Consider the following 53759-nt stretch of genomic DNA (forward strand, 5'->3'; position numbering starts at 1 on the left):
AACCCGTCGCGGTAAAGATCGTCGGGGGCGACGTTCGAGGTGGCGACGAGCGTGACGCCGTTGGAGAACAGCGCCGTGAACAGGCGCGACAGGATCATCGCGTCGGCGATGTCGGTGACGGTGAACTCGTCGAAGCAGAGCAGGCGGGATTCGGCGGCGATCGCGGCCGCCACCGGCGGGATCGGATCGTCGCCCTTGACGGTGCCCGCCTTCAGCGCCGCGCGATGCAGGCCGATGCGGTCGTGCACGTCGGCCATGAACTCGTTGAAATGCGCGCGCCGCTTCTGCTTGAGCGGAGCCAGGCGGAAGAACATGTCCATCAGCATGGTCTTGCCGCGCCCCACCCCGCCATAGACGTAGAGGCCGCGAACGGCGGACGGCGCCTTCTTGCGCGCGAACAGCCAGCCGAGCGCATTGGTCTTGGCCGCGGCGTTCGACGCGCCGAGTTCGGCGATCACCCGGTCGAACCGGAGCGTCAGCGCCTCCTGGACGGGATCACGCGAGATCTCGCCCTTCTCGACCAGGCGGCCATAGTCGTGGCGCAGCGAGGGGTAGGCCGCCAGCCCTGCATGAGAAGCCATGGAGACCGGCCGGGTAAACGGCTAACGGGAGAAGCTGATCGGCGTGCCGCCAGCCGTCTGGCCGTCATACTTCTCCGCGCCGGAGGAATAGAGCCGTGCGACCACGTTGCCGGTGTTGTCCTTGAGCACGACCTGCTTGCCGGCGACGTTCCAGGCGGCGACGTTGGCGGCATCGCCCGGGCAGCGCAGCGAGGCGGCGCGGAAGTCCGAGGCCTGCTTGGTGAGGCTGAGCATCATCTGGCAACCGCCGCCACCGGCATTCACCTTCCAGGCGCCGACCATGGCTTCCTTGGTGACGTCGGGCGCATTGGCCGGAGCTGCCGGCGGAACCGCCGGCCCTGCAGCGACCTGCGGATCGGTGGTGCTCGTGCCCGGCGCCGGCGGGAAGGCCGACGGGTCGGTCGGGCCGGCAGGCGAGGGCGGCGGAAGCTGGTTGGACGTGACCGTGCCGGAAGGCGCCGGGGTGAGCGGCGCCGGCCGCGTGTCGACCGTGTCGAAGCGCGACGTGCTGCAGCCCGCAATGGCGAGAGCCGCGCAGGCGATCAGCAGACCGCGCGTCGGGATCGTGGGGAAAAGGGCCATCTCACTCGCCATGTCGTCCTCTCCGCGGGGTGCGGACATATTGCAGGCGCCCCGTCCAGCAGTCCAATCACTACAAACGTGGCGATGTTACGAACAATTCGAGGCCAATAGGGTTAATATTCGGTTTTGGCGAGCCGAAAGCGGCATGCGAAAGTGGAATTTCCTGCCGTGCCGAAGGATAACGTTGCGTCAGATCGCCCTTCCCGGCACGAAGACATAGCCTGAGGGACCGACGATGTGGCACTCGCGCAGACCATGCGGCTTGTCGATCGAGCCCGACAGAACGATGTGGCCGCCCGCACGGGCCCGCGCCTCGATCGCGTCCGGATCCACCCCATAGACGCGGATCTCCGCACCGGCGCCGCGCACCTCCACTCCGTCGAACGCGCCGAACATCTCATGGTCGCGATAGGTGTGGTCGGCGTGGAGAAGCAGAATCGAACCGGCGAGTTCGACGACGCAGAAATCCACATCGGCGTAGACGATCCGGCCGCCGAGCACCTGTTCGCAGAACTCGCGCATCGGCGCGATCGCCGGCACCAGGAGATTGAGCCCCAGGCCGCGCGGCAGCGCCCGCCCGAACTCGTCGGCCGGCATCCAGGGATCGCCGATGCGCTTCTTGACCATGGTTCACGACCTTTTCATCCGATCCACATCTCAATCCACCGGCGGACGGTTGCGCGCAAGGTTGTCTTGCCTATCTCTGACGCGATGAACCGACGCGCCGCGCTTGCGTTGCTTGGATTGAGTGGCCTGGGCGCCGCGGCTGGAGGATTGTCTGTGTCACGTGCCAAGGCGGACAACGCGTATTACACGGGTGCAAAGTCGGATCATTTCGACGGCCGGCTGTTCTTCAACCCCGACGGCAAGGAGCTTAGCTCCTTCATCGATCTGATGCGCTGGCAGTTTGGTGGCGGGAAGGCGAAGTGGCCCGCCGCATGGCCGAGCCCGTTTCCACAGGCGAAACCCGAATCGCGCCTGGCCCCGGACGCGCTGCGCGTCACGATGGTCGGGCACGCCTCTCTGCTCATCCAGTCCGGCGGGCTGAATTTCCTCACCGATCCGGTCTGGTCGCCGCGCGCCTCTCCCTTTTCCTTTGCCGGCCCGAAGCGGGTCAATGCTCCCGGCATCGCCTTTGACGACCTGCCGCCGATCGACTACCTGCTCGTCACCCACAACCACTATGACCACATGGACGCGGCGACGCTGGCGCGGCTCAAGGCTGCCCGCGACCCGCACGTAATCACACCGCTCGGCAACGATGCGATCATGAGCAAGGCCGCACCCGGCATCCGCATCTCGACGCACGATTGGGACGAGCGGATCGATGTCGGCGAGGGCGTCGCCGTGCATGTCGAGCCTGCCCATCACTGGTCGGCGCGCGGCACGGGCGACCGCCGCATGGCGCTGTGGTCTGCCTTCACCATCGAAACTCCGGCCGGGAACGTCTACTTCGGCGGCGACACCGGCTTCCATCAGGGCCGCAACTACGAGCTGGCCCGCCGCAAACATGGCGGCTTCCGCCTCGCTTTGCTGCCGATCGGCGCCTACGAGCCGCGCTGGTTCATGGAACCGCACCACCAGAACCCCGAAGAGGCGGTCGCCGGCTTCCGGCTCCTCGGCGCGGAGCATGCGGCGGGCATCCACTGGGGCACGTTTCAACTCACCAACGAAGCGGTGGATGAGCCACGCCAGCGCCTCCACGCCGCGCTCGATGCTGAGGGCATTGTGCGCGATCGCTTCCGGGCAATGCAGCCGGGCGAAGTATGGGATGTGCCGGCCGCCGCAGCCTGACGGAACCACTGTCAGCCTCGACGCGTTCTCCCGGCGCAAGCGAGGGAGCATCCCATGGTCAAGTGGATCGTCATTCTTCTCATCGTCGCGGCAGTGGCGAGCCTGCTCGGCTTCAATGCCATCTCCGGCGCCGCCATGACCGGCGCGAAGCTGCTCATCGGCATCCTGCTGATCCTGTTCCTGCTGGTGATCCTCGGCATCGTCGTCATCGCCTGACGCGGCCTGGCTCGCGACACTGGTAATTTCGGGCCGGTTCCGCCATATAGCGGCGAGATCGCAGGGAAATTCGGCCGTGACGGCTCCGGACGTGCAATTCGCCAAGATGAACGGGCTCGGCAACGAGATCATCGTTGCCGACATGCGCGGCACGTCGGCGCGCGTCTCGCCCGCCGCCGCGGTCGCGCTCAATGCCGATCCGGCGACGAAGTTCGACCAGATCATGGCGATCCACGATCCGAAGACGCCCGGCACCGACTATTACGTCGAGATCCTGAATTCAGACGGTTCCCGCGCTCAGGCGTGCGGCAACGGCATGCGCTGCGTCGTGCAGGCGCTTGCGTCCGAGACCGGGCAGAAGCTGTTCACCTTCGAGACCGTCGCCGGCATCCTCTCCGCGCAGGAGCACGCCGACGGGCTGATCTCGGTCGACATGGGCGTGCCGCGGTTCAACTGGGACGAAATCCCGCTCGCGGAGGAATTCGCCGACACGCGTGCGATCGAACTGCAGGTCGGGCCGATCGACAATCCGGTGCTGCATTCGCCCTCGGTCATGTCGATGGGCAACCCGCACGCCGTGTTCTGGGTCGACCGGGACGTCTGGTCCTACGAACTCGACCGCTTCGGGCCGCTGCTGGAAAACCATCCGATCTTTCCGGAAAAGGCCAACATCTCGATCGCGCAGGTGGTCTCGCGCGATGCGCTGATCATGCGCACCTGGGAGCGCGGCGCGGGGCTGACGCGCGCCTGCGGCTCCGCCGCCTGCGCCGCCGCCGTCTCGGCCGCGCGCACAGGCCGCACGGATCGCATCGTCAGGATCACCCAGCCCGGCGGCACGCTCACCGTCGAGTGGCGCGGCAACGACCACGTCGTCATGACCGGGCCGGCGGAATGGGAATTCTCGGGCACCTTCGATCCCGCCACCGGCACCTGGGCGCGCGAAACCGAAAGCGCGGCGTGATGGCCGGCAAGGGCATCGATATCGTCACCTTCGGCTGCCGGCTGAACACCTACGAATCCGAGGTGATGCGGCGTGAGGCGACGGCAGCCGGTCTCGGCGAGCTGGACGGCGGCGCCGTCGTCTTCAACACCTGCGCGGTGACGGCCGAGGCCGTGCGCCAGGCGCGCCAGGCGATCCGCAAGGCGCGACGCGAGAACCCGGACGCGCGCATCATCGTCACCGGCTGCGCGGCGCAGACCGAGCCCGGCACCTTCGAGGCGATGGACGAGGTCGACCTCGTGCTCGGCAACGAGGAAAAGCTGAAGGCCAACTCCTACCGCGCCCTGCCGGATTTCGGTGTCAACCTGTTCGAGAAAGCTACGCGTCAACGACATCATGTCGGTGAAGGAGACCGCCTCCCACATGGTCGACGCGATCGAGGGCCGCGCACGCGCCTTCGTGCAGGTGCAGAATGGCTGCGACCACCGCTGCACCTTCTGCATCATCCCTTACGGGCGCGGAAACTCTCGCTCCGTGCCGATGGGTGCGGTGGTCGACCAGGTGAAGCGGCTCGTCGGCAACGGCTATGCCGAGGTGGTTCTGTCCGGCGTCGACATGACCAGCTACGGCGCGGACCTGCCGGGCAGCCCGCGCCTCGGCAAGCTGGTGAAGGCGATCCTGCGCCAGGTGCCTGACCTGAAGCGGCTGCGGCTCTCCTCGATCGATTCCATCGAGGCGGACGTGGACCTGATGGAAGCGATCGCGACCGAGCGGCGGCTCATGCCCCATCTGCACCTGTCGCTGCAGGCCGGCGACGACATGATCCTGAAGCGGATGAAGCGGCGGCACCTGCGCGACGATTCGATCCGCTTCTGCGCGGACGTGCGGGCGCTGCGGCCCGACATCGTCTTCGGCGCGGACATCATCGCCGGCTTCCCGACGGAGACGGAGGCGATGTTCGAGAATTCGATCCGCATCGTCGAGGAATGCGGGCTGACGCATCTGCATGTGTTTCCGTTCTCGCCGCGCGAGGGCACGCCGGCCGCGCGCATGCCGCAGCTGCGTCGCGAAGTGGTGAAGGAGCGTGCGGCAAGGCTGCGGGCCGCGGGCGACGCGGCCTACAGGCGCCATCTCGCCTCGCTCGCCGGAACGACCCAGTCGATCCTCGTCGAGCGCGACGGGCTAGGCCGCACAGAAGGTTTTACGCTGGTGGCGATCGGGGAAGGCCAGCCAGGGGAGATCCTGCCCGGCATCGTCACAGGACATGACGGCGACAGGCTCATCGCCGCGCCGCTGAGACAGGCGGCCTGATCGGATGGCGTTCGACTTCATCAAGAAGGTGTTCTCCTTCGGCCGGAAGCCGGAGGAGCAGAAGCCCGAACCGGCACCGGCCACGGAGCCGCCGGCGCTGGCGCCGTATATCGGGATCGAGGAGCAGCCGGCGCCAGCCGTGCCCGACACCCAACCTGCATCCGAACCTGCTCCGGTAGAGCCGGTTCCAACCGTGGAGGAGGTTGCCGCGAGTCTGCCGGAGGCCGAAGTCCTCCCGCCGGTGCGCGAACCTGCGCCGGTTGCCGATTCGCCGCTGAAGGCCGAAGTCGCGCCGGAACCTACGTCCGTTCTCACTCCGCCCGTGGCGGAGGTCGCGGCCTCCCAGCCGGAGCCACCGGCAGCACTAGCGCCCGCGGCAGCACCCGAGGCCCCGTCCGAGCCAATCGAAGAGGCCGCGCCTGCCGCGAAGATCCTGCCGCCTATCCGCGTGCCGGACCCGGTCCCGCCCGTCCCGCTCGACGCCGAGATCGCGCCGGAACCGTCCGTGCCGGTCCCCCCGTCGAGCCGAAACCGCAGGAAGCACCGCCGACCGTCGAGGTCGAGCAGCAGCCTATCGAGGCTCCGGCGATCGCCGAGTCTGAGCCTGAGCCTGAGACGGTCGCCGCGCCCAAGCCTGAGACGGTCGCCGCGCCCGAGCCGCCTGTCGAGCCCATCGTAGCGCCTGAACTACAGCCGGTTGCGGCCGAGCCTCCGGCCGTCGAAGTGCTTCCGGCGGCCGCTGCCGCGCAGCCTGACATCGCGCCGCCTGCTCCGGCCTCTCCCACCGGCAAGGTCACCGTCGCGAAGAAGGTCGAGGCCAAGGCCGAGCCCGTGGCGCCCGCCGCGCCGACGCCGCGCCCGAGCTGGTTCCAGCGCATGCGCGAGGGCCTGTCGCGCTCCTCGCGCGAGCTGTCCTCCTCGATCGCCAGCGTCTTCACCAAGAAGAAGCTCGACGAGGAGACGCTGCAGGACCTGGAGGACGTGCTGATCCGCGCCGATCTCGGTGTCGAGACGGCGTTGCGCGTCACCGACACGCTCGCCTCCACCCGTCTCGGCCGCGACGTGTCGGACGCCGAGGTGCGCGGCGTGATGGCGCAGGAGATCGAGAAGGTCCTGAAGCCGGTCGCGCTGCCGCTGGAACTCGACCTCAGCCACAAGCCGCACGTCATCCTCGTCGTCGGCGTCAACGGCACCGGCAAGACCACGACGATCGGCAAGCTTGCCGCCAAGCTCCATGACGGCGGGCTGAAGGTCATGCTCGCCGCCGGCGACACGTTCCGCGCCGCGGCGATCGAACAGCTGAAGATCTGGGGCGAACGCACCAACTCGCCCGTCATCTCCTCCAAGCTGGGAGCGGATGCCGCCGGCCTCGCCTACGACGCCTTCGCCCAGGCCAGGGAGGCCGGGTCCGACGTGCTGATCATCGATACCGCCGGCCGGCTGCAGAACAAGGCCGAGCTGATGGCCGAGCTGGAGAAGATCGTCCGCGTGCTGGGCAAGCTCGATCCGGATGCGCCGCACACGGTGCTGCAGACGGTGGACGCGACCACGGGCCAGAACGCCCTCAACCAGGTCGAGATCTTCCGCAACATTGCCGGCGTCAACGGCCTCGTCATGACCAAGCTGGACGGCACGGCGCGCGGCGGCATCCTCGTGGCGATCGCGGCCAAGCATAAGTTGCCGGTCTATTTCATCGGCGTCGGCGAGCAGGTCGACGACCTCGAACCTTTCTCCGCCAACGATTTCGCGCGTGCGATCGCGGGAGTGCAGTGATGAACGAACCGATCCTCGAACGCGATCCCGCCGATCCGGAGAAGAAAGAGATCAACCCCATCCTCAAGTTCGCGCTCGAACTCGGGCCGCTGCTGATCTTCTTCTTTGCCAATGCGCGCGGCGAATGGCTGGCTGAGCGTTTCCCGGCGCTTGCCGCGCTGGGCGGGCCGATCTTCATCGCCACCGGCCTGTTCATGGCCGCGACGGCCATCGCGCTCGCCGTGTCCTGGACGCTCACCCGCACCCTGCCGATCATGCCGCTGGTCTCGGGCGTGGTCGTCTTCGTCTTCGGCGGGCTGACGCTCTGGCTGCAGGACGCGACCTTCATCAAGATGAAGCCGACCATCGTCAACACGCTGTTCGGCGGCGTCCTGCTCGGCGGCCTGTTCTTCGGCCGCTCGCTGCTCGGCTACGTCTTCGATTCCGCCTTCAAGCTCGACGCCGAGGGCTGGCGCAAGCTGACGCTGCGCTGGGGCCTGTTCTTCATCTTCCTCGCCGTCGTCAACGAGGTCGTCTGGCGCAATTTCTCGGAAGCGACCTGGGTGGCGTTCAAGGTCTGGGGCATCATGCCCATCACCATCGCCTTCACGCTGCTGCAGATGCCGCTGATCATACGCCATTCCACCGAGGAACTCGGCAAGAAGTAGGCCTCAGCCGGCCAGCGCCTTCTCGATCTGCGGCATCAGGTCGCTCTTCACCGACTCCGGCGTGAACGGCCCGACATGCTTGTAGAGGATGCGGCCGTCCTTGCCGACGAGGAAGGTTTCCGGCACGCCGTAGACGCCCCAGTCGATCGTCGTCGAGCCCGTCGCATCCACCCCGATCGCCGAATAGGGATTGCCGAGGCTGCCGAGGAAGCGCCGCGCGTTCTCTGGCGTGTCCTTGTAGTTCAGGCCGGTCAAGACAATGCGCTTATCGCCGGCAAGCTCCATCAGCAGCGGGTGCTCCTGCCGGCACGGCGCGCACCACGAGGCCCAGACATTGACCAGCGTCACCTTGCCGGCAAAGGCCGACGAGGAGAGCCCGGGCAGGCCGATGCCGTCGAGCGGCGGCAGCTCGGTCGAGGGCGCCTGCGCGCCGATCAGCGCCGAGGGCACGACCGAATTGTCCTTGCCGGACATCAGCTGCGTCATGAACAGCGCCGCGAGCGCCAGGAATGCCATGAGCGGCAGCAGCGCGAGCCAGGCCCTGCGCCTGGGCGCGGGCTCAGCCTGCGGTGTCACGGCGGGCCTTCCGTTCCGAGCGGCGCGTCGCACCGGCGGCTTCGAGATCGGCCAGCTCCCGCTGCCGGGCCCGCTGGTCGAGCAGGATCCATGCGCCGAGGCCGGCAAGGCCGAGTGCCGAAACGAGATAGGCGGCCGTGACGAAGAGGACGTGGTTCATGCCGCCACCTCGCGGTCGGCCCGCCGCGCCATCATGCGGCGCATCACGGCCACGCGCCGGCGCCAGATTTCGGCGCGCATCGCCATCAGGTGCAACGTGAAGAAGATCAGCGTGAAGCCCAAGGCCGACACCAGCAGCGGCCAGAGCAGGCTCGGATGGATGGTCGGCCCGTCGAGCCGGATCACCGAGGCCGGCTGGTGCAGCGTGTTCCACCACTCGACCGAGAACTTGATGATCGGGATGTTGACGACGCCGACCAGCGTCACGATCGCCGCCGCGCGGGCGGACCGCGCCGGATCGTCGAGCGCACGGGTGAGCGCGATCAGGCCGAGATACATCAGGAACAGCACGAAGACCGACGTCAGCCGCCCGTCCCAGACCCACCAGGTGCCCCACATCGGCCGTCCCCAGATCGACCCGGTCGCGAGCGCAAGCGCGGTGAAGACGGCGCCGATGGGAGCTGCGGCCTTGAGCGACACGTCGGCAAGCGGATGCTTCCAGACCAGCGTGCCGAGTGCGGCAAGCGCCATCACCATGTAGCACATCATGGAAATCCACGCGAAAGGCACGTGGATATACATGATCCTGACCGTGATGCCCTGCTGATAGTCCTGGGGCGCCGCGAAGCCCATGGCGAGGCCGATGGCGGTGACGACGAGCGCGAGCGCGCCAAGCCACGGCAACGCTTTGCCCGACAGGTCGAGGAACCGCGTCGGATTGGCGAGGTCGGCAAATCGCAGCGGCTGTGTGGCGGCTTCGCTCATGCTCTCCAAATAGACCGGGCGAATGCGGCGCGCAATTGACGCGGATCAACCTCGCGTGAAGGCTCGGCTAATTTGATCCTCCAGCCAGAAGCCCTACGAGCTTGTTGATCCGAACGAACACACATTGCAGGCACAAATCCATTGCACCCTTGGATTCGACATTTATGAAACTCCCCAAGTCCCACATACGAAGGGTGCTGAACCCAAGATAATCGAATCTGGAGAGATCGATCGACTCAATTGGAAAGAATTGAAGCTGGAAGAGAACTTTATTGAACTCCTCCCAGTTAGACGGCGGTTTATACGGTAGATTTCTGGAAAGAAATGAAAGGGTAAGAGTTCGCGCGCCTGCATCAATATGAATAGCGGTTACTTCTATGTTATCAAGATTGGGGTAGTGACCATATATACCGAGTAGAAATGTCGAATTCTCTACTCTGGCGGGCCACATAAATAACCTCCTAATGGTTGCGGAAGAGCTAATCCGAAGCATTCTTGAGTGCATAGCCCGCAGCCAGCGGCCCGATCACCGCGAAGAACAGCGTCAGCGCACAGAGCATCAGGAAAGGCGGCAGGAACGGGTCGGGCTCGGCGGTGACCGCATAGGCGGCCGAAACGCCGAAGATCAGCACCGGGATCACCAACGGCAGGACGAGAACCGTCACCAGCAGCCCGCCGCGCGGCAGCGAGACGGCGACGGCAGCGCCTGCCGCGCCGATGAAAGTGATCGCCGGCGTGCCGGCCAGAAGCGTGAGAGCAGTGCCGAGCGCGGAGTCGAACGTCATGTTCATGAACAGCGCCAGCAGCGGTGCGGCCACCACCAGCGGCAGCACGCTCGTCGTCCAGTGCGCCAGGCATTTGACGAAGACGATCACCGCCATCATGTGGCGGCTGGAGCCGATGACCAGAAGATCGAGCGAGCCGTCTTCGCGGTCGGCCTGGAACAGCCGGTCGAGCCCCAGCAGGCTGGCAAGCAGCGCGCCGATCCACAGCATCGCGGGGCCGATGCGTGACAGGAGGGCCAGGTCCGGCCCGATCGCGAACGGCGCGACCGTGATGACGACGAGGAAGAACAGCACCCCGATCAGCGCGCCTCCGCCCGCTCGGACACCGAGGCGAAGATCGCGGAGGTAAAGGGCTAGCATGGGGGAGCAGGTGCAAGAAGCACCCCCTCACCGCCACGCTTCGCGTGCCACCTCTCCCCCTGCCCGGGGGAGAGGAGCAGCCAATCACAGAGCGCGCAACACCGAAGCTGCCACTCCTCTCCCCCACTTGGTGGGGGAGAGGTGGATCGGGCGTAGCCCGAGACGGTGAGGGGGTGCTTCCCGCGCCTCATCCCGCCTCCCCCATCACCAGCGACCTGGCCCCCTCTATCCCCAGCGGCACATGCGTCGCCGCGACGATGATGCCGCCATCTTCCAGATGTGCCTGCATCAGCGCCGAGAAGCGCCGTTCCGAACCGAGGTCGAGGCCGGCCGTCGGCTCATCGAGCAGCCAGACCGGCCGGAAGGCGACCAGCAGGCCAGCGATCGCGACCCGCCGCTTTTGCCCCGTCGAGAGATAGCCGAACGGAAGGGTGGCGACGCTTGGGAGTGCGACCTCCTCCAGCGCCTCCTCGACAGACAGAAGCGGCCGGCCGAGGAAATCCTGGCGGAACTTCAGGTTCTCCGCCACGGTCAGCGCCGGCTTCATCGCATTGCGGTCGCCGAGATGGTGGCAGGCCGGCATTACGTCCGGCCATTCCTCTCCCCCACCTTCGAGCTTCACCGATCCGCCCGAGGCGGGCAACAGCCCGGCGACGATCCTGAGCAGCGTCGACTTGCCGCTGCCGTTCTCGCCGGTGACGATCAGGCATTGGCCGTCCGAAAGCGCAAAGGACACGCCGTCGAAGACCGGTTCGCCTCCGCGATCGCCCGCCAGATTGTCCGTAACAAGCCGCATCCGTCCCCATTTCCCGGCCCTGACAGAGCGCGACGCAACTATTTCTTGCGACGCAGCAAAATTGCCTATTCGTCGCACTGGCGCCCTGTTTAGAAAGCTTCTATGAAGCAGGCAACTGTGCCAGCGGTCGGCACGGGGAGCCACAGATTGCCGAGCCCGCGCAACCCGCTCTCCCAGCGGGAAAACGCAGGGGACGGGCAGCGGAAATGACCGTACCCGCAGCCTTTGCGCGTCATGCCTCAGGAGTCCGTTCCCGCTTCGGCGAAACAGACCAGGATGGGATTGATCGTGCCTAAATCGCTCGACAGCTTCAACGCCCGACGCACGCTTAAGGTCGGGGACGCAGAATATGTCTACTTCAACCTGATCGAGGCGGAGAAGAACGGGCTGACCGGCATCTCGCAGCTTCCTTTCTCGATGAAGGTGCTGCTGGAGAATCTGCTTCGCAACGAGGACGGCCGCTCGGTCACCAAGAAGTCGATCGAAGCCGTCGCCGAATGGCTGGTCGACAAGGGCAAGGCGGGCGTCGAGATCGCCTACCGCCCCGCCCGCGTGCTGATGCAGGACTTCACCGGCGTGCCGGCGGTCGTCGACCTCGCCGCGATGCGCGACGGCATCAAGGCGCTCGGCGGCGATCCCGAGAAGATCAACCCGCTGGTGCCGGTCGACCTCGTCATCGACCACTCGGTCATCGTCGACGAGTTCGGCACGCCGATGGCCTTCGCCCGCAACGTCGAGCTCGAATACCAGCGCAACGAAGAGCGCTACAAGTTCCTGAAATGGGGCCAGCAGGCGTTCCGCAACTTCCGCGTCGTTCCGCCCGGCACCGGCATCTGCCACCAGGTCAACCTCGAATATCTCGGCCAGGTGGTCTGGACGAACGACGAGGACGGCGAACTGACCGCCTATCCGGACACCTGCGTCGGCACCGACTCGCACACCACCATGATCAACGGCCTCGGCGTGCTCGGCTGGGGCGTGGGCGGCATCGAGGCCGAGGCCGCGATGCTCGGCCAGCCGGTCTCCATGCTCCTGCCGGAAGTGATCGGCTTCCGCCTCACCGGCAAGCTGAAGGAAGGCATCACCGCCACCGACCTCGTGCTCACCGTCACCCAGATGCTGCGCAAGAAGGGCGTCGTCGGCAAGTTCGTCGAGTTCTTCGGCCCCGGCCTCTCCTCGATGACGCTGGCCGACCGCGCCACCATCGGCAACATGGCGCCGGAATATGGCGCGACCTGCGGCTTCTTCCCGGTCGATGGCGAGACGCTCAACTACCTCACCACCTCCGGCCGTTCGGATGCCCGCATCGCCCTGGTCGAGGCCTATTCGAAGGCGCAGGGCATGTGGCGCGACGACGGGATCGCCGATCCGGTCTTCACCGACATGCTGGAACTGGATCTCGGCGACGTCGTGCCGTCGATGGCCGGCCCGAAGCGTCCGGAAGGCCGCCAGGCGCTGTCCGATATCGCCGCCGGCTTCGCCAAGGCGATGGAGACCGAATACAAGAAGACCGTCGACGTGGCGAAGCGCTACGCCGTCGAGGGCACCGATTACGACCTCGGTCATGGCGATGTGGTGATCGCCGCCATCACCTCCTGCACCAACACCTCCAATCCGTCGGTGCTGATCGGCGCGGGCCTGCTTGCCCGCAACGCCAACCGGCTCGGCCTCAAGCAGAAGCCTTGGGTCAAGACCTCGCTCGCCCCCGGCTCGCAGGTCGTGGCCGAATATCTCGAGAAGGCCGGCCTGCAGAAGGAGCTCGACCAGATCGGCTTCAACCTCGTCGGCTTCGGCTGCACCACCTGCATCGGCAATTCCGGCCCGCTGCCGGCGCCGATCTCGAAGACCATCAACGACAAGGGCCTGATCGCGGCCGCCGTGCTGTCCGGCAACCGCAACTTCGAGGGCCGCGTCTCGCCCGACGTGCAGGCGAACTATCTCGCCTCACCGCCGCTGGTCGTCGCCTACGCGCTTGCCGGCACGGTCACCAAGGACCTGACCACCGAGCCGATCGGCGAGGACAGGAACGGCAAGCCGGTCTATCTCAAGGACATCTGGCCCTCGACCGCCGAGATCCAGGAATTCATCGCCAAGAATGTCACCCGCGAGCTGTTCGCCCGCAAATATGCCGACGTGTTCAAGGGCGACGAATACTGGCAGGCCGTCAAGGCGCCGTCCGGCCAGACCTACGCATGGGACGACAAGTCGACCTATGTGCAGAACCCGCCCTACTTCGTCGGCATGGGCAAGGGCTTCGGCAAGATCGGCGACATCAAGGGCGCCCGCATCCTCGGCCTGTTCGGCGACAAGATCACGACCGACCACATCTCGCCGGCCGGTTCGATCAAGGCGGCTTCCCCTGCAGGCAAGTATCTGACCGACCATGGCGTCGGCGTGGCCGACTTCAACCAGTACGGCACGCGTCGCGGCAATCATGAAGTGATGATGCGCGGCACCTTCGCCAACATCCGCATCCGCAACCACATGCTGGGCGAGAACGGCCGTGAGGGCGGCTACACGATCCACTATCCCTCGAAGGAAGAGATGTCGATCTACGACGCCTCGATGCTCTACCAGCAGGAGAAGGTGCCGCTCGTCATCTTCGCCGGCGTCGAATACGGCAACGGCTCCTCGCGCGACTGGGCAGCGAAGGGCACCAACCTGCTCGGCGTGAAGGCGGTTATCGCGCAGTCCTTCGAGCGCATCCATCGCTCGAACCTGGTCGGCATGGGCGTCATCCCCTTCACCTTCGAGGAAGGCACCTCCTGGGCCTCCCTCGGCCTGAAGGGCGACGAGACGGTGGAGATCGACGGGATCGAGAACATCAAGCCGCGCCAGAAGATGGTGGCCAAGGTCACCTTCGCCGACGGAACGGTGAAGAACGTGCCGATCCTCTGCCGCATCGATACGCTGGACGAGCTCGACTACTTCAAGAACGGCGGCATCCTGCAATACGTGCTGCGAGACCTCGCGGCATAATCAACGCTGCCAGCCACGAATGACGGCGCCGGTCGGTCCTCCGCCCGGCGCCGTTCTCTTTTCACACCTGTGATCGGGCCATCGCCGTGATCTGCTTCCTGACCCTCTTCGCCGAAGACATCGAGCGCACCGCCGGCGTCTACCGCCTGTTGGGACTCCATTTCACGCCTGAACGGCACGGCACAGGGCCGTTGCATCTCGCCAGCGCCGCGAATGGCCTGGTGGTCGAGATCTATCCCGGCAAGGATACGGCCTCACCTGGCATGATGATCGGCATCGAGGTCGCCGACCTGGCTGCGGTCCGAGCCAGGCTGGCGGACGCAGGCGTTCACCTGCAGCGCGATATCGAACGGATCGGCGGGGAGAAGCGCCTGATCGCCGTCGACCCGGAAGGACGGCGGATCTTCGTGCGCGAAACGGCCTGATGGCGGCCAATCCCGGTCCGCGGCTCCACGAAGCGCTCACCCCAACGTGACTTCCCGTTGAAAGCTTGTCTGCCTATGCTTTGGGCAGATAAGAAAAGCGGCCGAAATACGGCAGCGGGGCATGTGAGACCGATGATACTGAAGAGCCTTGGCGCCGCCGCTCTGACGGCGCTGTCACTGTTTGTAGCCAATCCGGTCTGCTGGGCGGGCGAGCGCCTTGCCGGGGTGGTGGAACTGTTCACGAGCCAGGGCTGCAAGTCCTCGCCGCCGGCGGATGCCAACCTTGCCGAGCTGTCCCGGCGGGGCGACGTGCTCACGCTCGGCTACCATGTCGGCTACTGGGACTACATGGGCTGGCGCGATACGCTCGCCAACCCCGACAGCACCTCGCGCCAGGATAGCTATCGCAAGACGTTCGAGAGCCGCTCCATCTATACGCCGCAGGCGGTGGTCAACGGCCGCATGCACGTCAACGGCGCGAAACGCGGCGAGATCGAAGGCGCGCTGTCCTCGCTCGGCAGCGCAGGAAAAGGCCTGGTGGTCGATGTCGACGTCCGCAAGCGCGGCGACAGCATCGTGATTTCCACGGGAGACGGCAGCTTCGGGCAGAAGGCGCACGTCACCATCGTCTATTACGACTTCGCGCAGTCCGTGGACATTACGGCGGGCGAGAACAGCGGCAGGAAGGTGCGCTACGTGAACCCCGTCACCGGCGTCCAGGCCGCGGGCATGTGGCACGGCAAATCGGCGGTGTTCGAACTGCCGGCGAGCGAGATCTCCAAGCGCGGTCCGGGAGGTTTTGCAGTCCTGCTGCAGACGGTCCGCAGCGACGGCTCGCTCGGGCCGATTCTCGGCGCGGCGAACTTCCCGCAAGGCAGCGTCTGAGAAAGAAAAAACCGACATTCGATCCTAAGATCGAATGCCGGCCGCAGGTCTTTCGGGATTGTCGCTCGAGACTCCCGTGTTTCCCGGGGGGTCCCGAAGGATCGGTCCAGCGCGAGCCCCATGGGCGGGGGGCTTGGGGTTTACAGGGCCGGCGCCGGACCGAACCGTCTCAGGCAACATCCGCATACTTCTGTCGAATACGGGCCAGAGGTGGATTATTTCGCGGCGAGATTGTGTCAAAGCGATCACCAATATCACGTCGCTTTCATCATGCGTGAACTTGCGTGATCGGCCCGCCGCTCCCTTTCCGGGATTAGATATTGATTTCGTTCGGCGAAAGCGCGACCTTGTCACTCAACTGTCACGGAGTGGAGCGGATGGTCGATCGCAGCGCCGGCGGGGAGGGCGATGACAGCTCCGCAATATTGATCCCGCTGTCGGACGTGCGCCGCCAGCGGATGGACATCCCGGTAACGTTCGACAGGCGCGAACTCGATCTGATTCTCAGGCTCTACGGACGGATGGTCGCCGCCAATGAATGGCGCGACTACGCCATCGACCACATGAGCGACCGGGCGGTCTTCTCGGTCTTCCGCCCGTATCCAGCGAGACCCCGCTCTACCGGATCGTGAAGGACCCTTCGCTTGCCCGCCGCCAAGGCGCCTATTCGGTCGTCGCGGCCTCGGGCATGATCCTGAAGCGCGGCCACGAGCTGGCCCGCGTGCTGACCGTCTTCGACAAGACGCTGAAGCTGGTGGAAGCCTAGGCCATCCGGCCGGGAAGTGATTCGGGATCGGGCGGCAGATCCTTGCCGCCGTTCATCGTGATCTGCATGAACACGGTATCGAGCCAGCGGCCGTGCTTGTAGCCCGAGCCCTCCAGCGTGCCCGCATGGCGGAAGCCCGCCTTCTCGTGCAGGCGGATGGAGGCGAGGTTGCGCTCCCCATCGCCGATCACCGCCGCAATCTGGCGGAAGCCGAGCCGGGTGCATTCCGCGACAAGCCGCGCGAGCAGCAAGGTGCCAATGCCCTTTCCCTGTGATTCGGGCGCGAGATAGATCGAGTCCTCGACCATGAAGCGATAGGCGCGGCGCGGCCTGAACGGCCCGGCATAGGCATAGCCGAGGATCGTGTCGCCTTCGGCGGCGACGAAATAGGGATAGCCGGCCGACACGAGTCCCTGATAGCGGCTTCGCATCTCCTCCAGGCTGGGAGCCTCCAACTCGTAGCTCGCCGCACCATGCGTCACCGCGTCCGCATAAATGGCGGCAATGGCGGGCAGGTCGTCGGGAACGGCGGGTCGGATGTCGATGGTCATGGCGCTTTCCCCAATTGGCTGCGCTCGCGATACCGCATCATCAGGGCAAAGAAAAGGGCGGCCGAAGCCGCCCTTTCCGAAGTCCGGTCTGCGTTCGTTACTCGCGGTTGCCGAGGAACGACAGCAGGAACGAGAACAGGTTGATGAAGTCGAGGTAGAGCGTCAGCGCGCCCATGATGGCCTTGCGGCCGGCGACCAGCACTTCGTCGCCCTCGAAATACATCTCCTTGATCTTCTGCGTGTCGTAGGCCGTCAGGCCCGCGAAGATCAGCACGCCGATCGCCGAGATCGCGAACTGCAACGCCGGCGAGGCGAGGAAGATGTTCACGATCATCGCGATGATCAGGCCGAACACGCCCATGATCAGGAACGAGCCCCAGCCCGTCAGGTCGCGCTTCGTCGTGTAACCGAACAGCGAGAGCGCGCCGAACGAGGCCGCCGTGATGAAGAAGGTCTGCACGATCGACGCCGAGGTGTAGACCAGGAAGATCGACGACAGCGACAGACCCATCAGCGCGGCGAAGACCCAGAACGTCGTCTGGGCAGCCGACACCGACATGGTGTGGACGCGGGCGCTCAGGAAGAAGACCACGCCGAGCGGCGCGAGCATCACGACCCAGCGCAGCGGCGAGCCGTAGAGAGCGGTGCCGAGCGCGGTCAGCATCTTGCCGTTGCCGAGGGTGGCCGCGGCGGCGGCGGGATCATTGGTGGTGGCGAGCATCATGGTGCCGAGCGCCGCCAGACCGGTAATCGCGAGCCCGAGCGCCATAAGGTTGTAAACCTTGAGCATATAGGCGCGCAGGCCCTCGTCGATGCCAGTGTCGACGCGGGTGCCCGCGCCGGCACGCATCTGGTAGTTCCGAAGGTCAGCCATAGGAGTTCCTCTTTGCTACTGCCCCGTCGGGTGTCGGTGCGCGGCGGTCCGCGCTCCAGGCTCCGCTGGCGGGGCTCCAGCATGCCTACGGCGTAATATGATCATTCTTCGTGTCTGTAACAAGGCCCGTTACGAGGCGACACGCCCTGTGATCATACAAAGTAGTAAAAATGGGCTCACAGCTCGCGGAGGACGGGTGCGGCCTTCTGTCCGAGGACGCGCCAGGTGCCCGCCAGACCGATCCCGACGGTCAACAGCAATGCAAACAGCACGGTCCCGACCGCGACCTCCGGCAGGAAGCTCGACGGCAGGGTCATGATCCGCGCCACGACGAACCAGGCGGCGACACCGCCGGCGAGAAGTGCGAAGACGGCGGTGGCGAGCCCGATGAGCATGTATTCGAGCGAAAACGCCCCGATCAGCGTGCCGCGCGTCGCGCCGAGCATCTTCAGCACCACGGCATCATGAACCCGCGCGCGATTCCCCGCCGCCAGCGCCCCGGCCAGAACGAGCACGGAGGCGATCAGGGCCACGGCCGCGGCCGCACGGATCGCGACTCCGAGCTGTCCGATCAGCCGGTTGACGATATCGAGCGCGTCCTTGACCCGCACCGTGGTCACTCCCGGAAACGCCCGCGTCACCTCGTTCAGGATCCGCGCTTCTTCCGCAGCGCTCGCCTTCCGATCGAGCAGGGTCGCAAGCCAGGCATGCGGCGCGCCCGCAAAAGCGTTGGGCGAGAAGACCATCACGAAGTTGATGCCCATTGATTCCCATTCGACCTGGCGCAGATTGGCGATGCGGGCCGTGACGTTGCGGCCGAGCACGTTGACCGTGACCGTATCGCCGATCTTCAGGCCGATCTCGCCGGCTTCCTCGGCCGAGAACGACACCAGCGGCTCGCCGGAATAATCCTTCGGCCACCATTGGCCGGCGCTCAGCGTCGCATTTTCCGGAACTGTTTCGGAGTAGGTGATGCCACGGTCGCCACGCAGGACCCACTGGCCCTCCGGCGGCACCTCGATCTTCTGCACGTCGACGCCGTTCAGTTCGATGACGCGCCCGCGCAGCATCGGCACCTTGGTCAAGGTTCCGCCAGGCGATGCCTGCGAGACCAGGGTGCTGAAGCGATCGACATCGGCGGGCTGGATGTCGACGAAGAAGAAATTCGGTGCCCGCTCCGGCAGGTTGCCGGAGATCTGGCGGCGCAGATTGCCGTCGATCAGGGCGAGCGTCACGAGCAGGGTGAGGCCGAGGCCGAGCGACAGCACGACCGACGGCGTGAGCGCACCCGGCCGATGGATGTTGCCGATGGCGAGGCGCAGCGGCGTGGAGCGGACCGCGGGAGCGCGCCGCGCCAGCCATTGCACCAGCTCCGCGACGCTGCGCAGGACGATGAAAGCGAACACCGCCGCGCCGACGAAGATCAGCGCGATCAGACGATCGGACGAGAACCATATCGCCAGTCCCGCGAGCAGGACGGCAATGCCGCCCGCCGCGACGAGATAAGGCAGGCGCGGCAGCCCACGGCCTTCCAGTCCCAGTTCGCGGAAGAGCGCGGTCGCCGGAATGTCGCGCGCGCGACCAAGCGGCAGGACGGCAAAGGCGAGCGTGACGAGAACGCCGAACAAGACGGCCATCGCAAGCGCGTCCGGATAGACGCCGCCTTCCGCCGGAACCGGGATAACGGAGGACAATGCGGCGCTCGCCGCGAAGGGCATGACGAGGGCGATGCCGAGGCCGATCAATATGCCGATCGCCGCGACGATCATCACCTGGACCAGATAGACCGAGAACACGAACCCGCCGGAGGCGCCGACGCTCTTCAGCGTGGCGATCACGCCGCGCTTGGCGTCGAGATGCGCGCGCACCGCGTTCGCGACGCCGACGCCGCCCACCACGAGCGCGGTCAGGCCGACCAGCGTCAGGAACTGCGAGAACCGCTCGACATTGCTGGAGAGCGAGGGGGCCGCGTTGGCGCGGGAGCGGATGCTCCAGCCGGCCTGCGGAAAGTCGGCCTGCGCGCTGTCCGAAATGAGTTTTATGTCGGCCTCCGTCGCTCCGGCCGGCAGCCTTATCTTGTAACCATGCTCGACCAGGCTGCCCGGCTGGATCAGCCCGGATGCCCTCAAGCCGTCTATCGACACCATCAGGCGAGGCGCGAAGCCGAAGCCTTCGGAGACGAGATCGGGCTCGTCGACGATGCGGGCGCGCAATTCGAAGGTCGCACCGCCGAGCCTGATGCGCGCCCCGTCGGACAGCTTGAGCTGGTCGAACAGGAGGTCGGGCGCCGCGGCGCCCCAGATGCCGTTGCGCTCACCGAACAGATCGTCATGCGAAAGCGCGGGCTGGGTCGCCAGCGAGCCGTAGAGGGGATAGGCGCCGTCGACCGCCTTCACTTCCACGAGCGTCTGGTCGGAACCGTCCTCCAGCCGCGCCATGGAACGCATGCCGGCGCTGACTGCGAGATCGCCCTGCGCCTTCAGGAAGGCGAGCTCCTTTTCGGACGCCTCGCGCTGCATGAGGTTGAACCGCATGTCGCCGCCGAGCAGCGTCTGGCCCTGGCTCGCGACCGAGGAGGTGATCGCGCGGGCGACGGAATTCACGCCGCCGATGGCGCCGACGCCGAGTGCGATGCAGGTAATGAAGATGAAGAAGCCTTTCAACCCGCCGCGCATCTCGCGCAGGGCGAATCGGAAGGCCAGGCGCAGCGACTGCGCAGACGCCGAGTTCGCCTTCATGCGCTCACAGCCATCGGCGGCGTTTCGATCCGCCCCGAGCGGATCGCGATCTGGCGCTGGCAGCGCGCGGCGAGCGCCGGGTCGTGCGTGACGAGCACCAGCGTCATGCCGCGCTCGCGCGCCTTGGCAAACAGGAGATCGGCGATATGCCGGCCCGTCGCCTGGTCAAGATTGCCGGTCGGCTCGTCGGCAATGAGGATGGAGGGCGTCGGCGCCAGCGCACGCGCGATCGCGACGCGCTGCTGTTCTCCGCCTGAAAGCTGGCCGGGATAGTGCCTGATCCGCTCCCCCAGCCCGACCGCTGCGAGCTCCCGCTCGGCGATCGCGAACGCATCGGCGACGCCCGCCAGTTCCAGCGGAACGGCGACGTTCTCCAGCGCCGTCATGTTGGGGATGAGGTGGAACGACTGGAACACGATCCCGACATTGCGGCCCCTGAAGCGCGCGATCTCGTCCTCGCTGCGGCCGTTGAGCGTCTCGCCGGCGATGCGCACCGTGCCGCCGTCCACGCCTTCGAGGCCGGCGAGAACCATCAGCAGCGTCGACTTGCCGGACCCCGAAGGCCCGACGATCCCAACCGCCTCGCCGCGTGCGACGGCAAGGCTGATCCCGCGCAGCACGTGAACGCGGGACGCACCCTGGCCGAGGGTCAGCGAGACGTCCTCGAGTTCGATAACGGCTTCTGTCACGGCGGATTGGTCCTATATGGAGGTCTGTCGGGCAGGTCGTGGCTCATATGGGAAACGGATGATGGCATTCAAACAGGCGAAACGCGCTTTTTGCACTGCACTAATTTGTGTTGTCGCATGGGCAGCGCCGGCGGCGGCCGAAACATTCGGGATCGTCGGCTTCGGCGACAGCCTGATGGCGGGCTTCAATCTGGGTCCCGACGAGGGTTTCCCGCAGAAACTGGAAGCGGCGCTGAAGGCGCGCGGGCACGACGTCAGCGTGGCGAATGCCGGCGTTTCGGGCGACACCACGTCCGGCGGCCTGTCGCGGCTCGACTGGTCCGTGCCGGACGGCACCGACCTGGTGATCCTCGAGCTTGGCGCGAACGACATGCTGCGCGGCCTGCCGCCGCAGATCACCGAAGACAACCTCGACCGGATGATGGCCTCACTCAAGGCCCGCGGCATCGGTATCGTCCTGGTCGGAATGCTCGCAGCCCCCAATCTCGGCCCGGACTACGCGACCGCCTTCAACGGAATCTATCCGAAGCTCGCGGCGAAATACGGCGTGCCGCTCGTTCCGTTCTTCCTCGACGGGGTGGCGGCAAACCCGTCGCTGCAGCTCGAGGACGGTCTTCATCCCAATGCCGCAGGCGTCGACCGGATGGTCGAAGGCGCGCTGCCGATCATCGAACCATTGATCAGGTGACGTTCCGCGAGGCCGCGGTAGGTCGGAAATAATCGCTTGCCCGGTCGGCCATTCGATGATTCGCTGCAATGCGAGATCGAATCGAGGAGGTGCCATCATGCCCCGTCTGTTCACCGCCCTCGAGATCCCGCGCGACGCCGCGCTCTCCCTCTCCCTCCTGCGCGGAGGGCTTCCCGGCGCCCGCTGGATCGACGTCGAGAACTATCATCTCACGCTGCGCTTCATCGGCGATGTCGAAGGCCATGTGGCCGACGAGGTCGCCAACGCGCTGGACCGGGTGCGGCGCCCGTCGTTCGACCTCACCTTGTCCGGCGTCGGCGCCTTCGGGTCCAAGAAGCCGCACTCGATCTATGCCGGCGTGATACCCTCTCCCGAGCTCAACGCGCTGCAGGGCGAGATCGACCGCATCTGCACCCGTGTCGGCGCGCCGTCGGACCAGCGCAAGTTCGTGCCTCATGTGACGCTTGCCCGCCTGCGCAACGGCAATGACGGCGAAGTGGCCCGCTATCTGTCGGCGCGGGGGAATTTCGCCGCGATGCCATTCCGGGTGTCGCGATTCGTACTGATGTCGTCACGCGATTCGGTCGGCGGCGGCCCCTACATCGTCGAAGAGGCCTGGCCGCTCGGCATGGTGGACACGCGGTCGGCCGGCCGGCCCGACGCCTTGCGGATGATGCGATAGCGGCTGGACTGTCCCCGCGCTGCCGGCGCACTATCTCTGCCTGAAGCGGATCGTCTGAAGGAGGATCGGATGGCGAGGGATCTTCTGGCAACGGACGAGCTGGTCAAGGCAGTCGCAGATCTGCCCGGCTGGTCGGTCGCGAGCGACGGCCTGTCGATCGAACGCACCTTCGAGTTCCGCAACTTCAGCGAAGCCTTCGCCTTCATGACCCGCACTGCGCTGGCGGCGGAAAAGATGAACCACCATCCCGACTGGTCGAACGTCTACAAGACCGTGAAAGTGACGCTCTCCACGCATGACAGGGGCGGCGTGACCGAACTCGACATCGAGCTTGCCAAGCGCATGAACCGCTATGCTGGCGTGGATTGAAATCGCCCATGCGCTACCCACATTTTCCGGCAAGGAGAATGCCGGGATGAAGCGGATCGACATCGACGAGATACTGGAGCCTGGCGACGCGGAAGAGACCGGCCGCCGCGAGAAGCGTGTCCGGCTCGAGTTCTGGCGCACCGCCAAGCGCGCCGCGCGCCATGTTCCCTTCATGGACGAACTGGTCGCAGCCTATTACTGCGCGCTCGATCCGAAGACGCCTTTCCGCGTCCGCGGCACTCTGCTGGCCGCGCTTGCCTACTTCGTCCTGCCGCTCGACTTCATCCCCGACTTCCTCGTCGGCTTCGGTTTCACCGACGACGTGGCCGTGCTGACAGCGGCGATCACTGCCATCCGCACCCATATCAAGCCGGCTCACCGGCTCGCCGCGAAGAAGTCGCTCGCCGAGGTCGACTAGGCCAAGGTCAAACTCTTGCCGCTTTCCTACCCCTCTTTCGAGGCCGGCAAGGGCGCGGGGCCTGCTGTCGCGATGAATTTGCGCCAATGAGGCGCTCCGCACCGGGTTGGGTCCGGAAACGGTCGGGTGGTAACCCTTTCGTAACCTGGATTTAATCAAATTGTATCAGATGCGTCGGCGATGGCACGTTTCCGGGGACGCGTTTCCGGCGCTCGGCACGAACTGCGGCAGGACAATATGCACAAGACACTCCCCCTCCTGATTGCCGGCGCGATGCTCGCGGCGGGCGGTATTGCGCAGGCGCAGAACATCGCCAAGATCGGCCAGAAGGGCGATTGGGCGCTCTATTCCTACAACGACGAGAAGGGCAAGGTCTGCTACACGCTGACCATCCCGACAGACAAGCAGCCGCCTTCGCTCGACCACGGCAAGTCGATGTATTTCGTGGTTTCGCAGAAGCCCGGCCAGAACGTCAGCTTCGAACCGCAGTTCAACGCCTCCTACAATTTCCAGGAGAACTCGAAGGTCGAGGTGACGGTGGGCGACAAGAAGTTCGCCATGTTCACCAAGGGCAATCGCGCCTGGATGGAGAACGCTGCCGAGGAGCCGGCGCTGATCTCCGCGATGCGCGCAGGCGCCGACATGAAGGTCGCCGCCAAGTCGGGTCGCGGCAATCCGACCAGCTACGTCTTCTCGCTGAAGGGTATATCCGCCGCCCTGACCGACATCTCGAACTGCAAGTAATCCTGCCTTTTCGCGCATTGCGGGCCGCCATCGTGACGGATGGCGGCTCTTGTGTTATCTGGCGCCGGACGATGCGGATGACTATCTCCGCGAAAACGGCTTTTCGACACCAATGGCAGTCACGGTTTTAAACGATACGCGGGCGGATGGCGCCCGCGCCACACCCGGCATTTCCGCGCAGACCTCGCGCGAGAAGCCGTCGCTTATCGGCATGTCCCGCGAGGAGATGGCGCAGGCGCTCGTCGGCGCCGGCGTGCCTGAGCGCCAGGCGAAGATGCGCGTGAGCCAGCTCTGGCACTGGCTCTACGTGCGCGGCGTCTCCGACTTCGGCCAGATGTTCAACATCTCGAAGGAGCTGCGCGCGACGCTTGCCAAGCACTTCACCATCGCCCGGCCCGAAATCGTCGAGGAACAGATTTCGCAGGACGGGACACGCAAGTGGCTCTTCCGCTTTCCCGCACGCGGCGCCGGCCGGCCGGTCGAGATCGAGACGGTCTACATCCCCGAGGAAGGTCGCGGCACGCTCTGCATCTCGTCCCAGGTCGGCTGCACGCTGACCTGTTCCTTCTGCCACACCGGCACGCAGAAGCTGGTGCGCAATCTGACCTCGGAAGAGATTCTCGCCCAGCTCCTGGTGGCGCGCGACCGTCTCGGCGACTTCCCCGACCGCGACACGCCCGCCGGCGCAATCGTGCCGTCCGAGGGCCGCAAGGTGTCCAACATCGTGATGATGGGCATGGGCGAGCCGCTCTACAATTTCGACAACGTCAAGAAGGCGCTGCTGATCGCCTCCGACGGCGACGGGCTGGCGCTCTCCAAGCGCCGCATTACCCTGTCGACCTCGGGCGTCGTGCCGGAGATCGTGCGTACCGGCGCCGAGCTCGGCGTGATGCTCGCCATCTCGCTGCATGCGCCCAACGACGACCTGCGCGACCTGCTGGTGCCGATCAACAAGAAGTATCCGCTCGACCAACTGATGGCCGCCTGCCGCGCCTATCCCGGGCTGTCCAACGCCAAACGAATCACCTTCGAATATGTGATGCTGCGCGACGTCAACGATTCCATCGACGACGCCAAGGCGCTCATCAAGCTGCTCAAGGGTATCCCCGCCAAGATCAACCTGATCCCGTTCAACCCCTGGCCCGGCACCAACTACCAGTGCTCGGAGTGGGAGACGATCGAGAAGTTCGCCGACTACATCAATGAGGCCGGCTACGCCTCGCCGATCCGCACCCCGCGCGGCCGCGACATTCTCGCCGCCTGCGGCCAGCTCAAGTCCGAATCCGAACGCATGCGCCGCGTCGACCGCCTGGCGCTGGAAGCGATGATGATCGCGGGGCACGGCGAGGAGTGAGGATCGGCGCGATCGTCCGCGCCGGGGCGGTCGTCCTCGTCCGTGACGCGATCCCATATGCCGTCGCGTCCATGGTCGCCGCGGTCACTATCGTGGTCCTCGTTCTGATGACCGACGCATTCGAGGGTCGCACCCATTCCGCCAGTGACCTCGCGCTGATGCTGGTTGTCGGCACGATGGCGACATTCATCTATGCCATGCCGCTGGCGATCATATTCGTCACGATCGGCGAGTGGCGCCGCTACGGGCCTCTCTACTATGTCCTCGCCGCGCCGGCCTGCGCATTGGCGTCTTTCATGGTCCTGTATCTGTTCGCCCCGGAGACGGCATTCCCATGGTGGCAGTTTGGACTGGTGACCGCGGGGGGCTTCGCCGGCGGGCTCGGCTTCATCGCGACGCGCGCGTTGCTTGTCCGTTTCCTAGGCGACCTGACATTCCGCGCTCCGGCAGAGGAAAGCCCTCCACAATGACCGTCTTCCTGCGCATCCTCGGCCAGTTGATCCTGATCCTCGTCGGCTATGCCGTCGCCTCCGTCGTCGCGAGCGCCTTTCTGCACCTCATCTTTCTAACGTCCGCTGGCTTCGAGGCCGAAGAGGCACCGGTGCTCGTCATGGGCTCGGTCGTCTTCTCGATCCCGTTCGTCGCGCTGTTCACAGCCTACTTTGCGTTCCTGCCCGCCGTCGTCGCGATCGGCATCGGAGAAATCCTCGGCGCACGCGACTGGCTTTATTATTCAATTGCTGGCGGCGTCGTGGGTGCCTGCGTGATCGCCTTGTTCTGGTTCTACCTGCCACCGTCGCTCGATCTCGAGCCGGGGGCGATCGCGACCCGCGACCCGCTGGTCGAGAATCCCTACGTGCTGTCCACCGTCATCGGTGCCGGCATCCTCGGCGGCATCGCCTATTGGGCCGTCGCCGGGCGCCTGGCTGGGGGCTGGAGGTCCCGCGCTACTTTGCCTGCGCGGTGAGGATCTTGAGCGCGAAGGCCGAGAACACGCCGGCAAACAGATAGTCGATCGCCCGCGTGATGCGCGGGCTGCCGCGCAGAAGCGACGACACTTTGTCGGCGGCGAAAACGAGCCCGACGCTGATCGGAATCGAGATCAGCACGAAGAGACCGCCCAGCACGAAGAGCTTGGCCGCCGCGTGCGGGTCGGCGGCCGAAACGAATTGCGGCAGGAAGGTCATGAAGAACAGGATGACCTTGGGATTGAGCAGGTTGACGCCGATCCCGGTCGCCCAGTTCTGCAGCAGCGAATGGCGCCGCCCGCCCTTGCGCTCCGGCGAGAAGGTCGAGCCGTGCCGGATCGCCTGCCAGGCGAGCCAGACGAGGTAGCCCGCGCCAAAGATCTTCAGCGCCAGGAACGCCTCGGGCGAGGCGAGGATCAGCGCCGACAGGCCGAGTGCGACCAGGGTGGTGTGGATCACGCAGCCGGTCATGGCGCCGAACGCACAGGCGAGCCCCGCCGCGCGTCCTTCGGAGAGCGCACGGCCGACGAACAGCGTCATGTCCGGCCCCGGGGTGATCGCGATGATGACGGTCGCGACCGCGAACTGCGCAAGGATGGCGAGATCTGGGACGTATCCGGAAAACATGTGCGCGCGGGTCCGATGAAGCCTCCCCCACGCTCTACATCAAGAAGGACGTCGCCGGAACAGCCAGCTCGCGGCCGCAGCAGCGCCAGCGCCGGCGCTTACTGTTGATTTTCCGGCTGCGGCGCCCCCGGAGCGGTCGCGACTGCGTCGCCATCCGACACGCCATAGGCCGTCCCGTCCCAGGCCCACAGCACCTCATCGCCGCCGCCCTTCTTCGGAAGCGCGATCAGGTTCGGCCATCCGTCGACCAGGGTGCGGTTGTCGAGGTAGAGGTCGGCGCCCTCGGCATCGTAGACCTGTGTCCACGCGGCGGCATTGGAAAGACGCGAATAGGCGGCGACGTTGCAGCCCGACGCGCCATAGTACCAGGACGAGCCGCACAGTTCGACGAAGAGCAGGCTGCGGCCGTCCGGCAGCACCGATTTGGCCGCGGAGACGACCGGCTCGGCCGTGGTCGCCTGACGGAACAGCTCGATCTCGTCCTTGCGAAGCTCCTTCGCCTCCAGGAGGTAGGAGCTGTACGGGGTAAGCCCGATGCGCTCATAGCCCGACATGTCGCGCTTCGAGCAGAGCGGCTCGGCGGTCTCGATCGCGACCTTGGACCCGCGCAGCGGGAAAATGGCTTCGAGCGCGGGTTCCGCGCCGTCGATCGTGATCTTTGCCCGCGTCCCGGTCTTCATCGGCGAGATCGCAAGGCCTGCCACCGGGACCGAGATCGTCGCATTCTCGAGTGTCGCGCGCGTTTCGAAGCTCTGCGCGCCGACGAAGAGCTTCGCCGCAGCTTCACCCGACGGCGCAGTTGCTTCCGGGGAAAGGGTGAGCCGCAGCGACCATCTCTGTTCGGCGCAGGCGAGCGAGGCGGCCGCAATGCCCTTGGCCTGCAAGGGATCGGGAAGCGTGATCGTCGCCTCTCCTTCGACCGGAACCCAGCGGTCGGCCGCAAGCGCGGACGGCGACCATCCGCAGGCAACCGCGAGCATCGCCCCGCCGAACCATCTGCCCAATGAGGAACCTGCACGGCCCGCGACGGCGTGTCTTTGCATCGAACTGCACTCCTCCAGAGGACTGGCTGCAATCGCGGATTGCATCACGAATCAACGACGAGTGTATTCCAGGGCGCAGAGCCGGCAAAAGCAAATCACGCCCACGCGAGCACTGTCGCCGGCGGCGGCCTTGCCGGCCGGCCCTTTCCTGCTAAAAGAACGCGCGAAACGCGGGCTTTTCCCGTTGCGCAGCAGATCTGACAGGACCGGCAATGTCGAAGTGGAAGAACGTCAAGAAAGTCGTCCTCGCCTATTCAGGCGGCCTGGACACCTCGATCATCCTGAAGTGGCTGCAGACCGAGCTCGGCGCCGAGGTGGTCACCTTCACTGCGGACCTCGGCCAGGGCGACAGCGACCTCGAGCCCGCCCGCAAGAAGGCGGAGATGATGGGCGCCAAGGAGATCTACATCGAGGACGTGCGTGAGGAATTCGTCAGGGACTTCGTCTTCCCGATGTTCCGCGCCAACGCGGTCTATGAAGGCACCTACCTGCTCGGCACCTCGATCGCCCGCCCGCTGATCTCCAAGCACCTTGTCGAGATCGCCCGCGAGACCGGCGCCGACGCGGTCGCGCACGGCGCCACCGGCAAGGGCAACGACCAGGTGCGGTTCGAACTGTCGGCCTATGCGCTGAACCCCGACATCAAGGTCATCGCGCCGTGGCGCGACTGGTCGTTCAAGTCGCGCACCGACCTGATCGACTTCGCGGAAAAGCTACCAGATCCCGATCGCCAAGGATAAGCGCAACGAGGCGCCGTTCTCGGTCGACGCCAACCTCCTGCACTCTTCCTCCGAAGGCAAGGTGCTGGAGGATCCGTGGGTCGATCCGCCGGAATATGTCTACCAGCGCACCATCTCGCCGATGGACGCTCCGGACAAGGTTACCGAGATAATCATCGGCTTCGAGAAGGGCGATGCCGTCTCGATCGACGGCAAGAAGCTTTCGCCGGCGTCCATCCTTTCGGCCCTGAACGACCTCGGCCGCGACAACGGCATCGGCCGGCTTGACCTGGTGGAAAACCGCTTCGTCGGCATGAAGTCGCGCGGCGTCTACGAGACCCCCGGCGGCACGATCCTCCTGGCCGCCCACCGCGCCATCGAATCGCTCACGCTCGATCGCGGCGCCGGCCACCTGAAGGACGACATCATGCCCCGCTATGCGGAGCTGATCTACAACGGCTTCTGGTTCTCGCCCGAGCGCGAGATGCTGCAGGCGCTCATCGACAAGAGCCAGGAGGATGTCGAAGGCGAGGTGCGGCTGAAGCTCTACAAGGGCAATGTCATCGTCTCCGGCCGCCGCTCGCCGAAGTCGCTCTATCGCAACGACCTCGTGACCTTCGAGGACGACCGCGGCGCCTACGACCAGAAGGACGCCGAAGGCTTCATCCGGCTCAACGGCCTGCGGCTGCGGACGCTCGGGGCGCGCAACCGGCCCGTTTGAACAATCAGCCTATCGCGACGAAAAAGGCCGGCCAAGCGGCCGGCCTTTTCTTTGATTGCAGACAGATCGATCACTCGGCGTCGATGGCGTCGGCCATGATGATGATGGCCTGCTGGTAGACCGAGGCCGAGTTCCAGCCCGCGATCGCGCCGCGATTGGCGCTTGCCGGGCCGCCGCCATATCCATGCCCGCGCAGGAAGTTGGCCGTCGAGGCGAGTGCGGTGGACTTGTCGCGCAGGTTCAGGCTGCCGACGCCATATTTCAGGATGTTGCCCGGAAGGAACTGGGTGTGGCCAAACTCGCCATGCGCGGCACCCACGGTGCCGGCGGTGAGCACGCCGCGATCGACGAGCTTGAGGGCCGCAAGCGCGTGCGGCGTGAAGAATTCGGGGCGGCGGCAGTCATAGGCGAGCGTGACGATTGCCGAGACCGTATTCTGGTTGCCCATGGCAGCGCCGAAGCCGGTCTCCATCCCCCAGATCGCCAGCAGCGGGCCGGGCGGGACGCCGTAACGACGCTCGATGTCGGCGAACATGGCTGCGTTGGCCTTCTTCAGCGACCGTCCCTTCGAGATGATCGTCGCGCCGCCGCGACGCTTCATGAAGTCCTGGACCGAACCGCTGAAGGCCTTCTTCACCGCGCGGTCGACCTTGATGGTGGCGTTCGCGTATTTCGCGCCGGCTAGGGCCTGAAGCCCCTTGCTCTTGACCCCGGCGCCCTTGGCTTCCGCGGCAAATGCCTGCTTCCAGGTCTCGAAGCCGCTTGCATCCTTACCGCAGCTCGCTGCGTTCGCCGCCCCCGCACTCAATGCAAGCGCGACCAGAAGACCCGAAGCAAGCTTTGCGCCCTGCGCAAGAAAAGCCATGTATCTCTCCAAAACCGTGATTCCGCAGGTTTCTGCCATCGGGAAGTTGCGTTGTCACGGTTAAGATGAAGTTGCGACCGTTCAATGTCGCGTTATCTCGCTCGCTGTTTCCTGTCTGTTACACCACACTCTATCTCCAGGCTCGCTGGAACGATCTCTCCCGCCCGCCGTTTGGCTCCCCGAAGGGATTAAACCAGGAGAGACCCCATGAGAACCCGAACCATCCTGCCGATCGCCGCCGTGGCGCTTGCGGCTTTTGCCGGCGCCGCGTCTGCGCAGACGGCCGTCACCGCCACTACCGACCTGAATGTCCGTGGCGGCCCGGGCCCGGAATATCCTGTCATCGGAATGATCGCAGCAGGCGCCCCCGCCGATCTCGGCGGCTGTCTCGAAAACAGCAAATGGTGCCAGGTCGGTACCGCCAGCGGTCCAGGCTGGGTCTATTCTGACTATCTGTCGGTGGACATGAACGGCACTGCGTCCATCGTCACCGAAAGCCGGTCCTCAGTTCCGGTGGTGACCTATGAGCGGCCGCAGGGCGGCGGCGGTGCCGTGGCTGGCGGCGCGACCGGTGCGGTGGCCGGCGCAATCGTCGGCGGGCCGATCGGCGCGGTTGTGGGCGGCGTTGCCGGAGCCGCGATCGGCGGCACGGCCGAGGGCCTTGCTTCACCGCCTCCGGATAAGGTCGTTTCCTATGTGCGCACGAACCAGGTCCAGCCCGTCTATCTCGACGGCGAGGTCGTGGTCGGCGCCAGCCTTCCGGAGACTGTCACCCTGGCGGAGGTGCCGGACTACGAATACCGCTACGTCTATGTGAACGGCCAGCCGGTGCTGGTCGAACCGCAGACGCGTCGTATCGTCTACGTCGTCCGCTAATCGCGCGCGACAGACATGGTCCGCCGGGCCGAAAACGGCCCGGCGGAATTCGTTTGCTCACTGCAACGTTTCGCGATTGTCTGCGTTCAAGCGCCCGTTCCTCCCTACTACCGGAGCCTTGCTGTGAAGCTCTTCTCCTGCCCCACCTGCGGCCAGCGGCTTTACTTCGAAAATTCACGATGCCTCGCCTGCGGCGTCGAAGTTCTTTACGATCCCGACTTGGCCGACTTCGTGCTGTTGGGGGGAGATGCCTTCGCCTGCATAAACGCAGACGAAGCGCTGTGCAACTGGCGCGCGCCGGGACCTCAGACCTATTGCCGCGCCTGCGCGCTCAACAAGACCATCCCCGACCTGTCGATCGAGGGTAATCGCGACCGATGGATCCGCGTCGAAGCCGCCAAGCGGCGTCTTATCTACGCGCTCCTGTCCTTTGGGCTGGAAGTCCGTCCGAAGCAATCGCCTCAAGAGGACGCTGGCATCGCCTTCGATTTTCTGGCCGACCCGGTCGGCGGCGGCCCCGGCGGCGAGAAGATCCTCACAGGCCACGACAACGGCGTCATTACGCTCAACGTCGCCGAGGCGGACTCGGTCGAGCGCGAGCAGCGCCGCATCGCCATGGGCGAGACCTACCGCACTTTGCTCGGCCATTTCCGTCACGAGATCGGCCATTACTATTGGGATCGGCTGATCCGTGACGATCCGACCCGGTTGGCAAGCTTCCGCGAGACCTTCGGCGACGAGACCGCCGACTATGAGCAGGCCTTGCAGCACCACTACGCCAATCCTCCGCCGCCGGGCTGGCAGGAGAACCACATCACCGCCTACGCCGCGAGCCATCCGTGGGAGGACTGGGCCGAGACATGGGCGCACTACCTTCACATCGTCGATACGCTGGAAATGGCTGACGCGCTCGGAATGTCGATCTCGGCGATGGAGACCAAGGAGGAGCGCCTGGATACGCCGGACGACGCGGGCGCTGATGCAACGCGGCCCGTTTCCTTCGAGCGCACGCTGAAACGCTGGATCGTGCTCTCCAACGCCTCCAACTCGATCAACCGCTGCATGGGCGTGCCCGACCTCTACCCATTTGTGATCTCAAAGAATGTCGCGGCGAAGCTGGCTTTCGTGGACGGATTGCTGGGTAGGACCTGACTGCGCAACAGCATATTCGGGGACAAAGTCCGTAGCAACGCCCCTTGCTTGCGAGAAAACTGTCTTGCTAACGATGAGACCATTGAAAACGCAGCGTTGGCCGGGGATCCACTATGCCGCAACCGTTCGTGACGTCACTGTCGGAAACTCCGGTTGAAACGTGGGACGACCCGGCCAAGGGCGACCTCATGTGGCAGACATTGTTTAGCAGTGACGTGACACCCACCGGCGACATGTGTTCGGGTGTAGCCATCTTGTCGCCTGGCAGAGAGCATAAGCGGCATAGACACGCCGAAGCTGAGATTTACTACGTCCTGGAAGGAACCGGCCGGCTCACGATAGATGATGAGGTCTTCAAAGTTACGGCTGGGTCGGCAGCATATGTTCCAGGCAACAGCTGGCACGGGATCGTCAATGACGGTGAGGTGCCGATCAAGATCTTCTATGTCTTTTCAACCCCGCGCTTCTCGGATATCGAATATCACTTCGAGTGATACGCGGTTCGCCATCAGGTAACCGTTGGCGTCGAGCAACACGACAAATCCGCTTGACTCCGCGGTTCTTCTCCTGTCTACACGCTCCGAATTCCGCGATGAGTTGATACTCTGAGCCGCTGACCGGGACGCCTGAGACAGGACCGATCCCGGAAGCCAACACCCGGCAGCGCTGTGCGCCCCCGGGTGCTTTTCGGCTTTGGCGTTTCAAATCGCGCGGGCAGACACTACCTCTCCGGCGAAGCCAATCGCCAGGGAACGGGAAACGGATGTTCGAGAGCCTTCAGGAACGACTTGGTTCCATCCTCAATGGCCTGACTGGCCGCGGCGCGCTGTCGGAGGCGGACGTCTCCGCGGCTCTGCGCGAGGTGCGCCGCGCTCTGCTCGAAGCGGACGTCGCGCTCGAAGTGGCACGTTCGTTCACCGACAAGGTGCGCGAGAAGTCCGTCGGCGCGGCGGTGCTGAAGTCGATCAAGCCCGGCCAGATGGTGGTCAAGATCGTCCATGACGAGCTGGTCGCCATGCTCGGCGACGAGGGCGTGGCGATCGACCTCAACGCGCCGGCGCCGGTCGTGCTGATGATGGTAGGCCTGCAGGGGTCGGGCAAGACCACGACGTCCGCCAAGATCGCCAAGCGGCTGACCGAGCGCCAGGGCAAGAAGGTCCTGATGGCCTCGCTCGACACGCGCCGCCCGGCCGCGCAGGAGCAGCTGCGCCAGCTCGGCGAGCAGGTGAAGGTGACGACGCTGCCGATCGTTCCGGGCCAAACCCCGGTCGAGATTGCGCGCCGCGCCGAGCAGGCCGGCCGTCTCGGCGGCTACGACGTCGTCATCCTCGACACCGCCGGCCGCACGCATATCGACGAGCCGCTGATGGTGGAAATGGCCGACATCAAGGCCGCTTCCAAGCCGCACGAGGTACTGCTCGTCGCCGACTCGCTGACTGGCCAGGACGCGGTCAACCTCGCCCGCAACTTCGATTCCCGCGTCGGCGTGACCGGCCTGATCCTCACCCGCATGGACGGCGACGGCCGCGGCGGTGCCGCGCTGTCCATGCGCGCCGTCACCGGCAAGCCGGTCAAGCTGATCGGCGTCGGCGAGAAGATGGACGCGCTGGAGGAGTTCCATCCCAAGCGCATCGCCGACCGCATCCTCGGCATGGGCGACATCGTCTCGCTCGTCGAGAAGGCTGCCGAGAACATCGACGCGGAAAAGGCCGCGGCGATGGCCAAGAAGATGCAGTCCGGCAAGTTCGACCTGGACGATCTCGCCGACCAGCTGCGCCAGATGCAGAAGATGGGCGGCATGGGCGGCATCATGGGCATGATGCCGGGCATGGGCGGCATGAAGGACAAGATGGCCGCCGCCGGTCTCGACGACAAGATGTTCGGCCGCCAGATCGCGATCATCCAGTCGATGACCAAGGCGGAGCGGGCCAATCCGGACATCCTCAAGCATTCGCGCAAGCAGCGCATCGCCAAGGGCTCCGGCACGGATGCCGCGGCGATCAACAAGCTGCTGAAAATGCACCGCCAGATGGCCGACATGATGAAGGCCATGGGCGGCAAGGGCAAAGGCGGCGGCATGATGCGCGGCCTGATGGGCGGCCTCGCCAACAAGATGGGCCTCGGCGGCCTCGCTGGTGGCATGGGCGGCATGCCCGACCTCTCGAACATGGATCCGAAGCAGCTCGAGGCCCTGAAGAAGCAGGCCGAGGCGGCCGGTCTCGGCGGCGGCCTGCCCAAGGGTTTGCCCGGCCTGCCCGGTCCCGGTGGCCTGCCCGGCCTTGGCGGCGCTCCGCGCTTGCCGGGCCTCGGCGGGTTCCCGGGCCTGCCGAAGGGGCCGAAGAAGTGATCCCGACCCTCGAAACGCCCCGTCTGACCCTGCGCGGTTTCACGCCGGGTGATGTCGAAGCCTTTGCCGGCTTCTATGCGTCCGAGGCATCGCGTTTCGTCGGCGGTCCGGAGGACCTGGTCTCCACCTGGAAGCGGATCGCCGCCTATGCGGGCTGCTGGTCGCTGCGTGGCTACGGCAAGTTCGTCGTCGTCGAGAGGATGAGCGGCCAAACGGTTGGCATCGTCGGCCCGACCTTCCCCGAAGGCTGGCCCGAGCCGGAGATCGGCTGGACGGTGCTGCCTGAATTCGAGGGTCGCGGCTATGCCGCGGAGGCTGCAATCCGCGCGATCACCTTCGCCTATGACGAACTCGGCTGGACGACGGCGATGTCGGCGATCTTTCCGGGCAACAACCGCTCATTCCGCCTGGCCGAGCGCCTCGGCGCCAGCCACGAGGGCGCCGTCGAGGTCAAGCCGCACGGAATGCTGGAGATCTGGCGCCACCTGCCGCCCGCCGACTTCCGCGCCCACTCCGCGAGAATGCCCAGTTTTTTGAGGATGCAATGAACGACGCCGAACGCGCCCGCGAGATCCTGGCCGGCTATCGCGCTTCGATCGACAACATCGATGCGGCGCTCATCCACATGCTGGCCGAGCGCTTCCGCTGCACCCAGGCCGTCGGCCACCTCAAGGCCACCCACGGCCTGCCGCCGGCCGACCCCACCCGTGAGGCGCAGCAGATCGAGCGTCTCCGCCGGCTCGCCAGGGAGGCCAATCTCGACCCGGACTTCGCGGAGAAGTTCCTCAATTTCGTGGTGAAGGAGGTCATCCGACATCACGAGCAGATCGCCGCCAACGGCGGTGCATGAACCGGCCGCCTGGCCGCAACCCTCAGTGAGACATCAGGAGAAACGAACATGGCACTGAAGATCAGACTGGCCCGCGCGGGCTCGAAGAAGCGTCCCTACTACCACGTCGTCGTCGCCGATGTGCGTTCGCCGCGCGACGGCCGTTTCATCGAGACGGTCGGCGCGTGGAACCCGCTCCTGCCGAAGGACTCGGCCGAGCGCGTGAAGCTCGACGCAGAGCGCATCAACCACTGGCTCGGCAACGGCGCCCTGCCGACCGACCGCGTTCTGCGCTTCCTCAACGAGGCCGGCATCGCCAAGCGCGAAGCCCGCTCGAACCCGGAGAAGGCGAAGCCCGGCAAGAAGGCCCAGGAGCGCGCAGCTCTCCTCGCCAAGGCGCAGGAAGAAGCCGCAGCCAAGCTTGCCGCTGCGACCGAGTAATCGGCATCGCTATCGGCATGCGTCACGGCGGGCTTCGGCCCGCCGTTTTCGTTTGGCCGACCCTCTTGACGGCGGCCGATCGGACACCAAAATCCTGTCTGGCTGCCCGTCAGGCCAGCCTTGTCAAAGCCGCTCCGTTGGACCGAATCGCGAAAGGAGGTTGCGATGAATGGTGCCGCTTTCGAACGTCCCCTGACCATGTTCGTCGGTCTTGGGTTTCCCCGACACATCGACAATGCCACCGATGCCCTGCAGGCGCTCGATGAACTTGCACCGCTGGAACACGGTCCCGCCCATGATGTTGCCGTACGGGCCTGCCGCGCGGCACTGCTGGGCGAGATCGAGCCGGAAACCGCGCGTGGCATCGTAGAGGCGTATGCGCGCGCGCGTGGCGTGCTCATCGACGACCTGCCGGCGCACCATGCGATGGCGGCGAGCAACGACCGCGTCGGGGCCTGATCCCGGAGAGAGGCAAGGGCATCCCCGAAGGTGGGCGGCCATGCCGGCCCGCGCCGTACAGCAGCCGGCGCGGGAAGCTGTTGACGCGAAGCGGGCCGGATGAGACTAGATCGCCATGTCCAGGCTCACCACCATCGGCTTCGACGCCGACGATACGCTCTGGCAGAACGAGCAGTTCTTCCGGTTGACCGAAAGACGCTTCGCCGAGCTTTTGTCGGACTATGCCGCGCACGACCACCTGACAGAACGGCTGCTGGCGGCCGAGAAGAAGAACCTCGCGGCCTACGGCTTCGGCATCAAGGGTTTCACCCTGTCGATGATCGAGACGGCGATCGAGGTGACGGAAGGCCGGGCGCCGGCCAATGTGATTTCGGCGATCCTCGAAGCGGGCCGCGAGATGCTGTCGCATCCCGTCGAGACCTTGCCGGGCGCCCGCGAGACGCTGGAGGCGCTTGCCGGTGACTACCGGCTGGTCATGATCACCAAGGGCGACCTGTTCGACCAGGAGCGCAAGCTCGCAGCCTCCGGGCTGGGGGATTTCTTTACCGCGGTCGAGATCGTGTCCGACAAGAAGCCGGAGACCTATCGCCGTATCTTTGCCCGCCATGGCGACGGTCCGGAGCGGGCGATGATGGTGGGCAACTCGCTGAAGTCAGACGTCCTGCCGGCGATCGACGCCGGCGGCTGGGGTGTGTTCGTGCCGCACGAGCTGACCTGGGTGCTCGAACATGCCGAGGAGCCCGCCAACCACCCCCGATTCCGCAAGATCGCTCATCTGGGGGAACTGAGAGAGCAGGTCGCGGCGGTCGACTGAGGAAAGTCGATCCGCCGCGGTCCCTGTTCTTCGCGTCTCAGGCCGCCTTGGCCTTGGGCTTCAGCAGTCCGCGCTCGACCATCAGCTCGGCGATTTGGACAGCATTGAGCGCTGCGCCCTTGCGCAGGTTGTCGGAGACGATCCAGAGATTGAGGCCATTGTCGACAGTCGAGTCCTCGCGGATGCGCGAGATGTAGGTCGCATCCTCGCCGGCGCTCTCGATCGGCGTGATGTAGCCGCCGTTCTCGCGCTTGTCGATCACCTGGCAGCCAGGCGCCTCGCGCAGGATCTCGCGCGCCTCGTCGGCCGTGATCGGCTTCTCGAATTCGAGGTTCACGGCCTCGGAATGGCCGATGAACACCGGCACGCGCACGCAGGTCGCCGTCACCTTGATCTTCGGGTCGAGCATCTTCTTGGTCTCGGCGACCATCTTCCACTCTTCCTTGGTCGAGCCGTCGTCCATGAAGACGTCGATGTGCGGGATGACGTTGAAGGCGATGCGCTTGGTGAACTTCTTCGCCTCCACCGGATCGGCGACGAAGACCGCACGGGTCTGGGTAAACAGCTCGTCCATCCCTTCCTTGCCCGCGCCGGAAACCGACTGGTAGGTCGACACGACAACGCGCTTGATCGTCGCGAAGTCGTGCAGCGGCTTCAGCGCCACCAGCATCTGCGCGGTCGAGCAGTTCGGATTGGCGATGATGTTCTTGCGCGTATAGAGCGAGATCGCGTCCGGGTTCACCTCCGGAACGATCAGCGGCACGTCCTGGTCGTAGCGCCAGGCCGAGGAATTATCGATGACGACGCAGCCCTGCTTGCCGATCTTCGGCGACCATTCCTTAGAAACCGACCCGCCGGCCGACATCAGGCAGATGTCGGTGTCGGAGAAGTCGTAATTGTCGAGCGCCTTCACCTTCAGCGTCTTGTCGCCGTAGGAGACTTCCGTCCCCTGGCTCCGGCGAGAGGCGAGCGGCACGATCTCGTCGGCCGGGAAACCGCGTTCTTCCAGAATGTTCAACATCTCGCGGCCCACATTTCCCGTGGCGCCGACGATCGCAACCTTGAAACCCATCGAAATCTCCTGTCCCCCTCCGCTCGTTTCAGGAACCCCGCCGGCTTTGCGGGGTCCATCCCCGGGCCGGACCCGGGGAGGGGCGAGCTGGCCAAGGGGTATCAGACCGTTTTCGCGGTCTTCGTTTTGGCCGTGGTTTTGGTGGAACGGAGCATGCGAGCGCCGGCGCCGGCGGGAGAGCCGGCGAAACCGCTCGTCAGGAAGGCCAAAAGCAGGCCACGCATGGGAAGCTCCATTTCGCCGCGGCTCATGACTGAGTTCTGGGAAAGAGTCAATCAGTTCACCACGGAAGCATCGGCGCACGCACTGTCGACAGGAAGGCTGGGTCGACTGAAATAGCGTCTGCGCATCCCCCGCCATTCCGTCCGCACGCCGGGGGGCAGGATATGGAACGTCTTCTTCGGTCTCGGCAGGATTTCTCGCGAAGCATCGAACAACAATCCGTGCGCCGCGCAGACGATCGCCAGGGCATAGGCGAACCACGCCCCGATCATCAGACCTGCGAACACGTCGCTCATGAAATGCGACCCGACGAAGACCCGCGTCGTCGCCAGCCACAGGGCGAGGATCAGCGCCGGAACCCTAAGTGCGGGAAACAGCAGCGCAAGACCCATCGCCGCAGCACCTGCGACGCTCGAATGGCCGGACGGAAAGGACGCGAAGCGTGTTTGGAACGTCCAGGGATCGAGGTGATAGGCGCCCAGCTCGGGGTAGAGGCTCGGCCTCGCCCGGCCGATCATCGGTTTCATGAGATTCACCACCAGGCCGGCCAGCAGAACCGACAGAAGCAGATAGGCGCTCATCGCGGTCTGGTTCAGCAACAGGAGTTGGGTGCGCGGCCGCAGCCGTCGCCAGGGCACGAGCGAGGCACCTATCAGCAGGCACGCCGTCGGCACCAGGATGGTGGCCGATTTGCCCCAGTGGGTCCACGCAAGCGCCTGTTCGAGCAGGGGCGATTTAGCCGCGAGCCGGTTCGCCGCGAAATAGGTGTCGATAGTGACCAGGGCGAACAGGACAATGGCGACCGCGACCGCCAGTGGCCATTTCCAGACAATCCGCCCCATGCGCCGCCTGCACCTCCGCCGATGGAGGAAGACGAGCGTGCTGACGATGTTGTCGAGCATGCGGACGCGGCTGTAGCGGCATATCCCGAGAGCGGCGGCACGAGGAAGAGGCGCCGGGCAGCGGGGCCTGGTATCGATCTGGTATGTCACGGGCGATCCGCCGAGAATGAACCCGCGCTCAAGATGTCGGCTCCCCGTGTCGAGTGACCGGAGCGGCGCGGCGGCGACGGAATCGGAACGCCGGCCGACTACAGTGGATCAGGCCGCTGGCCGCAATTCGTCGCTGATGCCGCCCCCCGGCGGATAACCACGATAATGCCCTGCTTCCATTACGGAGAGACGACAGCGTGCGAGAAAAGAGACGTGTTCAGGCGATGGCATGCGCCGGCTCGACGGCTATCCCAGAAGATTGCGGACCACGCGCATGAAGATCCGCGCACCGGGTTCGATCAGGGCATCGGGAAAGTCGAAATCTGGATTATGAAGCTGCGGCGACCCTTCGCCGGATCCGAACAGGAACATCGCCGACTTCGCACCTCGCCCGAACAGTCCGAAATCCTCAGACCCGCGCATGATCTCTGCCTCGCCATGCGGAACTTCCTCCGCATCGAACGCCGCGCGCAGGATATCCACGGCTTCGGGATCATTCTCGCAGTGGTAGAAAACATCGTGATAATCGACGGTAACCTCGAGCCCATACCGACCGGCGGCCTCGCGGACGAGCGCTTCGGCCTGATCCACGAGACCGCTCATGCCGTCGTCTGTCAGCGTGCGCAGCGTCGCCCAGATTTCGGCATGGCCGGGCGCGATGCCGAAGGCGGGCTCGCCGAGACGGGCATGAGTGACCGTCACGAGGCGATATCCGGAGTCCAGGTCGCCGCCGGGCCCGAGCGCGGTGAGTGACGGCATCAGATCGGCGACGGCTCGCATCGGCGAGAGTCCCGCCTCCGGTACCGAAGCATGCGATGTCTTGCCTGCAAGCACGGCCCGCATGCCGCGCGAGGCGCAGTTCGCAGGTCCCGGCGACAAACGCGCCGATCCGAGCGGCAGGCCGGGCATGTTGTGCAGCGCGAAGGCGAAATCGGGCGCGATCTGCTTGAATTTGGAATCGGCGATGACTGCTGCGGCGCCCGCACCGGTCTCCTCCGCCGGCTGGAAGAGCAGCACGACGCTTCCGCGCGCAGGCCGGTTCCGCGCAAGCCCGCGCGCAAGGCCGGTCAAGATCGTCATATGCCCGTCATGGCCACAGAGATGACCTTTGCCCGGCATGGTCGAACGATACGGAAGACGTCCGATCTCCTCGATCGGAAGTGCGTCGAGCTCGCAGCGAAACATGACGGCAGGCCCAGGTTCCGTGCCGTTGAACACCGCGGCAACGCCGTGTCCGCCGAGCCTGGTGACGATGCGGTCGGGCCCGATCTCTTCCAGAACCGCAACGATCCGACGGGCGGTGGCTTCCTCCTCGCCGGAGATTTCCGGGCTGGCATGCAGTTGGTGCCGGAGCTCCACGAGGTCGACGATGTCGTGATTGGTGAGAAACATTCCGACGATTGTCCCTGATTCAGGATCACAGATTCGCGATGATAGGTCGCCAAACCGGGATTCCAACCTTAGTTTCTCGAAATGCAACCAGGGAGCGTCTGATGAAGAAGCTTGTCGCCTTGGCCGGAACGATCATGCTTATGTTCTCCGGCAGCGCCGCATTCGCCCACCATGGCTGGTCCTGGACCCAGGATGGATTTTTCGAGCTCACCGGCAGGATCGTCTCGATCTATTACGGCAATCCGCATCCGGTTCTGGACGTCGAGGTCGATGGTCAGGTCTGGAAGGTTGATCTGGCGACACCGGCGGCGACGACGCGCGCGGGTTTCCTGGAAAACACCGCCAAGATCGGGGACGACGTGACCGCAGTCGGCAATCGTTCGCGTGACGAGACCCGGCACTGGATGAAGGCGGTCCGCATCAGCGTGGGAGGCAAGACCTACGATGTCTATCCGTCCCGCGTTCCACCCGCGAACTGACGTTTGGAAGACGTATTAGCAGCCTTGGAAGCCTCGGCCATCGCGGGATGGCTGAAGACGTCGTTCTATATCTATCCGCTCGTCAACGCAGCCCATATCGCCGCGGCAGGAGTCGTGCTGTCGTCAGTCGGCGTGATGCATCTGCGCGCGGCCGGACTGTTCGCCCTGCTCGACCGCGCCGCGACCGAACGTTACTTCCGCGGCATGGCGGTCGGAGCCTTCGTCGTCGCAGCGGGCACTGGCACCGCGCTGTTCGTCGTCAATCCAAGCGAATATGCCGTCAATCCGGCGTTCCGGATCAAGCTGATCCTGCTCGTGATGGCCGGCGCGAACTTTGCGGCCTATCTAGCCCTGCCGCGATGGCGGCCTGCCGGCGCGGCTGCGTCGTTTCTGCTCTGGCCGGCAACGCTGCTGGCGGGGCGTTTCATCGGTTTCCTGTAGTCTCTCCCAGGACGAAACCGGCCAGCGCGTCCACCACCCCCGGCGCCAGCGGCAGGGAAGGGTCGGCATAGGTGCCGAAGTTCGCGGCTAAATCGTTGGCTGGAGCCACCTTCAACACGTGGTTCGCATGCGGGATCAAAGCCAGCGACGCGTCGGGCCTTGCGGCAGCGAGCAGGCGGGCATCCTCCGCACCGATCTGCAGGTCGGCCTCGCCTTGCAGGATCAGCACCGGCACGGTGACACTGGCGATCAACTTTGCCGGATCGTGCGAGAACAGGTCGCGCAGGAAACCCTGGACAGCCGGCGCGAAGAGCCCGGCGACGGCCGGCGGAAACGAGCCGGTGTCGACGGAGCCGCCTGCCTCCAGTGTCGTGATGGCATCGAGCATCTGCGGCAGATAGGGCGCGTTGGCCGGGTTGCCCTGCAACTGCGCACGCAGCACGTCGCCCAACTTCCGCCCGGGACCGCAAACGAGCAGCAGGCCGCAGATACCGTCCGGCATCTGTCCGGCCTGCAGCGCCACCAGCGCGCCCTCGCTGTGGCCGAGCACCCAGACGCAGGATACGCCCGCCTTTTCACGAATGGCACCGACCCAGCTGTGCACATCGGTCGCGTAATCGGCGATCGTCACGGCATTCGGATCGGGCACGGCTCCCGCACTGGCGAACATGCCACGCTTGTCGGCGCGCACGGACGAAACCCCGCGTTCCGCCAGCTCTTCGGCCAACAGCCGGTAGGTGGACGCCCTAACGCCGAGCGGGTTGTTGCCGTCGCGGTCGGTCGGGCCTGAGCCCGGCACGATCAGAACGACAGGCGCGCTTTCGCCGGCCGCGAGATATGTGCCGGCCAGGTCACTTTGCGGCCCGGGAGCGGTGATTTCCTCTGCGTCGGCAAAGGAGGTCATCAGGCCAAGCGCCAGCGCGACATACTTCATCTAAGATTGCCGTTCGCTTCGGCGGCCTGTTTCTGGATGAGAGAAAAGACTCGTTTCACGTCAGGAATACGCACGAAGGCCGGTGTCGCATCGAGCCAAGGTTGCCACATGGCGGTGATCACATTTTGCAGCGTCGCAACCCCGCCGAATCTGATTGTTCCCGAGCCATCCCTCTGTTCACTTAGTTCGAGGGATGGCAGGTTGCGAATGTCGAGAAAGCGGAGATTGGACCCGTCTTCTTTGGAAATGAGAATCCGGCGTTCCGTCACTGCGTATCTGGTCCGGGCTCGGCTACGAGCATCCAGCAGGAAACGGCCGAGAAGAAAATAGACGCCGACTGCGAGAAACAGGAGGCCGAAGAGCCGAAAGAACATGGGACCGCCGCCGGCCCAGACAGCTACGTTCCAGAATATGACGAACGCAATCCAGACGAAGCTGAACGGGATGAGGAACCAGTCTGCCGGGCGAAGGTTCAAGCCGCCTGTCGGACGACCGGTCCAGAGCAGGCGTTCGCCGGGGAGAAGAAGCTGCTGGAAACTGTAATCCACCCCTCCTCCCCGTGAGCGCTAGGCCGCCAGCGCCCGGAACTTCTCCACGATCGCGTCGCCCATCTGCTGGGTGTTCACCTGCGTTGCGCCGGCGGACATGATGTCGCTCGTGCGCAGGCCGCTGTCCAGCACGTCGGCGATCGCTTTCTCCAGCCGATCGGCCTCGGCGACCATGTTGAACGAGTAGCGCAGGCACATGGCGAAGGAGGCGATCATAGCGATCGGGTTGGCGATACCCTTGCCGGCGATGTCGGGCGCCGAGCCGTGCACCGGCTCATAGAGCGCCTTGCGGCTGCCGGTCTTGGCGTCGGGTGCACCGAGCGAGGCCGATGGCAGCATGCCGAGCGAGCCGGTCAGCATGGCCGCCACGTCGGACAGCATGTCGCCGAACAGGTTGTCGGTGACGATGACGTCGAACTGCTTCGGCCAGCGCACGAGCTGCATGCCGCCGGCATCCGCCAGCATGTGGCTGAGCTCGACGTCCGGATACTTCGCCTTGTGCGTCTGCGTCACGACCTCGTTCCAGAGCACGCCCGACTTCATGACGTTGCGCTTTTCCATCGAGCAGACCTTGTTCTGCCGCGTGCGCGCCAGCTCAAAGGCGACGCCCGCGATGCGCTCGATCTCGAACGTGTCGTAGACCTGCGTGTCGATGCCGCGCTTCTGGCCGTTGCCGAGGTCAATGATCTCCTTCGGCTCGCCGAAATACACGCCGCCGGTGAGCTCGCGCACGATCAGGATGTCGAGGCCTTCTACGACCTCGGGCTTGAGCGAGGAGGAGGCGGCGAGCGCCGGATAGCAGATCGCCGGGCGCAAGTTGGCGAACAGCTCCATCTCCTTGCGCAGGCGCAGCAGGCCGGCTTCGGGACGCACCTCGTAGGGCACGCCATCCCACTTCGGTCCACCGACGGCGCCGAACAGCACCGCGTCGGCCGCCATGGCCTTGGCCATGTCCTCTTCCGATATCGCCTTGCCGTGCGCATCGTAGGCGCAGCCGCCGACCAGTCCTTCCTCGGTCTCGAAGCCGGCGCCCATCTCCGCGTTCATCATGGCGATCAGCTTCTTCACTTCCGCCATCGCTTCGGGGCCGATGCCGTCGCCGGCGAGGAGGAGAAGCTTGCGGAATGCCATGGTCGCGCCTTTCGTGCAGGAAATCTCGCGCGACGTGCTAGACGCGGCGGCAGCGCCGCGCAAGCCGGAAATAGCACTCAATCGGTTCGCAGAGGCAAGGCGCCTGGCCGGGTCGTGCGTCTAGCGCCCGATCGCACCCGTCATCGCGTCGATGACGTCCTTCGGCCACGTCGCAGCAGGCGGCCAGCTGTTCGGCGTCTTGCCGTCGGTCTGCTGGGCAAAGTAGAGCGCCTCCGCCTTCGGATCGATCGCCATGAAACTGTCGCTGCGGCCGCAGGCATGAGGCACGCAGCCTTCGGACCAGAGCACGCCCGACTTAAGCGTCTCCGGCGCACCGCCGACAACGAGGCCGGTGGCGACGGTTTCCAGATCGCCGCCCAGGAGTTTCTCTGCGGCGGAGTAGACCGCCTCGTTGCGGAACGTATCCAGGATATGCTCGACCCCCGACAGGTCGAGATCCGACCAGCCGGTATCGGCTTGCGGCTTGAAGGTCAGGAGACCGGCGAGGCCGATGCGGTCCGTCGGCGACCAGGTGACGACATCGCCGCTCGAACCCGGCAGGAGGTAGGGAACGAAGTAGATGCGGTCCGGCGTGACGGCGGGAGACGGCGCACCGCAATCCTCGCCGATATAGTCGCTGTCGACCTCCTCACCGTTCTTCCAGACGATCAGCGTGCCCGGACTACAGGCGTTGCCACCGTCGCCGACCGAGATGAGCGCAACCTTCGAGCCACCCACTTCCGTTTCCTGGTCGTAGGAGACGTAATAGTTGGAGGCGAGCAACCGGCCGTCGAAGGCGATCTCCTTCTCGCCCGTATCCGTCTCGGTGATGGTGATCGTGCCGCCTTCGAACGGGTGTTTTTCAGGCTCTGCAGTCTGAGCCAGCGCCGGCACACTGCCAAGGGCAGATATGACCACAGCGAATAGGACGGGTATGCGCATCTCTATCTCCATGTGACGCCAGACTGCCACGGCGACCAATGCATGTAGCCTGGAGTCAGTTTGACCGGACGATCCGGGAGAGGATACGCCGCACGAAAGGTGCGACGACTAGGACGCTCGGAAAGGCGATCGCCCAGGACGGCAGCCAGGCCGACAACCACAGCTGCGGGAAATTGGCGTGGACGCCGGCCGCAAGCGCGGTCGACATGCCGGACACCAGGAATGACATCATACCAGAAAGAAGCAGCCCGAACGCATAAGGTTCGAGCCGCTTCGGCAGGAAAGGCTTCATGGGACGGACGAAGCTCAGGCCCAGGGACGTGCCGCGGCGTTCGTCTTCTCGAAACTGTCGATGGCCGAGGCCTTCTCCAGCGTCAGGCCGATGTCGTCGAGCCCGTTGAGCAGGCAATGACGCTTGAAGGCATCGAGGTCGAACGTGATCGTGCCGCCGTCCGGCCCGCGGATTTCCCTGGCTTCGAGGTCGACGGTGAGCGTCGCATTGGAGCCGCGCGAAGCATCGTCGAGCAGCTTCTCCAGATCCTCGGGGCTTACCGTGATCGGCAGGATGCCGTTCTTGAAGCAGTTGTTGTAGAAGATGTCGGCAAAGCTGGTGGAGATCACGCAGCGGATGCCGAAGTCGAGCAGCGCCCACGGCGCATGTTCGCGCGAGGAGCCACAGCCGAAATTGTCTCCCGCCACCAGAATCTGCGCCTTGCGGTAGGCTGGCTTGTTAAGCACGAAATCCGGATTCTCCGAACCGTCCTCGTTGTAGCGCATCTCTGCGAAAAGGCCTGTGCCGAGCCCGGTGCGCTTGATCGTCTTCAGGTAATCCTTGGGGATGATCATGTCCGTGTCGATGTTGACGATCGGCAGCGGCGCGGCAACCCCGGTCAATGTGGTGAATTTATCCATCGCTCATCTCCCTTCGGGCCAAGGTGCGCGGCAACGCATTACACAGACTCTTTCCCGAGGCAAAGTGGAAAGACGCCGCAGCACTTGACGCGGCAGGCGATTCCGCCACATCGACTCGATGCAGCAACATCCCCTCTTCATCGGGACGGCAGGCTGGAGCATCGCGTCGCGCTATGCGGCGGAATTTCCGGCGCAGGGCTCCCATCTCGAGCGTTATGGCAAACGTCTCGGCTGCGTCGAGATCAACACCTCTTTCTACCGGCCGCATCAGCCCAAGACTTATCTGCGCTGGGCGGCGTCCGTTCCTGACGAGTTCCGCTTTTCGGTCAAGCTGCCAAAGGCGATCACGCATGAAGCCGGACTCGTCGGCGCTGAGGCGGCGCTCGACAAGTTCCTGCAGGACATAGCCGGCCTTGGCGGCAAACTCTGCGTGCTTCTCGTTCAGCTGCCCCCGCATCTGAAGTTCGAGACGCAGACCGCCGAAGACTTCTTTCGCCTGCTGCGCGGGAAGACCGCATCGCACATCGCGCTGGAACCGCGCCATCCAAGCTGGTTCTGCCACGAGGCGGAAACCATGATGAAGACGCATCACGTCGCCCGCGTCGCGGCCGACCCGTCCCGCGCGGCGAATGGGGACGAGCCGGGCGGCTGGGATCAGCTGAGGTATTTCCGCCTGCACGGCACGCCCGATGTCTACTTTTCCGACTATAGCGCCGAGAGCCTCCTCGCGATCGGTCGGCGCGTAGCTGCATCGTCGGCCGATGGCGCCGAAGTCTGGTGTATCTTCGATAACACGGCGAAAAGCCATGCGCTGGGCAATGCCCTGTCGCTGATGCGGTCTCTCGGCGAGCCGGGACAGGAACCGCATGGCAGTTAGTCCGTTGCAGGCCAATGCAGACCGAATCCGACGCCAAGCACTTCGCCGAACCCGTCCTCGTTCGACTGTCTTCGGGCGTGGTCTCGATAGGCTCGGTCCAGGAGGCCAGCGATCTGCTGGCAAGCGTGGAGTGGCCAGGCCCGCGCGACGAGTTGCATGCGAATGCGCTGGAGACCTGCCTGAAGGTGCTCGACGGACATCGCTCGATTGAAGATGCCCGCGCGCGGCTGGTCGACGCGGCGCTTGCGGCGGGACTCTATTCGGACGCGGTCAGATGACGTTCAGTTCCCGATAGGGCCGGCCTTCCGCGATCCGCTCGTAGCCGAAGACCGAACAGTCGATCGTGCGGTAACCGCCATGGACGACGAGTTCCGCCACGGCGCGGCCGACGGCAGGGGCCTGCTGCAGCCCGTGGCCGGAGAAACCGTTGGCGAAGATGAAATTCGAAACCTCCGGGTGGCGTCCGATCACCGCGTTCTGGTCGAGCACGTTGTAGTCGTAGTGGCCAGCCCAAGCCCGCGTCGGCTTGATCGCCTCGAAGGCCGGGATACGGGTGGCCAGCGCCGGCCAGATCGTCTCCTCGAACAGCGGCCATTCGGGTTCGAAGTCGGCCGGGTCGGCCGCACGGTCGTCCTCGTGCGGTTCGGCGCCGCCGGTGATATAGACGGAGCCCTCCGGCCGGACATAGACCCCACTCGGATCGACGATGAGCGGCATGTCCGCATAGCGCTCGCGTGCCTCGAAGACGAAGACGGAGCGCTTGCGCGGCTCGACCGGCAGCGCGATGCCGGCGAGCGCCGCCACCTTGCCGCCGCCTGGGCCGGCTGCATTGACGACCATGCCGGCGGATATCTGCGACCCGTCGTCCAGCGTCACTTTTGTGACCTTGCCGCCCTCGCGGGCGATGCCGATCACGTCCGCCTTGATAAAGGCGACGTCGCGCGTCTTCAGCGCGCGGCGGAAGAGCTGGAGATAGGCGTGTGCGTCGAACCAGCCCTCCCCTGTGCGGCCGAACGCTCCGGCGACGATCCCTTCGGTCGATAGCCAGGGGAAGCGCGACTGGAGCGCGGCCGGATCTTCCAGCACGATGTCGGCGCCTTCCGCCGCCTGCACCGCGTGGTTCTGCGCCAGGATCGGCGCACCATCCGGGCTGGCGAGAATGAGATAGCCGTTTTCGCGGAATCCGATGTCGGCATCCGCACCGAACTCCTCCTTCAGCCGCCGGAAGAGGCCGAGGGTGAAGACGGACAGGCGGATGTTCTCGGGGATGGAGAACTGCTGCCGGATCGACGCGCAGGACAGCGTCGTCGAGGCCGTCGCGAACTGCGGGTCGCGCTCGATCAGCGCGATCGAGCCGGTGAAGCCTTCCTCGCGCAGCCCCCAGGCGACAGAGGAGCCGACGATGGCTCCGCCGATGATGACGATATCGAACTGCATATGCGCGATCTCTGTTGCAGCACAACGCAAATCAGGTTCCATCCGCGCGTTCAAGCGCTTTGCCGTCGCAGCCGCTTGCGTCAATTCCTGCTCCGATGCATGAAGACGCCATCATGACGACACGCCCCTTCAGGCCCCGCCGCTCAGTGCTCTACGTTCCCGCCTCGAACGCCAAGGCGCTGTCGAAACTGCCCGGTCTTGCCTGCGATGCCGCCATTATCGATCTGGAAGATGCGGTCGCGCCTGACGCCAAGCTATCCGCCCGCGAGGCGTTGAAAACATTCTTCGCCGAACGCTCGAAGACTCCCCAGTCCGGCGGCCCCGGAGAGATCGTCATCCGTATCAACGGGTTGTCGACGGAATGGGGCCCGGACGATCTGATTGCCGCGCGCGAATGCCGCCCGGATGCGATCCTGTTGCCGAAGGTCGAGACGCCGCGCGACATCCTGGAAGCCAACGACACGCTGGACGATGAGGACGCCCATCCGGGCATGTGGCTCTGGGCGATGATCGAGACGCCGAAGGCGCTGCTCAACATCGGCGCGATTGCCGAACTCGGTCGCGATCCGGGCGCCCGGCTCGCCTGTTTCGTCGCCGGCACCAATGACCTTGTGAAGGAGACCGGCGTGCGCGTGACGCCGGATCGCCGCCATCTCGTGCCCTGGTTGATGCAGATGGTGCTGGCGGCCCGCGCGGGCGGCATCGACGTGCTCGACGGGGTGGCGAACAACTTCCGCGACCTCGACACCTTCCGTCGCGAATGCGAGGATGGCGCCGGCATGGGTTTCGACGGCAAGACACTGATCCATCCAGACCAGATCGGCCCCGCGAACGAGGTGTTCTCGCCCTCCACGGACGAAATCGCCCAGGCCCGCGCGATCGTCGCGGCTTTCGCGGCGCCTGAGAACGCCGGCAAAGGCGTGCTCACCGTCGACGGTCGCATGACCGAGCGCCTGCATCTGGCACAGGCGGAGAAGCTTCTCGCCAGGGCCGGCAATCTCTGAGGAGACATTCGTGAAACTCTATCGCTTTCTCTCCGGCCCCGACGATTCGAGCTTCTGCCACAAGGTGACGGCGGCGCTGAACAAGGGCTGGTTGCTCCACGGTTCGCCGACCTATGCCTTCGATGCGGAAACGAAGACGATGCGCTGCGGCCAGGCCGTCTTCAAGGAAGTCGACGGCGTGGACTACGACCCGGGAATCAAGCTGGGCGAGTGGTAAAAGCGGGTCGGGCGGTCAGGCCTTGCCGAGCATCTCGGCGATGTTTTCCGGAAAGATCGTCTCAACGCTCTGCGTCAGTTCGTCGATCGTCCACCATCTCGCTTCAGATATGAAGGCGCGCTCGACGGGATCCGGATTGCGCGAGATGTCGATCTCCGCGAAGGCTCGGACGAGGAAGTAGCGCTCCTCGGCCGCCACCATCTCGCCAGTCGACAGACGGAACTGCGTGTGGCGCACAGCCACCGCCTCGACCACCTCGGCCTCAATGCCGGTTTCCTCCCGCAATTCGCGCCGGGCCGCATCGACAAAGCTCTCGCCCTCGTCCAGTCCGCCACCGGGCGTGGCCCAATAGGTGGTGCCTGCGAGCGGACCGGTGTCGAACCGAAAGCGGAACAGAAGCACTCTGTCGTCCGGGTCGAGCACCAGCAGACGCGCAGAAGGGCGCTGGCGCATCAGGGCCTGTATTCCTGGTCGAGACCTTCCTCGATGCGCGCCATATCGTCGTCGGACAGGCCGAAATGGTGGCCGATCTCATGGATCAGCACATGGGTGACGATGTCGCCAAGCGTCTCCTCGTTCTCGGCCCAATAGTCGAGGATGGCGCGGCGATAGAGCGTGACGCGGTTCGGGCCCTCGCCGGTCGCCGGGTTCCAGCGCTCGGCGATGCCGCGTCCCTCGAACAGGCCGAGCAGGTCGAACGGCGTCTCCAGCGAGAGATCGTCCATGATCTCCTCTTCGGGAAACTCCGCAACCTGGATGACGATTTCCCCGGTCAGCGTCCGGAACTCATCGGGCAGATGCGCATAGGCTTCGAGCGCGAGCATCTCCATATCCTCCAGGGAGGGGGAGAGCTGGTCGCGCCACAGACGTGAATTGTCGATGCGGGCCATGAATGCTCCTTTGGCGGGCCATATAGGGGTTTTCGGGCGCGGATAGAAGCGTTTCCGTCCGAAAGACGGCAGGAATAAATTCTTTGCGAGTCTGCTTGACTCTTCCGGCAGGCTTCGGAATCTATAGGAACAGAATAGGAACATTTGATCGGGAACAGTGCCATGGCCAAGGGCGCCGCGGCGCATGAGGCCGTTTGCGCCCTGCGCCGGGAAATCGCAAGGATCGAGGGCCGTCTGGCGGAAACGCTGGAGACCCCGTCCGACGATAACGCTGCGGTGCTCGCGCGCCGCAATGGGACCGCTTTGCTGCCGCGCATGCCGACCGGCACGCCCCGTTTCGATGCGGCTCTCGGCGGCGGCATTCCCGCCGCCGGCCTGGTGGAGATACACGGGCGCCTCACGCGCGATGCCGGCGCGGTGTCGGGGCTCGCGCTGGCATTTGCCGCACGCGCGGCCGGGCGCCGGCCCCTCGTCTGGATCGCGACCTCCGAAATGATGCATGAGGCGGGCGAGCCCTATCTGCCGGGCATCTCCGCCTTTTGCGGCATCGGTGCCGGGCAGCTTCTGGTGGCTGAGGCGGCGAAGGCCGCCGACGCGCTGTGGATTGCCGAGGAAGCCGCGAACCTCGAAGCCATCGGCGCCGTGCTCCTGGAGATGCGCGGCAACCCGTCCGCGCTCGACCTGACGGCGACACGGCGGCTGCACCGGCGCGCCCTGGCGGCAGGCCGCCCGCTCTTCCTCCTCCGCCATGGCGCCCAGGCGCAGCCTACCGCCGCACCGCTCCGCCTGGTCGCCTCGCCCGCGCCGGCCGCGCCGCGCCTGACCCTGGCAGGCCCCCTGCGCGGCTCGATCGGCCCGCCCGCCTTCCAGATCTTCATCGACAAGAACCGCCTGTCGCCGCAAGCCACCTTCCTGCTGCAATGGAATGCCGGCCGGCGCATCTTCGAGGAGCCGGACCATGAGCTTGCCGCAAAGGATACTTGCCATCTGGCTGCCCCTCCTGTCGCCGGACAGGGTCTTCCGTCAGAGGTTCGGGAGAGCGTGGCGTTTCGACGGAGCAAAAAGGGGGCCGCTCCTCTTCAGCACGCGGCAGAACAATACCCAGCGCGTCGGCGCGCTTGACGAGGAGGCGGCCCGTCTCGGCCTGCGCCAGGGCATGGGAATCGCCGATGCGCGCGCAATGCATCCCTCGATCGAGATCGTCGAGGAAGACCCGGAAGCCGACCGCCAGTTGCTCGAAAGCCTAGCCGACTGGTGCGATCGCTATACGCCGCTGGTCTCGATCGACGGCGACGACGGTCTCTTCCTCGACATCACCGGCTGCGCACATCTGTTCGGCGGCGAACGGGCATTGATGAATGATCTGCTCGCACGCTTCCGCCACCAGGGCTTCGAGGCGCAGGCAGGACTTGCCTCGACGCCTGGCGCCGCCTGGGCGGCCGCGCGCTTCCGCAGCCCCGTCGTGATCGCGCCGGGAACGGAGGCGGAGCTTCTCGCGCCCCTGCCGCTCACGGCGCTGCGGCTCGATGCAGGGACGATCGCCGGTCTGAAGAGCGTCGGCCTGCGGACCGTTGCGATGGTGATGGAGGCCCCCCGCGCGCCCATCGTCCGCCGGTTCGGACCGCAGGTCGTCCTGCGGCTCGATCAGGCGCTCGGTTCCGTCGACGAGGCGATTTCGCCGCGATTGCCGGTGCCGCCCCTGTCGGTCGAGCGTCGGCTTGCCGAACCGGTAGACCGCATGGAGGACATAGAGAGGCTCGTCCTGCTCCTGTCCCAGGCGTTGAAGCCGCATCTGGAAGAGCGCGGCGAAGGCGCCGAACGGCTGGAACTGATCCTGTTCCGCGTCGACGGCGCGGTAAGCCGCATAGCCACCGGTTCCGCCGTCCCGCTGCGGGAATCATGGCGCATCGCCAAGCTGTTCCATGAACGGCTTTCGGCTTTGGAAAACCGTCTCGACGCGGGGCGGCTTCGATCTTGCGCGCCTCGCAGTGGTATCCACCGCACCCCTCGAAGACCGGCAACAGAACCTGTCCGGGGACACGGCAGCGCACGAGGAAGATGCTGCCTTCTTCGCCGACCGGGTGCGCGCTCGTCTCGGCAGCGCGGCACTGGCCGAACCCGATCTGCGGCAGAGCCACATTCCCGAACGGGCAACGAGCGTCGCCGACGCGCCGCTGGCAAAGGCGATTCCCGCCGGCATGGCGGAGCGGCCGCTCCGGCTCCTGCGGCGCTCCGACCCGATCGAGATCATCGACGGCGCCAGTCTCGATTTCCGCTGGCGACGGATCGATCATTCCCTGCACGGCAAGGAAGGACCCGAGCGCATCTCTGCGGAATGGTGGCGCGATGCGGCGGCCGGAACCCGCGACTACTATCGCATCGAAGACCAGGACGGACGGCGCTACTGGATATATCGCGAGGTTCCGCAGGCAGCCGGCGAAGCGCCGCAATGGCACATGCAGGGTCTCTTCGCATGAACGCTCCCGTCTCTCCCGCCTATGCCGAGTTCGGTGTTCGGTCGAACTTCTCCTTCCTGCAGGGAGCTTCGTCCGGAGAAGAGTTGGTGCTGCAGGCGGCCCTCCTTGGCCACGCCGCGATCGGGCTCGCCGACCGCAACACTGTGGCAGGCGTGGTCCGCGCCTGGCAGCAGGCCAGGCAAACGGGCATTCCTTACCACCCCGGTGCCCGCCTGGTCTTCGCCGACGGCACGCCGGACGTGCTCGCCTATCCACGCGATCGTGCCGGCTGGGGTCGTCTCTGCCGGCTGCTGTCTCAGGCCAATCTCAGGGAGGAGAGCGAGAAGGGGAATTCCTTGGTCTATCTCGCCGACCTGCTCGAATGGGGCGACGGCATGTCGCTGGCGGTGCTGCCGCCGCTCGTCGATGTCGAGGCAGAGCTTCTGCTCCTCCGCAGATTGAAAGACAGGTTTGGTCCGGCGCTACGACTGGCCGCCGTGCCGCG

62 protein-coding genes and 5 pseudogenes (2 of these 67 cut by a window edge) are annotated in these 53759 nt (G+C 65.4%); 38 read left to right on the forward strand and 29 right to left on the reverse strand.

Going from position 1 to position 53759, the window contains the following annotated elements; translation table 11 throughout:
• The 3 genes from zapE to LRS09_RS10375 form a co-directional block, all read right to left on the reverse strand.
• Positions 1-581: the 5' portion of a cell division protein ZapE gene (gene zapE, locus LRS09_RS10365; RefSeq protein ID WP_257806105.1), read on the reverse strand. Its footprint begins 574 nt before the window's first position; 581 of the gene's 1155 nt are visible here — the first part of the coding sequence; the start codon lies at positions 579-581; its stop codon lies off the left edge, out of view.
• 21 nt (positions 582-602) lie between these two features.
• Positions 603-1175 carry a protease inhibitor Inh/omp19 family protein gene (locus tag LRS09_RS10370; RefSeq protein ID WP_257806108.1) on the reverse strand — a complete coding sequence of 191 codons (573 nt, stop codon included), beginning with the start codon at positions 1173-1175 and terminating at the stop codon, positions 603-605.
• Positions 1176-1352: 177 nt separating this feature from the next.
• Positions 1353-1790 carry a hypothetical protein gene (locus tag LRS09_RS10375; RefSeq protein WP_257806111.1) on the reverse strand — a complete coding sequence of 146 codons (438 nt, stop codon included), beginning with the start codon at positions 1788-1790 and terminating at the stop codon, positions 1353-1355.
• 84 nt (positions 1791-1874) lie between these two features.
• Between LRS09_RS10375 and LRS09_RS10380 the strand changes: the two genes are divergently transcribed.
• The 6 genes and pseudogenes from LRS09_RS10380 (at position 1875) to LRS09_RS10405 (ending at position 7844) form a co-directional block, all read left to right on the forward strand.
• Positions 1875-2957, forward strand: a complete 1083-nt coding sequence (locus tag LRS09_RS10380; protein WP_257806112.1) for an MBL fold metallo-hydrolase — start codon at positions 1875-1877, stop codon at positions 2955-2957.
• Positions 2958-3011: 54 nt separating this feature from the next.
• The gene (locus LRS09_RS10385) at positions 3012-3173 is read left to right on the forward strand and encodes a DUF1328 family protein (protein WP_257806113.1); all 162 of its coding nucleotides are present in this window, start codon (positions 3012-3014) and stop codon (positions 3171-3173) included.
• Positions 3174-3279: 106 nt separating this feature from the next.
• The gene (gene dapF, locus LRS09_RS10390; protein ID WP_257810171.1) at positions 3280-4134 is read left to right on the forward strand and encodes a diaminopimelate epimerase; all 855 of its coding nucleotides are present in this window, start codon (positions 3280-3282) and stop codon (positions 4132-4134) included.
• A pseudogene (mtaB, locus tag LRS09_RS10395) lies at positions 4134-5424 on the forward strand (tRNA (N(6)-L-threonylcarbamoyladenosine(37)-C(2))-methylthiotransferase MtaB). Before dapF ends, mtaB begins: the two are co-directional and overlap by 1 nt.
• 4 nt (positions 5425-5428) lie before the next feature.
• Positions 5429-7197 (forward strand): annotated as a pseudogene (ftsY, locus tag LRS09_RS10400) (signal recognition particle-docking protein FtsY).
• Positions 7197-7844, forward strand: coding sequence for a septation protein A (locus tag LRS09_RS10405; RefSeq protein WP_257806116.1), 648 nt, complete (start codon positions 7197-7199; stop codon positions 7842-7844). The pseudogene ftsY and the gene LRS09_RS10405 overlap by 1 nt, the downstream one beginning before the upstream one ends.
• Before the next feature lie 3 nt (positions 7845-7847).
• On the opposite strand, the gene LRS09_RS10410 is transcribed toward LRS09_RS10405, so the two are convergent.
• The 6 genes from LRS09_RS10410 to ccmA form a co-directional block, all read right to left on the reverse strand.
• On the reverse strand, positions 7848-8360 hold the full coding sequence (locus LRS09_RS10410) for a DsbE family thiol:disulfide interchange protein (RefSeq protein ID WP_257810172.1): 513 nt from the start codon (positions 8358-8360) through the stop codon (positions 7848-7850).
• 43 nt (positions 8361-8403) lie between these two features.
• Positions 8404-8580 carry a heme exporter protein CcmD gene (gene ccmD, locus LRS09_RS10415; RefSeq protein ID WP_257806124.1) on the reverse strand — a complete coding sequence of 59 codons (177 nt, stop codon included), beginning with the start codon at positions 8578-8580 and terminating at the stop codon, positions 8404-8406.
• Positions 8577-9344 (reverse strand): heme ABC transporter permease, encoded by a 768-nt coding sequence (locus LRS09_RS10420; protein ID WP_257806125.1) that lies wholly within the window; start codon positions 9342-9344, stop codon positions 8577-8579. The genes ccmD and LRS09_RS10420 overlap by 4 nt, the downstream gene beginning before the upstream one ends.
• Before the next feature lie 67 nt (positions 9345-9411).
• Complete coding sequence (locus LRS09_RS30255; protein ID WP_374684831.1) at positions 9412-9849, reverse strand: Imm50 family immunity protein; 438 nt, start codon at positions 9847-9849, stop codon at positions 9412-9414.
• Positions 9824-10489, reverse strand: a complete 666-nt coding sequence (gene ccmB, locus LRS09_RS10425; protein ID WP_257806129.1) for a heme exporter protein CcmB — start codon at positions 10487-10489, stop codon at positions 9824-9826. Before ccmB ends, LRS09_RS30255 begins: the two co-directional genes overlap by 26 nt.
• A 187-nt stretch (positions 10490-10676) precedes the next feature.
• On the reverse strand, positions 10677-11285 hold the full coding sequence (gene ccmA / locus LRS09_RS10430) for a heme ABC exporter ATP-binding protein CcmA (protein ID WP_257806131.1): 609 nt from the start codon (positions 11283-11285) through the stop codon (positions 10677-10679).
• A 276-nt stretch (positions 11286-11561) separates the two neighbouring features.
• Here ccmA and acnA point away from each other — a divergent pair, with 276 nt between their 5' ends.
• From acnA to LRS09_RS10450, 4 genes and pseudogenes are all read left to right on the forward strand, one after another.
• Positions 11562-14264 carry an aconitate hydratase AcnA gene (gene acnA, locus LRS09_RS10435; protein WP_257806140.1) on the forward strand — a complete coding sequence of 901 codons (2703 nt, stop codon included), beginning with the start codon at positions 11562-11564 and terminating at the stop codon, positions 14262-14264.
• A gap of 86 nt (positions 14265-14350) precedes the next feature.
• Positions 14351-14689, forward strand: coding sequence for a VOC family protein (locus LRS09_RS10440; protein WP_257806143.1), 339 nt, complete (start codon positions 14351-14353; stop codon positions 14687-14689).
• A 132-nt stretch (positions 14690-14821) separates the two neighbouring features.
• Positions 14822-15574: a thioredoxin family protein gene (locus LRS09_RS10445; protein WP_257806144.1), complete on the forward strand. Its 753-nt coding sequence runs from the start codon at positions 14822-14824 to the stop codon at positions 15572-15574.
• Between the two features lie 458 nt (positions 15575-16032).
• Positions 16033-16340, forward strand: a pseudogene (locus LRS09_RS10450) (DUF2794 domain-containing protein).
• Here LRS09_RS10450 and LRS09_RS10455 read toward each other — a convergent pair.
• The 4 genes from LRS09_RS10455 to LRS09_RS10470 form a co-directional block, all read right to left on the reverse strand.
• Positions 16337-16891, reverse strand: a complete 555-nt coding sequence (locus LRS09_RS10455; RefSeq protein ID WP_257806150.1) for a GNAT family N-acetyltransferase — start codon at positions 16889-16891, stop codon at positions 16337-16339. The pseudogene LRS09_RS10450 and the gene LRS09_RS10455 sit on opposite strands and share 4 nt — an antisense overlap.
• Positions 16892-16988: 97 nt before the next feature.
• Positions 16989-17765 carry a Bax inhibitor-1/YccA family protein gene (locus LRS09_RS10460; protein ID WP_257806152.1) on the reverse strand — a complete coding sequence of 259 codons (777 nt, stop codon included), beginning with the start codon at positions 17763-17765 and terminating at the stop codon, positions 16989-16991.
• Positions 17766-17941: 176 nt separating this feature from the next.
• On the reverse strand, positions 17942-20503 hold the full coding sequence (locus LRS09_RS10465) for an ABC transporter permease (protein ID WP_257806160.1): 2562 nt from the start codon (positions 20501-20503) through the stop codon (positions 17942-17944).
• Positions 20500-21192, reverse strand: a complete 693-nt coding sequence (locus tag LRS09_RS10470) for an ABC transporter ATP-binding protein (protein WP_085462728.1) — start codon at positions 21190-21192, stop codon at positions 20500-20502. Before LRS09_RS10470 ends, LRS09_RS10465 begins: the two co-directional genes overlap by 4 nt.
• 61 nt (positions 21193-21253) lie before the next feature.
• Here LRS09_RS10470 and LRS09_RS10475 point away from each other — a divergent pair, with 61 nt between their 5' ends.
• The 8 genes from LRS09_RS10475 to LRS09_RS10510 all read left to right on the forward strand — a co-directional run bounded on the left by LRS09_RS10475 (position 21254) and on the right by LRS09_RS10510 (position 26414).
• Positions 21254-21880 (forward strand): arylesterase, encoded by a 627-nt coding sequence (locus LRS09_RS10475; protein WP_257806165.1) that lies wholly within the window; start codon positions 21254-21256, stop codon positions 21878-21880.
• A 97-nt stretch (positions 21881-21977) separates the two neighbouring features.
• Complete coding sequence (gene thpR / locus LRS09_RS10480; RefSeq protein ID WP_257806185.1) at positions 21978-22562, forward strand: RNA 2',3'-cyclic phosphodiesterase; 585 nt, start codon at positions 21978-21980, stop codon at positions 22560-22562.
• A 69-nt stretch (positions 22563-22631) separates the two neighbouring features.
• Positions 22632-22931, forward strand: a complete 300-nt coding sequence (locus LRS09_RS10485) for a 4a-hydroxytetrahydrobiopterin dehydratase (RefSeq protein WP_257806191.1) — start codon at positions 22632-22634, stop codon at positions 22929-22931.
• A gap of 46 nt (positions 22932-22977) precedes the next feature.
• Positions 22978-23349 (forward strand): YkvA family protein, encoded by a 372-nt coding sequence (locus LRS09_RS10490; RefSeq protein ID WP_257806193.1) that lies wholly within the window; start codon positions 22978-22980, stop codon positions 23347-23349.
• 237 nt (positions 23350-23586) lie between these two features.
• Positions 23587-24093 carry an invasion associated locus B family protein gene (locus LRS09_RS10495; RefSeq protein ID WP_257806196.1) on the forward strand — a complete coding sequence of 169 codons (507 nt, stop codon included), beginning with the start codon at positions 23587-23589 and terminating at the stop codon, positions 24091-24093.
• A 112-nt stretch (positions 24094-24205) separates the two neighbouring features.
• Positions 24206-25447 (forward strand): 23S rRNA (adenine(2503)-C(2))-methyltransferase RlmN, encoded by a 1242-nt coding sequence (rlmN, locus tag LRS09_RS10500; protein WP_257806205.1) that lies wholly within the window; start codon positions 24206-24208, stop codon positions 25445-25447.
• Positions 25444-25917 carry a hypothetical protein gene (locus LRS09_RS10505; RefSeq protein WP_257806206.1) on the forward strand — a complete coding sequence of 158 codons (474 nt, stop codon included), beginning with the start codon at positions 25444-25446 and terminating at the stop codon, positions 25915-25917. The genes rlmN and LRS09_RS10505 overlap by 4 nt, the downstream gene beginning before the upstream one ends.
• Complete coding sequence (locus LRS09_RS10510) at positions 25914-26414, forward strand: hypothetical protein (RefSeq protein WP_257806209.1); 501 nt, start codon at positions 25914-25916, stop codon at positions 26412-26414. Before LRS09_RS10505 ends, LRS09_RS10510 begins: the two co-directional genes overlap by 4 nt.
• Here LRS09_RS10510 and LRS09_RS10515 read toward each other — a convergent pair.
• Both LRS09_RS10515 and LRS09_RS10520 read right to left on the reverse strand, forming a co-directional pair.
• Positions 26395-27042 (reverse strand): LysE family translocator, encoded by a 648-nt coding sequence (locus tag LRS09_RS10515; protein WP_257806210.1) that lies wholly within the window; start codon positions 27040-27042, stop codon positions 26395-26397. The two genes, LRS09_RS10510 and LRS09_RS10515, sit on opposite strands and share 20 nt — an antisense overlap.
• Positions 27043-27140: 98 nt before the next feature.
• Positions 27141-28085 (reverse strand): hypothetical protein, encoded by a 945-nt coding sequence (locus LRS09_RS10520; RefSeq protein WP_257806213.1) that lies wholly within the window; start codon positions 28083-28085, stop codon positions 27141-27143.
• 212 nt (positions 28086-28297) lie between these two features.
• Between LRS09_RS10520 and LRS09_RS10525 the strand changes: the two are divergent.
• Positions 28298-29525, forward strand: a pseudogene (locus LRS09_RS10525) (argininosuccinate synthase).
• A gap of 70 nt (positions 29526-29595) precedes the next feature.
• Here LRS09_RS10525 and LRS09_RS10530 read toward each other — a convergent pair.
• Entirely contained in the window at positions 29596-30390 is a 795-nt protein-coding gene (locus LRS09_RS10530; protein WP_257806218.1) for a lytic transglycosylase domain-containing protein, read from the reverse strand.
• 207 nt (positions 30391-30597) lie between these two features.
• On the opposite strand from LRS09_RS10530, the gene LRS09_RS10535 reads away from it, so the two are divergent.
• The 9 genes from LRS09_RS10535 to LRS09_RS10575 all read left to right on the forward strand — a co-directional run bounded on the left by LRS09_RS10535 (position 30598) and on the right by LRS09_RS10575 (position 37308).
• The gene (locus LRS09_RS10535) at positions 30598-31266 is read left to right on the forward strand and encodes a DUF1236 domain-containing protein (RefSeq protein WP_257806219.1); all 669 of its coding nucleotides are present in this window, start codon (positions 30598-30600) and stop codon (positions 31264-31266) included.
• 123 nt (positions 31267-31389) lie between these two features.
• Positions 31390-32418, forward strand: coding sequence for a putative zinc-binding metallopeptidase (locus tag LRS09_RS10540; RefSeq protein ID WP_257806222.1), 1029 nt, complete (start codon positions 31390-31392; stop codon positions 32416-32418).
• A 113-nt stretch (positions 32419-32531) separates the two neighbouring features.
• Positions 32532-32912 (forward strand): cupin domain-containing protein, encoded by a 381-nt coding sequence (locus LRS09_RS10545; protein ID WP_257806223.1) that lies wholly within the window; start codon positions 32532-32534, stop codon positions 32910-32912.
• A gap of 269 nt (positions 32913-33181) precedes the next feature.
• Entirely contained in the window at positions 33182-34765 is a 1584-nt protein-coding gene (gene ffh, locus LRS09_RS10550; protein ID WP_257806225.1) for a signal recognition particle protein, read from the forward strand.
• Entirely contained in the window at positions 34762-35313 is a 552-nt protein-coding gene (locus LRS09_RS10555; RefSeq protein ID WP_257806228.1) for a GNAT family N-acetyltransferase, read from the forward strand. Before ffh ends, LRS09_RS10555 begins: the two co-directional genes overlap by 4 nt.
• A complete protein-coding gene (locus tag LRS09_RS10560; protein ID WP_257806229.1) occupies positions 35310-35615 on the forward strand; it encodes a chorismate mutase in 306 nt (101 codons plus the stop codon). The genes LRS09_RS10555 and LRS09_RS10560 overlap by 4 nt, the downstream gene beginning before the upstream one ends.
• A 48-nt stretch (positions 35616-35663) precedes the next feature.
• Positions 35664-36035 carry a 30S ribosomal protein S16 gene (gene rpsP, locus LRS09_RS10565; RefSeq protein ID WP_257806241.1) on the forward strand — a complete coding sequence of 124 codons (372 nt, stop codon included), beginning with the start codon at positions 35664-35666 and terminating at the stop codon, positions 36033-36035.
• A 165-nt stretch (positions 36036-36200) separates the two neighbouring features.
• Complete coding sequence (locus LRS09_RS10570; RefSeq protein ID WP_257806242.1) at positions 36201-36494, forward strand: DUF982 domain-containing protein; 294 nt, start codon at positions 36201-36203, stop codon at positions 36492-36494.
• A gap of 115 nt (positions 36495-36609) precedes the next feature.
• Positions 36610-37308, forward strand: a complete 699-nt coding sequence (locus tag LRS09_RS10575; RefSeq protein WP_257806244.1) for an HAD family hydrolase — start codon at positions 36610-36612, stop codon at positions 37306-37308.
• 37 nt (positions 37309-37345) lie between these two features.
• Here the strand turns inward: LRS09_RS10575 and LRS09_RS10580 are convergent, their stop codons facing one another.
• From LRS09_RS10580 to LRS09_RS10595, 4 genes are all read right to left on the reverse strand, one after another.
• Positions 37346-38380: an aspartate-semialdehyde dehydrogenase gene (locus tag LRS09_RS10580; RefSeq protein ID WP_257806246.1), complete on the reverse strand. Its 1035-nt coding sequence runs from the start codon at positions 38378-38380 to the stop codon at positions 37346-37348.
• A gap of 101 nt (positions 38381-38481) precedes the next feature.
• Complete coding sequence (locus tag LRS09_RS10585) at positions 38482-38631, reverse strand: hypothetical protein (protein ID WP_257806247.1); 150 nt, start codon at positions 38629-38631, stop codon at positions 38482-38484.
• Between the two features lie 24 nt (positions 38632-38655).
• Positions 38656-39444 carry a phosphatase PAP2 family protein gene (locus LRS09_RS10590; RefSeq protein WP_257806248.1) on the reverse strand — a complete coding sequence of 263 codons (789 nt, stop codon included), beginning with the start codon at positions 39442-39444 and terminating at the stop codon, positions 38656-38658.
• A gap of 396 nt (positions 39445-39840) precedes the next feature.
• Positions 39841-40986 (reverse strand): amidohydrolase, encoded by a 1146-nt coding sequence (locus tag LRS09_RS10595; RefSeq protein WP_257806249.1) that lies wholly within the window; start codon positions 40984-40986, stop codon positions 39841-39843.
• A 101-nt stretch (positions 40987-41087) separates the two neighbouring features.
• On the opposite strand from LRS09_RS10595, the gene LRS09_RS10600 reads away from it, so the two are divergent.
• Positions 41088-41465: a DUF6152 family protein gene (locus LRS09_RS10600; RefSeq protein ID WP_257806250.1), complete on the forward strand. Its 378-nt coding sequence runs from the start codon at positions 41088-41090 to the stop codon at positions 41463-41465.
• A 24-nt stretch (positions 41466-41489) separates the two neighbouring features.
• Positions 41490-41906, forward strand: a complete 417-nt coding sequence (locus LRS09_RS10605; RefSeq protein WP_257806252.1) for a hypothetical protein — start codon at positions 41490-41492, stop codon at positions 41904-41906.
• Here the strand turns inward: LRS09_RS10605 and LRS09_RS10610 are convergent.
• The 6 genes from LRS09_RS10610 to leuD form a co-directional block, all read right to left on the reverse strand.
• Positions 41890-42840, reverse strand: coding sequence for an alpha/beta hydrolase (locus LRS09_RS10610; protein WP_257806258.1), 951 nt, complete (start codon positions 42838-42840; stop codon positions 41890-41892). The two genes, LRS09_RS10605 and LRS09_RS10610, sit on opposite strands and share 17 nt — an antisense overlap.
• Complete coding sequence (locus LRS09_RS10615) at positions 42837-43388, reverse strand: PH domain-containing protein (protein ID WP_257806259.1); 552 nt, start codon at positions 43386-43388, stop codon at positions 42837-42839. Before LRS09_RS10615 ends, LRS09_RS10610 begins: the two co-directional genes overlap by 4 nt.
• 18 nt (positions 43389-43406) lie before the next feature.
• Positions 43407-44519, reverse strand: coding sequence for a 3-isopropylmalate dehydrogenase (leuB, locus tag LRS09_RS10620; protein ID WP_257806261.1), 1113 nt, complete (start codon positions 44517-44519; stop codon positions 43407-43409).
• Between the two features lie 120 nt (positions 44520-44639).
• Positions 44640-45461, reverse strand: coding sequence for a hypothetical protein (locus LRS09_RS10625; RefSeq protein ID WP_257806262.1), 822 nt, complete (start codon positions 45459-45461; stop codon positions 44640-44642).
• 55 nt (positions 45462-45516) lie between these two features.
• Positions 45517-45753: a DUF2798 domain-containing protein gene (locus LRS09_RS10630; protein ID WP_257806263.1), complete on the reverse strand. Its 237-nt coding sequence runs from the start codon at positions 45751-45753 to the stop codon at positions 45517-45519.
• Between the two features lie 14 nt (positions 45754-45767).
• Positions 45768-46373 carry a 3-isopropylmalate dehydratase small subunit gene (gene leuD / locus LRS09_RS10635; RefSeq protein WP_257806264.1) on the reverse strand — a complete coding sequence of 202 codons (606 nt, stop codon included), beginning with the start codon at positions 46371-46373 and terminating at the stop codon, positions 45768-45770.
• 118 nt (positions 46374-46491) lie between these two features.
• Here leuD and LRS09_RS10640 point away from each other — a divergent pair, with 118 nt between their 5' ends.
• Together LRS09_RS10640 and LRS09_RS10645 are read left to right on the forward strand one after the other, a co-directional pair.
• A complete protein-coding gene (locus tag LRS09_RS10640; protein WP_257806265.1) occupies positions 46492-47250 on the forward strand; it encodes a DUF72 domain-containing protein in 759 nt (252 codons plus the stop codon).
• A gap of 14 nt (positions 47251-47264) precedes the next feature.
• Complete coding sequence (locus LRS09_RS10645; protein ID WP_257806267.1) at positions 47265-47528, forward strand: DUF982 domain-containing protein; 264 nt, start codon at positions 47265-47267, stop codon at positions 47526-47528.
• Here LRS09_RS10645 and LRS09_RS10650 read toward each other — a convergent pair.
• A complete protein-coding gene (locus LRS09_RS10650) occupies positions 47521-48687 on the reverse strand; it encodes an FAD-binding oxidoreductase (RefSeq protein ID WP_257806268.1) in 1167 nt (388 codons plus the stop codon). The genes LRS09_RS10645 and LRS09_RS10650 overlap by 8 nt on opposite strands.
• Before the next feature lie 113 nt (positions 48688-48800).
• Here LRS09_RS10650 and LRS09_RS10655 point away from each other — a divergent pair, with 113 nt between their 5' ends.
• A complete protein-coding gene (locus LRS09_RS10655; protein ID WP_257806269.1) occupies positions 48801-49691 on the forward strand; it encodes a CoA ester lyase in 891 nt (296 codons plus the stop codon).
• A gap of 10 nt (positions 49692-49701) precedes the next feature.
• Entirely contained in the window at positions 49702-49908 is a 207-nt protein-coding gene (locus LRS09_RS10660; protein WP_257806271.1) for a DUF1737 domain-containing protein, read from the forward strand.
• Between the two features lie 15 nt (positions 49909-49923).
• Here LRS09_RS10660 and LRS09_RS10665 read toward each other — a convergent pair whose 3' ends face one another.
• Together LRS09_RS10665 and LRS09_RS10670 are read right to left on the reverse strand one after the other, a co-directional pair.
• Positions 49924-50361, reverse strand: coding sequence for an NUDIX hydrolase (locus LRS09_RS10665; protein WP_257806274.1), 438 nt, complete (start codon positions 50359-50361; stop codon positions 49924-49926).
• Positions 50361-50798, reverse strand: coding sequence for a metallopeptidase family protein (locus LRS09_RS10670; RefSeq protein WP_085467463.1), 438 nt, complete (start codon positions 50796-50798; stop codon positions 50361-50363). Before LRS09_RS10670 ends, LRS09_RS10665 begins: the two co-directional genes overlap by 1 nt.
• A 162-nt stretch (positions 50799-50960) precedes the next feature.
• Here LRS09_RS10670 and LRS09_RS30000 point away from each other — a divergent pair, with 162 nt between their 5' ends.
• The 4 genes and pseudogenes from LRS09_RS30000 to LRS09_RS10680 form a co-directional block, all read left to right on the forward strand.
• Positions 50961-51920, forward strand: a complete 960-nt coding sequence (locus tag LRS09_RS30000) for a hypothetical protein (RefSeq protein ID WP_308240293.1) — start codon at positions 50961-50963, stop codon at positions 51918-51920.
• 22 nt (positions 51921-51942) lie between these two features.
• A pseudogene (locus LRS09_RS30005) lies at positions 51943-52182 on the forward strand (DNA polymerase Y family protein); the annotation flags it as partial.
• A gap of 538 nt (positions 52183-52720) precedes the next feature.
• A complete protein-coding gene (locus LRS09_RS30010; RefSeq protein ID WP_308240374.1) occupies positions 52721-53275 on the forward strand; it encodes a hypothetical protein in 555 nt (184 codons plus the stop codon).
• Positions 53272-53759 carry the 5' portion of an error-prone DNA polymerase gene (locus tag LRS09_RS10680; RefSeq protein ID WP_257806277.1) on the forward strand. Its footprint extends 2893 nt past the window's final position, so 488 of the gene's 3381 nt are visible here — the first part of the coding sequence; its start codon is at positions 53272-53274; its stop codon lies off the right edge, out of view. The genes LRS09_RS30010 and LRS09_RS10680 overlap by 4 nt, the downstream gene beginning before the upstream one ends.

This window comes from Mesorhizobium sp. J428, assembly GCF_024699925.1.
Taxonomy (GTDB): Bacteria; Pseudomonadota; Alphaproteobacteria; order Rhizobiales; family Rhizobiaceae; genus Mesorhizobium_A.

Excerpts from the sequence above, each read along its gene's own strand:
- LRS09_RS10560 (WP_257806229.1), top strand. The coding sequence starts at position 35,310 with ATGAACGACGCCGAACGCGCCCGCGAGATCCTGGCCGGCTATCGCGCT.
- ccmD (WP_257806124.1), bottom strand. The coding sequence starts at position 8,580 with ATGAACCACGTCCTCTTCGTCACGGCCGCCTATCTCGTTTCGGCACTC.
- LRS09_RS10485 (WP_257806191.1), top strand. The coding sequence starts at position 22,632 with ATGGCGAGGGATCTTCTGGCAACGGACGAGCTGGTCAAGGCAGTCGCA.
- LRS09_RS10510 (WP_257806209.1), top strand. The coding sequence starts at position 25,914 with ATGACCGTCTTCCTGCGCATCCTCGGCCAGTTGATCCTGATCCTCGTC.
- LRS09_RS10520 (WP_257806213.1), bottom strand. The coding sequence starts at position 28,085 with ATGCAAAGACACGCCGTCGCGGGCCGTGCAGGTTCCTCATTGGGCAGA.
- LRS09_RS10410 (WP_257810172.1), bottom strand. The coding sequence starts at position 8,360 with ATGGCATTCCTGGCGCTCGCGGCGCTGTTCATGACGCAGCTGATGTCC.
- LRS09_RS10385 (WP_257806113.1), top strand. The coding sequence starts at position 3,012 with ATGGTCAAGTGGATCGTCATTCTTCTCATCGTCGCGGCAGTGGCGAGC.
- LRS09_RS10610 (WP_257806258.1), bottom strand. The coding sequence starts at position 42,840 with ATGAAGTATGTCGCGCTGGCGCTTGGCCTGATGACCTCCTTTGCCGAC.
- LRS09_RS10455 (WP_257806150.1), bottom strand. The coding sequence starts at position 16,891 with ATGACCATCGACATCCGACCCGCCGTTCCCGACGACCTGCCCGCCATT.
- LRS09_RS10575 (WP_257806244.1), top strand. The coding sequence starts at position 36,610 with ATGTCCAGGCTCACCACCATCGGCTTCGACGCCGACGATACGCTCTGG.
- LRS09_RS10570 (WP_257806242.1), top strand. The coding sequence starts at position 36,201 with ATGAATGGTGCCGCTTTCGAACGTCCCCTGACCATGTTCGTCGGTCTT.
- LRS09_RS10405 (WP_257806116.1), top strand. The coding sequence starts at position 7,197 with ATGAACGAACCGATCCTCGAACGCGATCCCGCCGATCCGGAGAAGAAA.
- ccmA (WP_257806131.1), bottom strand. The coding sequence starts at position 11,285 with ATGCGGCTTGTTACGGACAATCTGGCGGGCGATCGCGGAGGCGAACCG.
- rpsP (WP_257806241.1), top strand. The coding sequence starts at position 35,664 with ATGGCACTGAAGATCAGACTGGCCCGCGCGGGCTCGAAGAAGCGTCCC.
- ffh (WP_257806225.1), top strand. The coding sequence starts at position 33,182 with ATGTTCGAGAGCCTTCAGGAACGACTTGGTTCCATCCTCAATGGCCTG.
- LRS09_RS10445 (WP_257806144.1), top strand. The coding sequence starts at position 14,822 with ATGATACTGAAGAGCCTTGGCGCCGCCGCTCTGACGGCGCTGTCACTG.
- LRS09_RS10370 (WP_257806108.1), bottom strand. The coding sequence starts at position 1,175 with ATGGCGAGTGAGATGGCCCTTTTCCCCACGATCCCGACGCGCGGTCTG.
- LRS09_RS10535 (WP_257806219.1), top strand. The coding sequence starts at position 30,598 with ATGAGAACCCGAACCATCCTGCCGATCGCCGCCGTGGCGCTTGCGGCT.
- LRS09_RS10475 (WP_257806165.1), top strand. The coding sequence starts at position 21,254 with ATGGCATTCAAACAGGCGAAACGCGCTTTTTGCACTGCACTAATTTGT.
- LRS09_RS10420 (WP_257806125.1), bottom strand. The coding sequence starts at position 9,344 with ATGAGCGAAGCCGCCACACAGCCGCTGCGATTTGCCGACCTCGCCAAT.
- LRS09_RS10630 (WP_257806263.1), bottom strand. The coding sequence starts at position 45,753 with ATGAAGCCTTTCCTGCCGAAGCGGCTCGAACCTTATGCGTTCGGGCTG.
- LRS09_RS10595 (WP_257806249.1), bottom strand. The coding sequence starts at position 40,986 with ATGTTTCTCACCAATCACGACATCGTCGACCTCGTGGAGCTCCGGCAC.
- LRS09_RS10600 (WP_257806250.1), top strand. The coding sequence starts at position 41,088 with ATGAAGAAGCTTGTCGCCTTGGCCGGAACGATCATGCTTATGTTCTCC.
- LRS09_RS10625 (WP_257806262.1), bottom strand. The coding sequence starts at position 45,461 with ATGCGCATACCCGTCCTATTCGCTGTGGTCATATCTGCCCTTGGCAGT.
- LRS09_RS10645 (WP_257806267.1), top strand. The coding sequence starts at position 47,265 with ATGCAGACCGAATCCGACGCCAAGCACTTCGCCGAACCCGTCCTCGTT.
- LRS09_RS10655 (WP_257806269.1), top strand. The coding sequence starts at position 48,801 with ATGACGACACGCCCCTTCAGGCCCCGCCGCTCAGTGCTCTACGTTCCC.
- LRS09_RS10465 (WP_257806160.1), bottom strand. The coding sequence starts at position 20,503 with ATGAAGGCGAACTCGGCGTCTGCGCAGTCGCTGCGCCTGGCCTTCCGA.
- LRS09_RS30255 (WP_374684831.1), bottom strand. The coding sequence starts at position 9,849 with ATGCACTCAAGAATGCTTCGGATTAGCTCTTCCGCAACCATTAGGAGG.
- LRS09_RS10515 (WP_257806210.1), bottom strand. The coding sequence starts at position 27,042 with ATGTTTTCCGGATACGTCCCAGATCTCGCCATCCTTGCGCAGTTCGCG.
- rlmN (WP_257806205.1), top strand. The coding sequence starts at position 24,206 with ATGGCAGTCACGGTTTTAAACGATACGCGGGCGGATGGCGCCCGCGCC.
- ccmB (WP_257806129.1), bottom strand. The coding sequence starts at position 10,489 with ATGCTAGCCCTTTACCTCCGCGATCTTCGCCTCGGTGTCCGAGCGGGC.
- LRS09_RS10580 (WP_257806246.1), bottom strand. The coding sequence starts at position 38,380 with ATGGGTTTCAAGGTTGCGATCGTCGGCGCCACGGGAAATGTGGGCCGC.
- acnA (WP_257806140.1), top strand. The coding sequence starts at position 11,562 with ATGGGATTGATCGTGCCTAAATCGCTCGACAGCTTCAACGCCCGACGC.
- leuD (WP_257806264.1), bottom strand. The coding sequence starts at position 46,373 with ATGGATAAATTCACCACATTGACCGGGGTTGCCGCGCCGCTGCCGATC.
- LRS09_RS10640 (WP_257806265.1), top strand. The coding sequence starts at position 46,492 with ATGCAGCAACATCCCCTCTTCATCGGGACGGCAGGCTGGAGCATCGCG.
- LRS09_RS30010 (WP_308240374.1), top strand. The coding sequence starts at position 52,721 with ATGAACGGCTTTCGGCTTTGGAAAACCGTCTCGACGCGGGGCGGCTTC.
- LRS09_RS30000 (WP_308240293.1), top strand. The coding sequence starts at position 50,961 with ATGGCCAAGGGCGCCGCGGCGCATGAGGCCGTTTGCGCCCTGCGCCGG.
- LRS09_RS10665 (WP_257806274.1), bottom strand. The coding sequence starts at position 50,361 with ATGCGCCAGCGCCCTTCTGCGCGTCTGCTGGTGCTCGACCCGGACGAC.
- LRS09_RS10590 (WP_257806248.1), bottom strand. The coding sequence starts at position 39,444 with ATGGGGCGGATTGTCTGGAAATGGCCACTGGCGGTCGCGGTCGCCATT.
- LRS09_RS10545 (WP_257806223.1), top strand. The coding sequence starts at position 32,532 with ATGCCGCAACCGTTCGTGACGTCACTGTCGGAAACTCCGGTTGAAACG.
- LRS09_RS10490 (WP_257806193.1), top strand. The coding sequence starts at position 22,978 with ATGAAGCGGATCGACATCGACGAGATACTGGAGCCTGGCGACGCGGAA.
- dapF (WP_257810171.1), top strand. The coding sequence starts at position 3,280 with ATGAACGGGCTCGGCAACGAGATCATCGTTGCCGACATGCGCGGCACG.
- LRS09_RS10585 (WP_257806247.1), bottom strand. The coding sequence starts at position 38,631 with ATGAGCCGCGGCGAAATGGAGCTTCCCATGCGTGGCCTGCTTTTGGCC.
- LRS09_RS10650 (WP_257806268.1), bottom strand. The coding sequence starts at position 48,687 with ATGCAGTTCGATATCGTCATCATCGGCGGAGCCATCGTCGGCTCCTCT.
- LRS09_RS10495 (WP_257806196.1), top strand. The coding sequence starts at position 23,587 with ATGCACAAGACACTCCCCCTCCTGATTGCCGGCGCGATGCTCGCGGCG.
- LRS09_RS10670 (WP_085467463.1), bottom strand. The coding sequence starts at position 50,798 with ATGGCCCGCATCGACAATTCACGTCTGTGGCGCGACCAGCTCTCCCCC.
- leuB (WP_257806261.1), bottom strand. The coding sequence starts at position 44,519 with ATGGCATTCCGCAAGCTTCTCCTCCTCGCCGGCGACGGCATCGGCCCC.
- LRS09_RS10460 (WP_257806152.1), bottom strand. The coding sequence starts at position 17,765 with ATGGCTGACCTTCGGAACTACCAGATGCGTGCCGGCGCGGGCACCCGC.
- LRS09_RS10375 (WP_257806111.1), bottom strand. The coding sequence starts at position 1,790 with ATGGTCAAGAAGCGCATCGGCGATCCCTGGATGCCGGCCGACGAGTTC.
- thpR (WP_257806185.1), top strand. The coding sequence starts at position 21,978 with ATGCCCCGTCTGTTCACCGCCCTCGAGATCCCGCGCGACGCCGCGCTC.
- LRS09_RS10530 (WP_257806218.1), bottom strand. The coding sequence starts at position 30,390 with ATGGCTTTTCTTGCGCAGGGCGCAAAGCTTGCTTCGGGTCTTCTGGTC.
- LRS09_RS10380 (WP_257806112.1), top strand. The coding sequence starts at position 1,875 with ATGAACCGACGCGCCGCGCTTGCGTTGCTTGGATTGAGTGGCCTGGGC.